Origin of the sequence: Methylobacterium sp. J-067, assembly GCF_022829465.1 — a bacterium.
Taxonomy (GTDB): domain Bacteria; phylum Pseudomonadota; class Alphaproteobacteria; order Rhizobiales; family Beijerinckiaceae; genus Methylobacterium; species Methylobacterium litchii.
On record NZ_JAKSXZ010000085.1, the window covers coordinates 1 to 56,451 of the forward strand.

The 56,451-nt window shown below is 71.4% G+C and carries 50 protein-coding genes and 1 pseudogene (1 of these 51 only partly in view); 35 read left to right on the forward strand and 16 right to left on the reverse strand.

The features are described from left to right. From MKK52_RS08720 to MKK52_RS08785, 13 genes and pseudogenes are all read left to right on the forward strand, one after another. Positions 1 to 145: pseudogene (locus MKK52_RS08720) on the forward strand (methyl-accepting chemotaxis protein); the annotation flags it as partial. Positions 146 to 224: 79 nt separating this feature from the next. Beyond that, positions 225 to 2,342 (forward strand): helicase-related protein, encoded by a 2,118-nt coding sequence (locus MKK52_RS08725; RefSeq protein WP_243953413.1) that lies wholly within the window; start codon positions 225 to 227, stop codon positions 2,340 to 2,342. 56 nt (positions 2,343 to 2,398) lie between these two features. Then, positions 2,399 to 3,481 (forward strand): molybdopterin-dependent oxidoreductase, encoded by a 1,083-nt coding sequence (locus tag MKK52_RS08730; RefSeq protein WP_243953414.1) that lies wholly within the window; start codon positions 2,399 to 2,401, stop codon positions 3,479 to 3,481. 412 nt (positions 3,482 to 3,893) lie between these two features. Then, the gene (locus MKK52_RS08735) at positions 3,894 to 4,976 is read left to right on the forward strand and encodes an efflux RND transporter periplasmic adaptor subunit (protein ID WP_243953415.1); all 1,083 of its coding nucleotides are present in this window, start codon (positions 3,894 to 3,896) and stop codon (positions 4,974 to 4,976) included. Then, complete coding sequence (locus MKK52_RS08740) at positions 4,973 to 8,080, forward strand: efflux RND transporter permease subunit (RefSeq protein WP_243953416.1); 3,108 nt, start codon at positions 4,973 to 4,975, stop codon at positions 8,078 to 8,080. Before MKK52_RS08735 ends, MKK52_RS08740 begins: the two co-directional genes overlap by 4 nt. Positions 8,081 to 8,129: 49 nt before the next feature. Beyond that, on the forward strand, positions 8,130 to 8,672 hold the full coding sequence (locus MKK52_RS08745; RefSeq protein ID WP_243953417.1) for a TetR family transcriptional regulator: 543 nt from the start codon (positions 8,130 to 8,132) through the stop codon (positions 8,670 to 8,672). A 141-nt stretch (positions 8,673 to 8,813) separates the two neighbouring features. Next, positions 8,814 to 9,644 (forward strand): oxidoreductase, encoded by an 831-nt coding sequence (locus tag MKK52_RS08750; RefSeq protein ID WP_243953418.1) that lies wholly within the window; start codon positions 8,814 to 8,816, stop codon positions 9,642 to 9,644. 48 nt (positions 9,645 to 9,692) lie between these two features. Next, positions 9,693 to 10,850: a DUF3095 domain-containing protein gene (locus MKK52_RS08755; RefSeq protein ID WP_243953419.1), complete on the forward strand. Its 1,158-nt coding sequence runs from the start codon at positions 9,693 to 9,695 to the stop codon at positions 10,848 to 10,850. Next, on the forward strand, positions 10,847 to 12,574 hold the full coding sequence (locus tag MKK52_RS26910) for a patatin-like phospholipase family protein (protein ID WP_313898740.1): 1,728 nt from the start codon (positions 10,847 to 10,849) through the stop codon (positions 12,572 to 12,574). The genes MKK52_RS08755 and MKK52_RS26910 overlap by 4 nt, the downstream gene beginning before the upstream one ends. A 106-nt stretch (positions 12,575 to 12,680) precedes the next feature. After that, entirely contained in the window at positions 12,681 to 12,866 is a 186-nt protein-coding gene (locus tag MKK52_RS08770; protein ID WP_243953420.1) for a hypothetical protein, read from the forward strand. 33 nt (positions 12,867 to 12,899) lie between these two features. Next, positions 12,900 to 13,115, forward strand: coding sequence for a ferredoxin (locus MKK52_RS08775; protein ID WP_243953421.1), 216 nt, complete (start codon positions 12,900 to 12,902; stop codon positions 13,113 to 13,115). Continuing rightward, complete coding sequence (locus tag MKK52_RS08780) at positions 13,112 to 14,428, forward strand: NAD(P)/FAD-dependent oxidoreductase (RefSeq protein ID WP_243953422.1); 1,317 nt, start codon at positions 13,112 to 13,114, stop codon at positions 14,426 to 14,428. Before MKK52_RS08775 ends, MKK52_RS08780 begins: the two co-directional genes overlap by 4 nt. After that, entirely contained in the window at positions 14,421 to 15,662 is a 1,242-nt protein-coding gene (locus tag MKK52_RS08785; RefSeq protein ID WP_243953423.1) for a cytochrome P450, read from the forward strand. Before MKK52_RS08780 ends, MKK52_RS08785 begins: the two co-directional genes overlap by 8 nt. Here MKK52_RS08785 and MKK52_RS08790 read toward each other — a convergent pair. From MKK52_RS08790 to MKK52_RS08805, 4 genes are all read right to left on the reverse strand, one after another. Beyond that, positions 15,596 to 18,784, reverse strand: a complete 3,189-nt coding sequence (locus MKK52_RS08790) for an efflux RND transporter permease subunit (protein WP_243953424.1) — start codon at positions 18,782 to 18,784, stop codon at positions 15,596 to 15,598. The two genes, MKK52_RS08785 and MKK52_RS08790, sit on opposite strands and share 67 nt — an antisense overlap. After that, entirely contained in the window at positions 18,781 to 20,166 is a 1,386-nt protein-coding gene (locus tag MKK52_RS08795; protein WP_243953425.1) for an efflux RND transporter periplasmic adaptor subunit, read from the reverse strand. The genes MKK52_RS08790 and MKK52_RS08795 overlap by 4 nt, the downstream gene beginning before the upstream one ends. Further along, complete coding sequence (locus tag MKK52_RS08800; protein WP_243953426.1) at positions 20,163 to 20,561, reverse strand: FixH family protein; 399 nt, start codon at positions 20,559 to 20,561, stop codon at positions 20,163 to 20,165. Before MKK52_RS08800 ends, MKK52_RS08795 begins: the two co-directional genes overlap by 4 nt. A gap of 81 nt (positions 20,562 to 20,642) precedes the next feature. Beyond that, positions 20,643 to 21,038 carry a hypothetical protein gene (locus MKK52_RS08805; protein WP_243953427.1) on the reverse strand — a complete coding sequence of 132 codons (396 nt, stop codon included), beginning with the start codon at positions 21,036 to 21,038 and terminating at the stop codon, positions 20,643 to 20,645. Positions 21,039 to 21,195: 157 nt separating this feature from the next. Between MKK52_RS08805 and MKK52_RS08810 the strand changes: the two genes are divergently transcribed. After that, the gene (locus MKK52_RS08810; protein WP_243953428.1) at positions 21,196 to 22,380 is read left to right on the forward strand and encodes an MFS transporter; all 1,185 of its coding nucleotides are present in this window, start codon (positions 21,196 to 21,198) and stop codon (positions 22,378 to 22,380) included. A gap of 13 nt (positions 22,381 to 22,393) precedes the next feature. Here the strand turns inward: MKK52_RS08810 and MKK52_RS08815 are convergent, their stop codons facing one another. Together MKK52_RS08815 and MKK52_RS08820 are read right to left on the reverse strand one after the other, a co-directional pair. After that, positions 22,394 to 22,669 carry a YiaA/YiaB family inner membrane protein gene (locus MKK52_RS08815; protein WP_243953429.1) on the reverse strand — a complete coding sequence of 92 codons (276 nt, stop codon included), beginning with the start codon at positions 22,667 to 22,669 and terminating at the stop codon, positions 22,394 to 22,396. A gap of 40 nt (positions 22,670 to 22,709) precedes the next feature. Beyond that, positions 22,710 to 23,027 (reverse strand): hypothetical protein, encoded by a 318-nt coding sequence (locus tag MKK52_RS08820; RefSeq protein ID WP_243953430.1) that lies wholly within the window; start codon positions 23,025 to 23,027, stop codon positions 22,710 to 22,712. A gap of 125 nt (positions 23,028 to 23,152) precedes the next feature. On the opposite strand from MKK52_RS08820, the gene MKK52_RS08825 reads away from it, so the two are divergent. After that, positions 23,153 to 23,764, forward strand: coding sequence for a TetR/AcrR family transcriptional regulator (locus MKK52_RS08825; protein WP_243953431.1), 612 nt, complete (start codon positions 23,153 to 23,155; stop codon positions 23,762 to 23,764). Positions 23,765 to 23,899: 135 nt separating this feature from the next. Then, positions 23,900 to 24,739: a bifunctional allantoicase/(S)-ureidoglycine aminohydrolase gene (locus MKK52_RS08830; RefSeq protein ID WP_243953432.1), complete on the forward strand. Its 840-nt coding sequence runs from the start codon at positions 23,900 to 23,902 to the stop codon at positions 24,737 to 24,739. 6 nt (positions 24,740 to 24,745) lie between these two features. Here MKK52_RS08830 and MKK52_RS08835 read toward each other — a convergent pair whose 3' ends face one another. Continuing rightward, positions 24,746 to 26,164, reverse strand: a complete 1,419-nt coding sequence (locus MKK52_RS08835) for a M20 family metallopeptidase (RefSeq protein WP_243953433.1) — start codon at positions 26,162 to 26,164, stop codon at positions 24,746 to 24,748. Between the two features lie 138 nt (positions 26,165 to 26,302). Here MKK52_RS08835 and MKK52_RS08840 point away from each other — a divergent pair, with 138 nt between their 5' ends. The 6 genes from MKK52_RS08840 to MKK52_RS08865 all read left to right on the forward strand — a co-directional run bounded on the left by MKK52_RS08840 (position 26,303) and on the right by MKK52_RS08865 (position 34,296). Further along, positions 26,303 to 28,093 (forward strand): peptide ABC transporter substrate-binding protein, encoded by a 1,791-nt coding sequence (locus tag MKK52_RS08840; protein ID WP_243953434.1) that lies wholly within the window; start codon positions 26,303 to 26,305, stop codon positions 28,091 to 28,093. Positions 28,094 to 28,108: 15 nt separating this feature from the next. Beyond that, positions 28,109 to 29,068, forward strand: a complete 960-nt coding sequence (locus MKK52_RS08845; protein WP_243953435.1) for an ABC transporter permease — start codon at positions 28,109 to 28,111, stop codon at positions 29,066 to 29,068. Further along, entirely contained in the window at positions 29,034 to 29,960 is a 927-nt protein-coding gene (locus tag MKK52_RS08850) for an ABC transporter permease (protein WP_243953436.1), read from the forward strand. Before MKK52_RS08845 ends, MKK52_RS08850 begins: the two co-directional genes overlap by 35 nt. Positions 29,961 to 29,970: 10 nt before the next feature. Further along, positions 29,971 to 31,821, forward strand: coding sequence for an ABC transporter ATP-binding protein (locus MKK52_RS08855; protein ID WP_243953437.1), 1,851 nt, complete (start codon positions 29,971 to 29,973; stop codon positions 31,819 to 31,821). A 172-nt stretch (positions 31,822 to 31,993) separates the two neighbouring features. After that, positions 31,994 to 33,118, forward strand: coding sequence for a hypothetical protein (locus MKK52_RS08860; RefSeq protein ID WP_243953438.1), 1,125 nt, complete (start codon positions 31,994 to 31,996; stop codon positions 33,116 to 33,118). Then, a complete protein-coding gene (locus MKK52_RS08865) occupies positions 33,118 to 34,296 on the forward strand; it encodes an amidohydrolase family protein (protein WP_409564640.1) in 1,179 nt (392 codons plus the stop codon). The genes MKK52_RS08860 and MKK52_RS08865 overlap by 1 nt, the downstream gene beginning before the upstream one ends. A 17-nt stretch (positions 34,297 to 34,313) precedes the next feature. Here the strand turns inward: MKK52_RS08865 and MKK52_RS08870 are convergent, their stop codons facing one another. The 5 genes from MKK52_RS08870 to guaD form a co-directional block, all read right to left on the reverse strand. Next, positions 34,314 to 36,059 carry an ABC transporter ATP-binding protein gene (locus MKK52_RS08870; protein WP_243953439.1) on the reverse strand — a complete coding sequence of 582 codons (1,746 nt, stop codon included), beginning with the start codon at positions 36,057 to 36,059 and terminating at the stop codon, positions 34,314 to 34,316. Continuing rightward, positions 36,053 to 36,757, reverse strand: coding sequence for a siderophore-iron reductase FhuF (fhuF, locus tag MKK52_RS08875; RefSeq protein ID WP_243953440.1), 705 nt, complete (start codon positions 36,755 to 36,757; stop codon positions 36,053 to 36,055). The genes MKK52_RS08870 and fhuF overlap by 7 nt, the downstream gene beginning before the upstream one ends. Beyond that, positions 36,754 to 38,001: an MFS transporter gene (locus MKK52_RS08880; protein WP_243953441.1), complete on the reverse strand. Its 1,248-nt coding sequence runs from the start codon at positions 37,999 to 38,001 to the stop codon at positions 36,754 to 36,756. Before MKK52_RS08880 ends, fhuF begins: the two co-directional genes overlap by 4 nt. A 137-nt stretch (positions 38,002 to 38,138) precedes the next feature. Beyond that, entirely contained in the window at positions 38,139 to 38,381 is a 243-nt protein-coding gene (locus MKK52_RS08885) for a hypothetical protein (RefSeq protein ID WP_243953442.1), read from the reverse strand. A gap of 48 nt (positions 38,382 to 38,429) precedes the next feature. Continuing rightward, positions 38,430 to 39,800 (reverse strand): guanine deaminase, encoded by a 1,371-nt coding sequence (guaD, locus tag MKK52_RS08890; RefSeq protein WP_243953443.1) that lies wholly within the window; start codon positions 39,798 to 39,800, stop codon positions 38,430 to 38,432. A 289-nt stretch (positions 39,801 to 40,089) separates the two neighbouring features. On the opposite strand from guaD, the gene MKK52_RS08895 reads away from it, so the two are divergent. Genes MKK52_RS08895 through MKK52_RS08915 form a run of 5 tightly spaced genes read left to right on the forward strand, consistent with a single transcriptional unit; the run spans position 40,090 to position 45,717 of the window. Continuing rightward, positions 40,090 to 41,094 carry a hypothetical protein gene (locus tag MKK52_RS08895; RefSeq protein WP_243953444.1) on the forward strand — a complete coding sequence of 335 codons (1,005 nt, stop codon included), beginning with the start codon at positions 40,090 to 40,092 and terminating at the stop codon, positions 41,092 to 41,094. Continuing rightward, a complete protein-coding gene (locus MKK52_RS08900) occupies positions 41,021 to 42,640 on the forward strand; it encodes an ABC transporter ATP-binding protein (protein ID WP_409564636.1) in 1,620 nt (539 codons plus the stop codon). The genes MKK52_RS08895 and MKK52_RS08900 overlap by 74 nt, the downstream gene beginning before the upstream one ends. Then, positions 42,630 to 43,706, forward strand: coding sequence for an ABC transporter permease (locus tag MKK52_RS08905; protein WP_243953446.1), 1,077 nt, complete (start codon positions 42,630 to 42,632; stop codon positions 43,704 to 43,706). Before MKK52_RS08900 ends, MKK52_RS08905 begins: the two co-directional genes overlap by 11 nt. Next, a complete protein-coding gene (locus MKK52_RS08910) occupies positions 43,703 to 44,629 on the forward strand; it encodes an ABC transporter permease (protein WP_243953447.1) in 927 nt (308 codons plus the stop codon). The genes MKK52_RS08905 and MKK52_RS08910 overlap by 4 nt, the downstream gene beginning before the upstream one ends. A 23-nt stretch (positions 44,630 to 44,652) precedes the next feature. After that, positions 44,653 to 45,717 carry a BMP family ABC transporter substrate-binding protein gene (locus tag MKK52_RS08915; RefSeq protein WP_243953448.1) on the forward strand — a complete coding sequence of 355 codons (1,065 nt, stop codon included), beginning with the start codon at positions 44,653 to 44,655 and terminating at the stop codon, positions 45,715 to 45,717. Positions 45,718 to 45,724: 7 nt separating this feature from the next. Here the strand turns inward: MKK52_RS08915 and MKK52_RS08920 are convergent, their stop codons facing one another. Next, positions 45,725 to 45,979 (reverse strand): hypothetical protein, encoded by a 255-nt coding sequence (locus MKK52_RS08920; protein ID WP_409564637.1) that lies wholly within the window; start codon positions 45,977 to 45,979, stop codon positions 45,725 to 45,727. A gap of 130 nt (positions 45,980 to 46,109) precedes the next feature. On the opposite strand from MKK52_RS08920, the gene MKK52_RS08925 reads away from it, so the two are divergent. The 7 genes from MKK52_RS08925 to MKK52_RS08955 all read left to right on the forward strand — a co-directional run bounded on the left by MKK52_RS08925 (position 46,110) and on the right by MKK52_RS08955 (position 54,152). Next, positions 46,110 to 47,462, forward strand: a complete 1,353-nt coding sequence (locus tag MKK52_RS08925) for a nucleobase:cation symporter-2 family protein (protein WP_243953449.1) — start codon at positions 46,110 to 46,112, stop codon at positions 47,460 to 47,462. Positions 47,463 to 47,643: 181 nt separating this feature from the next. After that, the gene (locus tag MKK52_RS08930; RefSeq protein WP_409564638.1) at positions 47,644 to 48,750 is read left to right on the forward strand and encodes a BMP family ABC transporter substrate-binding protein; all 1,107 of its coding nucleotides are present in this window, start codon (positions 47,644 to 47,646) and stop codon (positions 48,748 to 48,750) included. A gap of 60 nt (positions 48,751 to 48,810) precedes the next feature. Further along, on the forward strand, positions 48,811 to 49,953 hold the full coding sequence (locus MKK52_RS08935; RefSeq protein ID WP_409564639.1) for an ABC transporter permease: 1,143 nt from the start codon (positions 48,811 to 48,813) through the stop codon (positions 49,951 to 49,953). Continuing rightward, on the forward strand, positions 49,950 to 50,873 hold the full coding sequence (locus MKK52_RS08940) for an ABC transporter permease (protein WP_243953450.1): 924 nt from the start codon (positions 49,950 to 49,952) through the stop codon (positions 50,871 to 50,873). Before MKK52_RS08935 ends, MKK52_RS08940 begins: the two co-directional genes overlap by 4 nt. Positions 50,874 to 50,884: 11 nt before the next feature. Continuing rightward, entirely contained in the window at positions 50,885 to 51,904 is a 1,020-nt protein-coding gene (locus MKK52_RS08945) for a formamidase (protein WP_243953451.1), read from the forward strand. Further along, positions 51,901 to 52,602: a cysteine hydrolase family protein gene (locus tag MKK52_RS08950; RefSeq protein ID WP_243953452.1), complete on the forward strand. Its 702-nt coding sequence runs from the start codon at positions 51,901 to 51,903 to the stop codon at positions 52,600 to 52,602. The genes MKK52_RS08945 and MKK52_RS08950 overlap by 4 nt, the downstream gene beginning before the upstream one ends. Next, positions 52,599 to 54,152, forward strand: a complete 1,554-nt coding sequence (locus tag MKK52_RS08955; RefSeq protein ID WP_243953453.1) for an ABC transporter ATP-binding protein — start codon at positions 52,599 to 52,601, stop codon at positions 54,150 to 54,152. The genes MKK52_RS08950 and MKK52_RS08955 overlap by 4 nt, the downstream gene beginning before the upstream one ends. Positions 54,153 to 54,158: 6 nt before the next feature. Here the strand turns inward: MKK52_RS08955 and hpxZ are convergent, their stop codons facing one another. The 3 genes from hpxZ to MKK52_RS08970 are packed head-to-tail and all read right to left on the reverse strand — an operon-like array spanning position 54,159 to position 56,150. Beyond that, positions 54,159 to 54,539: an oxalurate catabolism protein HpxZ gene (gene hpxZ / locus MKK52_RS08960; RefSeq protein ID WP_243953454.1), complete on the reverse strand. Its 381-nt coding sequence runs from the start codon at positions 54,537 to 54,539 to the stop codon at positions 54,159 to 54,161. Continuing rightward, entirely contained in the window at positions 54,539 to 55,942 is a 1,404-nt protein-coding gene (locus tag MKK52_RS08965) for an AtzE family amidohydrolase (protein ID WP_243953455.1), read from the reverse strand. Before MKK52_RS08965 ends, hpxZ begins: the two co-directional genes overlap by 1 nt. A gap of 4 nt (positions 55,943 to 55,946) precedes the next feature. Beyond that, positions 55,947 to 56,150 (reverse strand): DUF4089 domain-containing protein, encoded by a 204-nt coding sequence (locus MKK52_RS08970; RefSeq protein ID WP_243953456.1) that lies wholly within the window; start codon positions 56,148 to 56,150, stop codon positions 55,947 to 55,949. Between the two features lie 112 nt (positions 56,151 to 56,262). Between MKK52_RS08970 and MKK52_RS08975 the strand changes: the two genes are divergently transcribed. Beyond that, positions 56,263 to 56,451, forward strand: the beginning of a protein-coding gene (locus tag MKK52_RS08975; protein ID WP_243953457.1) for an acetamidase/formamidase family protein. 1,275 nt of this gene lie beyond the right edge of the window; 189 of the gene's 1,464 nt are visible here — the first part of the coding sequence; it begins with the start codon at positions 56,263 to 56,265; its stop codon lies off the right edge, out of view.

A 56,451-nucleotide genomic window follows, 5' to 3' on the forward strand; every position in this document is an offset into this window, starting at 1 on the left:
CAACATCACCGGCGTGGCGCAAGCGGCCGAGGAGACCGGGGCCGCCGCCACGCAGGTGCTCGGCGCGGCCTCGGAACTCTCGCGGCAGTCCGAGCACCTGACGGCCGAAGTCGCCCGCTTCCTGGCGACCGTGCGCGCGGCCTAGCCGTTCGCGAGGCTCGTCGCCGACCCCCTCCGCGCGAGCCACCGCTTGATCTGCGGCCGCGCGACCGGAAAGGTGGGGCATGGCTCGCAAGCGCACTCACCTGACGACCGACATCCTGGCCGATGTCCTGCATCGGCTCGGCATCGGAGCCGCCGCCATCGACCGCGAGGCGTTGCGCCTCCGCATGGAGCTGCCGGAGCACGGCGGCTTCGTCGAGGACGACGCGGTCGCCGCCGCCCTGCGCGACGGCGAGGCGCGACGGGCCTTCGCCGAGACGGGCGTCGCACTCCTCCGGTCCGCGCTCCCGGCGCTGCGGTCCGAACCCGGCCGGGACGGCGACCTCGTCTGGCGGCTTCGGGTGAGCCTCCCGCTGCTGGATGACGGCCGGCTCGATCTCCGCATCGACGTTCCGCCGGGCGAGGCGGCGACGGAGATCCTGGAGGAGATGGCGCTGGGCGACGACCCGGCCCGCCACCTCGACGGCCTGCGCGCGGCCCTCGCCGAGACGAGCGCGGACCTCACGGCCTTGCTGCGCCACGCCGTCGCCCGGCTGCGCGTCCAGATCCGCGAGGACCTGCATGAGACTGGGGCGGACGCGCCGACCTACATCGCCCATCTCGACCGGTCGCTCCGCTCCCGCATCTTCACGCCGGCGCCGAACCTCGCCCGCACCATCGGCGACACGCTCAAGACCGTCCGCGCCCGGGCGAAGGTGGTGGCGCAGGAGGAATCCGGCCGGCGGCGCCTGCGCGATCGGGTCGGGTTCGGCGGCTACATCGACAAGTTCGTGCCCGCCCGCCGGCTGAACCGGCGGATCGTCTTCCACATGGGGCCGACCAATTCCGGCAAGACCTACGCGGCGCTCCAGGCCCTGGCGCAGGCGCAGACCGGCACCTATCTCGCCCCGCTGCGGCTGCTCGCGCTGGAGAATTACGAGGCGCTGCTGGAACGAGGGCTGCGCGCCGGCATGGTCACGGGCGAGGAGATCCTGGGCGAGCCCGACCCCAGCCACACGGCGCGGACTATCGAGACGGCCGACCTGCGCCGCCCGGTCGATGTCGCGGTGATCGATGAGATCCAGATGCTGTCCGATCCCGATCGCGGCTGGGCCTGGACCAACGCCCTGTTCGGCATTCCGGCGAAGACCGTCATCGTCTGCGGCTCGGACGACGCCCTCTCGCATGTCCGCCGCGCGGCGGAGGCGGCCGGGGAATCCCTCGACGTGGTGACCTTCGCGCGCAAGACGCCGCTGGTGGCGCTGGACACGCCCGTCCCCCTCGAATCCGTGCAGCCGGGCGACGCCGTCGTCGCCTTCTCGCGCCGGGCGGTGCACGAGATCCGCGAGACGCTGGTGGCGGAGGGGCGAAGCGTCTCCACGATCTACGGCGCCCTGTCGCCGGAGGTGCGCCGCGCCGAGGCGCGACGGTTCCGCGACGGCGAGGCCGAGGTGCTGGTCACGACCGACGCCATCGGCATGGGCCTCAACCTCGGGCCGCTCAAGCGCGTGATCTTCTCGGCGGTCACGAAGTGGGACGGGACGGCGACGCGCCCCCTCACCAACCCCGAGATCCGGCAGATCGCCGGCCGGGCCGGACGCTTCGGCCATCAGGACGAGGGCCACGTCTCGGCCACGGACGATACGAGCCTCGGGCCGATCCGCGACGCGCTCGCGGGCGCCCCGACGGCGCCTGCCGCCGACACCCGGTTCTATGTCCGGCCGGACCTGATCGCGATCGAGGCGGCGGCCCTGGAACTCGGCACCGCCTCCCTGGCCGAGGTGCTGACCCACTTCGCCCGCGCGACCTTCTACGATGGCTCGCCGTTCCAGCCTTCCGCGATGGAGGAGGCGTTGGAGGCCGCCCGCGCGGTGGACAAGGCCGGGCTCCCGATCCGCGAGGCCTTCGCCTTCGCGGTCGCGCCGATCGACCGCCGCGACGCGGTGTCCACGGGGGTGCTCGACCGCTGGGTCCAGGCCCGCGCGGCCGGCGCGTTCGTCCCCGCCTTGCGGGCCAGCCTCGACGGCGACCTCGGCGACCTGGAGCGCACGGTCAAACTCGCCGCCGCCTATCTGTGGCTGGCGCGCCGCTTCCCCGACACGTTCGATGAGGGCGAGGCCACGAAGGCTCTGCGCAGCCGCGCCAACGCCGCCATCGAGGCGCAGCTGCGGAAAACCGCGTCGGGCAAAGTCGCCGCATAGGCCATGGGTCGGTCTCGCGCGTTCCCCGCCGTGTCCTCACCCGAACGGGAGCCGCGATGTCGAGCCTTGCCGAGCGAAAGGCCCGCCTGATCGTCCACGGCGACCGGCCCTACAACGCCGAACCGCCCCTCGGCCGGCTGCGGGCGGCCTACCGGACCCCGGCGGCGGATTTCTATGTCCGCTCGCACGGCGATCTCCCGGAGCTCGACGCGGAGAGCTGGCGCCTCACCGTCGCGGGCGAAGCCGGCGCCGCGCGGGACTTCTCCCTGCACGACCTGCGGACGGGCTTCCCGGAGGCCACGGTCACGGCGACGATGCAATGCGCCGGCAATCGCCGCGCCGACATGCGCGCGGTGGCCCCGGTCTCCGGCGATCCGTGGGATGCCGGCGCCATCGGGACGGCCGCGTGGACGGGGGTGCGCCTCGGCGACGTCCTGCGCGCCCTGGGCGTCGCGGAGGGCGCGGATCGCCATGTGGCCTTCGAGAGCCACGACAGGGTGGAGGGGCATCCCTACGGAGTGTCGATCCCCCTCGCCAAGGCGATGGCTCCCGAGACCCTGCTCGCCTACGCCATGAACGGGGACCCCCTGTTGCCCGAGCACGGCTTTCCCATCCGTGCGGTCGTGCCGGGCTATGCCGGCGTGCGCAGCCCGAAATGGCTCCGGCACCTCGCCGTGCAGGACCACCCGTCCGACAACCCGATCCAGGCCGGCGATTACAAGCTCTACCCGCCCGACGTGACCGCCGAGACGGCGGACCCGGCCCAGGGCCACACCATCGAGACGATGCCCCTGAACGCCGCGATCTGCGAGCCGCCGCGCGGTGCCGTCGTGAGGGCCGGGACGAACCGGATCCGCGGCTACGCGGTGAGCGGGGACCGGGCCATCGTGCGGGTCGACGTCTCCGGGGACGGCGGCCGGTCCTGGGTGCAGGCCGCGCTGGAGCACGAAACCGGTGCGCCCTTCGCCTGGACCTTCTGGGCGGTGGACCTCGATCTGCCGCCGGGCGAGCACGATCTCGCCGTCCGCGCCTGGGATGCCGCCGGGCAGACGCAGCCGGCGCTGCCGGACGACACCTGGAACCACAAGGGCTACCTCTGCGCCTGCTGGCACCGGGTCCGGGTGAGCGTCGCCGCGTAACCCCTCGGCCGGCGGGTTGGCCCGCCTGCGCCGTGGCTACCGCGCGGTGGGGGCCGCGCTCCCGATGATCGGCGCGCTGATCGCGAGCGCCTTGCCCGTCACGGGTGAATTCGCCATCTGGCCGGTCATCGTCACCGCGAGCACCGCCAGCATCAGGCCGACGCTCCCAATGGATGCGAAATAGACTGGCAGTCGTCCCGAGTCGGGGTGCCCATTCTGGGTGGAATGTCTCTCAGCCAATTCAGTGCCTCATCGGTCCGGTCGATGGATATACGGGAGCAACAGGCCACAGAGACCAAAGGTCCATCCCTGTGGCGCTATCGACGCGATCCCTCGGCGGGGCCATTGACCCCAGCACCGTGCCACAATAGATTATGATCATAATATTTACGGACGGCGACGGGAGCGGGCGATGGATGCGAGATGGGTGATCGGGCTCGCCGGCTTGGCCCTGGCGTCGTGCTCGCCGGCCGAGACCGCCGTGACGCCGGAGCCGCCCCTGGTGCAGACCGTCGCGGTCGCCCCCGCCACGGGGGCGCTCGCGCGCTACACCGGGGTGATCCGGGCCCGCACCGAGAGCAACCTCGGCTTCCGGGTCGGCGGGAAGATCGCGGAGCGCCTCGTCGATCCGGGCGATCACGTCCGTTTGGGGCAGCCGCTGATGCGCCTCGACCGGACGGATTTCAGCCTCGCGCTCAACGCCGCCCGCGCCTCCGTCGAGGCGGCCCGCGCGCAGATGGTCAAGGCCAGGGCCGACGAGGAGCGCAGCCGCAAGCTCGTGGGCGACGGCTGGACCTCCAAGCAGACCTACGACCAGAACAAGGCCGCCGCCGACGCCGCCATCGCCCAGCTCGCCAATGCCGAGGCGCAGGCGAGCCAGATCGCCAACCAAGCGGGCTATTCCGAGCTGCAGGCCGATGCCGACGGCGTCGTGATGGAGGTGCCGAGCGAGCCGGGCCAGGTCGTCGCCGCCGGCCAGACTGTCGTGAAACTCGCCCGCGACGGTGCCCGCGAGGCGGAGGTGTTCCTGCCCGAGGCGAGCCGGCACCTCGCGAAGGGCACGGCCTCGGCGACCCTCTACGCCGAGGGCGAGGCCACCTATCCGGCGCGCCTCCGCGAATTGTCGGCCACCGCCGACCCCGCGACCCGCACCTACCGCGCCCGCTACATCCTCTCCGGCGGGGGCGAGGCCGCGCCGCTGGGGGCGACCGTCACCCTCCGGCTGAAGCCGGCACAGGGACAGGTGGCGATGGTCTCGGTGCCGCTGGGCGCCCTGTTCGACCAAGGCGGCGGCTCGGCCGTCTGGCGCTACGACGCCGACACCCAGACCGTCGCGGCGCAGCCCGTCACCGTGGCACGCCTGTCGGAGGAGAGCGCGGAGGTCGCCGCCGGCCTGAATCCCGGCGACCGGATCGTGTCGCTCGGCGCCCACCTGCTGAAGGCCGGGCAGCCGGTTCGGCAGGCCGCCACGGGCTTGACGGGAGCCGTCCGATGAACGCCTCGGCCTTCAACCTCTCGGCCCTGGCGGTGCGCGAGCGCGCCGTCACGCTGTTCCTCCTGCTCGCCGTCACGGCGGCGGGGATCTTCGCCTTCGAAAAGCTGGGCCGGGCGGAGGATCCGACCTTCACGGTGAAGACGATGGCGGTCTCGGCGGCGTGGCCCGGCGCGACCACCGACGAGATGCAGCGGCAGGTCGCCGACCCGCTAGAGAAGCGCCTGCAGGAACTCGTCTATTACGACCGGGTCGAGACGACGCTCCGCCCCGGCCTGATGCTGATGAAGGTGTTCTTCCGGGATTCGATGCCCCCGGCGAAGCTCCCCTCGGAGTTCTATCAGGCGCGCAAGAAGCTCTCGGATCAGGCCTCCACCCTGCCGCGCGGCGTGCTCGGGCCGCTGTTCAACGACGAGTTCTCGGACGTCTACTTCGCCCTCTACGCGCTCCAGGCGCAGGGCCTGCCGCACCGGGCGCTCGTGCTGCGGGCCGAGGATCTGCGCCAGCGGCTCCTGCGCGTGCCCGGCGTCGAGAAGATCAACATCCTCGGCGAGCAGGCGCAGAAGATCTTCGTGGAGGTCTCCTACCAGCGCCTCGCGACCCTCGGCATCACCGGGCAGCAATTGCTGGCGGCGCTGGCCAACCAGAACGACGTGACGCCGGCCGGCTTCGTGGAGGCCGAGGGCCCGCGCGTGTACCTGCGCCTCGACGGCGCCCTCGACGGGCTCGACGCGATCCGCAACCTGCCGGTGGCGGCGGGCGAGCGCAGCCTCAAGCTCGGCGACATCGCGGAGGTGAAGCGCGGCTACGAGGACCCGAAGACCTTCGCGATCCGCAACGACGGCGAGCCGGCCCTGATGCTCGGCCTCGTGATGAAGCCCGGCTTCAACGGCCTCAGCCTCGGCGAGGCGTTGAACCAAGAGGAGGTCGCGATCCACCACGACCTGCCGGTGGGCATGACCTTCACCAAGATCACCGATCAGGCGAAGGTCATCGACGAGGCGATCCACGAGTTCATGGTGAAGTTCTTCACCGCCCTCTCGGTGGTGATCTTCGTGAGCCTCGTGGCGCTGGGATTCCGCGTCGGCCTCGTGGTGGCGCTCGCCGTGCCGCTCACCCTCTCGGCGGTGTTCGTGGTGATGATGATCACCGGCCGCGACTTCGACCGCATCACGCTGGGCGCGCTCATCATCTCGCTCGGCCTCCTCGTGGACGACGCGATCATTGCCATCGAGATGATGGTGGTGCGCATGGAGGAGGGCGCCGACCGGGTCTCGGCGGCGACCCACGCCTGGAGCGCCACCGCCGCGCCGATGCTCACCGGCACCCTCGTCACCATCGCGGGCTTCCTGCCCGTGGGCTTCGCTGCCTCCACGGCGGGCGAATATGCCGGCAACATCTTCTGGGTGGTGGCCTTCTCGCTGATCGTCTCGTGGATCGTGGCCGTGACCTTCACGCCCTATCTCGGCGTGAAGCTCCTGCCCGCCATCAAGCGCGTCGAGGGCGGGCACGCGGCGATCTACGCCACGCGGAACTACCAGCGCCTGCGCCGGGTGGTGCGGTTCTCGGTCGATCACAAGTGGATGGCGGCGGGCATCACCGTGGCTTTGTTCGCGGCGGCCGTCGTCGGCATGGGCCGGGTCGAGAAGCAGTTCTTCCCGAACTCGGAGCGCGCCGAACTCATCGTGGAGGTGACGCTGCCGACCGGCTCCGCCTTCGCGACCACCGAGGCCAGCGTGAAGCGCGTCGAGGCGGCCGTGCGCGCGTTGCCGGAGGCGCGCGAGATCACGAGCTACATCGGCCAGGGCATGCCGCGCTTCGTGCTCTCCTTCGATCCCGAACTGCCGGACCCCGCCTTCGCACAGATCGTGGTGCAGACCGCCGATTCCCACGCCCGCGACGTGCTGCGCGGCAAGGTGCGCCACCTCGTGGACGAGGGGCGCTTCCCCGAGGCGCGGGTGCGCGTCCTGCAGATCGTGTTCGGGCCGCCGGTGCGCTTTCCCGTGGCCTTCCGGGTGGTCGGCCCCGACCTCGATGTCATCCGCGGCATCGCGGCGGAGGTGCGGGACGTCATGATGGCCAACCCCAACATGCGCCTCGTCCACCTCGACTGGGGGAACCGGACGCCGACCCTGCACCTCGCCCTCGACCAGGAGCGCCTGCGCCTGATCGGCCTGACGCCGAAGGAGGCGGGCCAGCAACTGCAGAGCTACCTCAACGGCACCCCCGCCACCCAGGTGCGCGAGAACCTGCGTTCCGTGGACGTGCTCCTGCGCAGCCCCGGCCCGGAGCGCCGCTCGCTCGGCGACATCGGCGACCTGACGCTCGCCACGAAGGACGGACGGCAGGTTCCGCTCTCGCAGGTGGCGCATCTGGAGAGCCGCAACGAGGACGCGGTGCTCAAGCGCTACAACCGCGAGACCTATATCCGCGTGCAGGGCGACGTGCTCGACGGCCGGCAGCCGCCGGACATCCACGCGGAGGTCGTCCCCGCCCTCGCGGCGATCAAGGCGAAGCTGCCGCCGGGCTACCGCATCGACACGGCCGGCTCGGTCGAGGAAAGCGAGAAGGCGATGAAGGCCCTGGTGACGGTCTTCCCGCTGATGCTGATCGTGACGCTGACGGTCATCATGCTGCAGGTGCGCTCGTTCACCACCATGTTCATGGTGTTCGCCACCGCGCCGCTCGGCCTCGTCGGCGCCGTCCCGACGATGCTGATCTTCCACCAGCCCTTCGGCTTCAACGCGATCCTCGGGCTGATCGCGCTGTCGGGCATCCTGATGCGCAACACGCTGATCCTCGTGGACCAGATCCACCACGACCGGGCGGCGGGGCTGTCCGACTACGAGGCGATCGTCGAATCGACGGTGCGCCGGGCCCGTCCGGTGATCCTGACGGCGGCGGCGGCGATGCTCGCCTTCATTCCGCTCACCCACTCGGTGTTCTGGGGGGCGCTGGCCTACGTGCTGATCGGCGGCGTCGGGGTCGGGACGCTGCTGACCCTCCTGTTCCTGCCGGCCCTCTACGCCCTATGGTTCCGGGTGGCGCGGGAGCCGCGCGGGGCGGACGCCTCCGGGCACGGCATCGCGGCGCCCGGCCTTCTATAGATGACATGACGCATCTATATGAGGCTGAGGAACGCCGAAGGATCAGGCCATGCCGAGAGTGTCGCAGGAGCAGGCGAGGATCAACCGGCAGCGCGTGGTCGAGGTCGCGGCGGCCCTGTTCCGCGAGCGCGGCCTCCACGGCGTCGGGGTGGTCGACATCATGGCGGCCGCCGGCCTGACCCATGGCGGCTTCTACGGCCAGTTCGCCAACAAGGATGCCCTGGCGGCGGAGGCGTTCGACGCGGCCCTCGCCGAGGAACACCGGGGCACCACGGATACCGTGGTCGAGAACTACCTCTCGCTCGGCCACGTGAAGACGCCGGGACGGGGCTGCCCCCTGGCCGCGCTGGCGAACGACGTCTCCCGCGAAGGGGCGGGCAGCCTCGTCCGGGCGCGGTTCACGAAGGGCGTGGAAGGGCTGGCCGCCCTCTTCGCCGGCCTGACGCCCAAGGCCTCGAAGGAGCGCCGGCGCCAGCGCGCCCTGGCGACGATGGCCACCCTCGTCGGTGCGGTCGTCCTGGCCCGCGCCGTCGATGACGAGGACTTGGCCAAGGAACTGCTCCAGGCGGCGCAGGAGTCCGTCGCGTCCTGATCGCTCCCCGTCCACGCCGCATGGCCAGTGCGTCACCGCACCCGATCGCGGGGCCCCGGCCGAACACGGCTTGCCATTATAGATTATGATCGTAATCTAATTGACGAACGCGGCCGCATGGGTGGCCGCAGGGAGACGACGATGAGCCAGATCTCAACCAAGAGTTCGTCCAAGACCGCGATCGTCACCGGGGCCTCGTCCGGGATCGGGCTCGAAACCGCCAGGGCCCTGCGGGCGGCCGGCTACCGCGTCTACGGCACGAGCAGGAAGCCCGCCGCCGTGGGCGGCGAGATCCCGCTGCTCGCCTGCGACGTCACCGACGACGCGTCCGTCGCGGCGATGGTCGAGACCGTGTTCGGCGAGACCGGCCGCATCGACCTTCTGGTCAACAATGCCGGGTTCGGGATCAGCGGCGCGGCCGAGGAATCCTCGATCGGGCAGGCCCAGGCGATGTTCGACGTCAACCTGTTCGGCCTGATCCGCACGACCCGCGCCGTCCTGCCCATCATGCGGTCCCAGAAGGCGGGGCGCATCGTCAACATCAGCTCGATCCTGGGCTTGGTCCCCGCGCCGTACATGGCCCTCTACGGCGCCAGCAAGCACGCGGTCGAAGGCTATTCGGAATCGCTCGATCACGAGGTCCGCGACCAGGGCATCCGGATCGTCCTCGTGGAGCCCGCCTACACGCGCACACGCTTCGACCAGAACCTCGTGCGGCCCGACGCACCGCTGGACCTCTACGCGGCCGAGCGCACGAAGCGGGACCACTTCATGGACGAGGTCATGAAGACCGGCGACGCGCCCGAGGTGGTGGCGAAGGTCGTTGTGGCGGCGGCGACCGCCTCGGTGCCCAAGCGCCGCTACACCGCCGGGTCGAAGGCGCGTCAGGTCAGCCTGCTGCGCCGGTTCGTCCCGGGCGGCGCCTTCGACCGGAGCTTCCGCAAGGAGATGCATCTCCCCCGGATCGCGTAACCGCGGATTGGGCCGCCGCGAATCGCGGTGGCGTGGTAGCCTGATGCCGTGAGAACCGAGACGCCACCCTTCAGCTACGGGCTGCTGCCGCCCCTCGAGCGCTTCCGAGACATCTTCGACGATGCCCTGTACGCGCCCGTGCCCGATGCGTGGTGGATCGCATCGAGCGACGTCACGATGTCCACGGCGGCCATCGAGGAGGGGCGCTACCGGGCGGTGAACCTCGCGGGCGCCGCCGCCATCGCGTCCATCCGCAACGCCTTGCCCGGCCGCGAGGTCCCCTTCGTCTTCGGCGGCGACGGGGCCAGCGTCCTGATCCCGCCCGACGCGCGGGCGATGGTGGAGGCGGCGCTGGCGGCGACGGTGACCTGGGCGCGCGAGGAACTCGGCCTGACCCTGCGCGCGGGCCTGATCCCCGTCGCGGCGGTGCGCGAGGCGGGGCTCGACCTGCGCGTCGCCCGCTACCAAGCCTCCGCCGACATCGCCTACGCGATGTTCACCGGGGGCGGGCTGGCCTGGGCGGAGGCGGCCATGAAGACCGGCCGCTTCGCGGTGGCGCCCGCCGCCGGGGGGACGCGCCCCGACCTCACCGGCCTGTCGTGCCGCTTCAAGCCGGTCGGCCGGCGGGGCGATCCCATCCTCTCACTGATCGTGGTCCCGCGCGACGGGGCGGATCGGGCGGCGGTACGCGCCGTGCTGGAGGGCGTGATCGCCGCCATCGACGAGGGGCCGGACATGGGCTGCCCCCTCCCGGAGGGGGGACCGCCGATGGGCGCCCCCTGGACCGGTCTGCGGGACGAGGTGCGCGTCGCCGGCCCCCTGCGGGGCGCATTCGCCCTGCGCTGCGCCGTGGCCTTCGCGCGGCGCTGCGTCTCCTTCGCCATCTTCCGCTTCAACCTCACGGTCGGCCGGTTCTCGCCCAAGACCTACATCCGCCAGCTCGTCGCCAACGCCGACTTCCGCAAATACGACGACGGCCTGCGCGTGACCGTCGCCTGCCCGCTGCGCACCGTCGACCGGATCGAAGCCATGCTGGAGGCGGCCCGGGCCGAGGGCCTGGTGCGGTATGGCCTGCACCGGCAGGAGGCGGCGGTGGTGACCTGCATCACGCCCTCGCCCCTGCGCGCCGATCACCTGCACTTCGTCGATGGCGCCGGAGGCGGCTACGCCCGCGCGGCGCAGAACCTGAAGCGGGCGGTCGGGTGAGCCCGGCGGCGATCCCCTTCCTGGCGGGGCTCGACCCCGCCGCCGCCTCGGCCGTCGGGCGGCGGTTCGCCTCCGTCGCGGTCGCGGGCGGCGTGCCGGTGTTCGAGCAGGGGGAGGAGGGCGACGCGCTCTACATCCTCGTCTCCGGCGCGGTGGGCATCTCCGCCCGCGATCCCCGGGACGGGCAGACCCGGCGCCTCGCCCGCCTGACGCCGCCGGAGGCGTTCGGCGAGATGGCGCTCCTCTCCCACGAGCCGCGCTCGGCGACGGCCACGGCCCTGCGCGACACGCATCTGCTGCGCCTCGGGCGCTCCGCCTTCGAGGAGATCGTCGCCGAGCATCCCTCGACGCTCCTGTACGTCGCCCGCCTCCTGGCCGAACGCCTGCGCGTCGCCTCCGGGGGCCATTCCTTCGACCATCCGCCCCGCAGCTTCGCGGTGCTCGCCATAACGGACGGCCCCGACGCGGCGGCCTTCGGCCATGACCTCGCCCGCGCCTTCGACGAGGCCCTGCCGGGGACGACCGGCTGCCTGACGGACTGGCCGGAGGGCGCCGATGAGACGTGGTTCCACGAGTACGAGACGCGGCACGCCCGCACGATCTTCGTGGCCCACCGCGTCACCGATTGCCCCTGGTGCAAGCTCTGCCTTCGGCATGCCGACCACATCCTGCTCCTCGCCGAGCCGGAGACGCCGCCGCGTCCGGGGGCGGCGGCCTGCATCGAGCCCCTCCGCTCGGCCTGGATCCAGATCGACCTCGCCATCCGCCAGCCGGCGGGCGTGTCCCTCCCGCGCCCGCTCCATCCGGCGGTCGCCGCCCTGCCGTCCTCGATGCGGATCCAGGTCCGCGACGGCCACGTCCGGGACCGGGCGCGGCTGGCGCGGCTCGCCATCGGCAAGGCCCGCGGCCTCGTCCTCGGCGGCGGCGGCGCGCGGGGCCTCGCCCATCTCGGCGTCCTCGAAGCCCTGGCGGAGGCGGACTTCCCCGTGGATTTCGTCGGCGGCACCAGCATGGGGGCCATCGTCGCGGCGAGCGTCGCGATGGACCTCGGCCCGGCCGAGATCCGGGACAGGATGGAGGCGACCTTCGTCGGCCGGAACCCGCTGAACGACTACACGCTGCCGTTCCACGCCCTGACGCGGGGACTGAAGGTCGACACCGCGCTCCGCGAGAGCTTCGGCGCGGCCCGGATCGAGGAATTGTGGCTCCCCTACCTCTGCGTGTCCTCGAACCTCACGACGGGCGCGGCCATGGTCCACCGCAGCGGCGACCTCGCCACCGCGCTGCGCGCCAGCATCGCCATCCCCGGCCTGCTGCCGCCCGTCGTCTCGGAGGAGGGCATCCTCGTGGACGGCGGCATGATGAACAACCTGCCGGCGGACGTGATGGCGGGGCTGGGGCGGGGGCCGGTCCTGGCCATCGATGTCGGCAGCGACCGCGCCTTCACCGGGATGCCGGCGCGCTCGTGGACGGGCCATCTCGTCCGCCGCCTGCTCGGCCTGCCGGATGCGATGCCAGGGATCGCGCCGCTGCTCCTCCGGGCGGCGACCGTGTCGAGCGACGCCCAGACCATGATGTCGGTCAGCCGCGCCACGGTGGTGCTCAAGCCGCCCCTGGAAGGGGTCGACCTGCGGGATTGGTCGAGCTTCGAGACGACCGCCGCCCTCGGCTATCGCTGCACCCGCGAGGCGATCGACGCGAAGGGGCTCGCAGGCTGGGCGTGAGGGCGTGCAGGTGCGCCCGCACACCGGGGCTCCGACCGGGCCGGTAACGGGCTTGGCCCTCAGGCGAATGACGTCCTGAGACATCCGCCTAGCGCAGGAAGCCGCCATGCCCGTTCCGACCCCCGTTCCCACGACCCACGGATTCCGCCTGACCTCGCCGCCGGCCGCGCCGGGCCTTTGGCATCGCGTGGCGGGCGAGGTCGCGGAGGCCCTGGCCGCCTCCTTCCTGGCAGTTGCGGCCGGGGTGCCTCTGCGCTCAGCATACAAGCTGATTCCCGACGGAGAGGAGTGACCCCGTCGAACCCTGCTGTCCGGAGATCCACCGATGCGCGTCGTCGTCGACCTCAACCGCTGCCAGGGTTACGCGCAGTGCTGCTACGCGGCCCCGGACTCCTTCGAGCTGCGGGGGCACGAGATCCTGTTCTACGATCCCGCGCCGCCCGATGAGGCCCGGCCCCGGATCGAGCGGGCGCAGCAGGCCTGCCCCGTCCGGGCGATCAGCATCGAGCCGGCCAGCCTCGACCGGGAGGACGCGCTATGACCGGCGATCCCGGAATCGTGATCGTCGGCGCCTCGCTGGCGGGATTGCGCGGCGCCGAGGCCCTGCGCGAGGGCGGCTACGACGGGCCGCTCACCCTCGTCGGCGACGAGCCCTACCGGCCCTACGACCGGCCGCCGCTGTCGAAGCACGTCCTTGCGGGGGAATTGCCGCCCGAGGCCACCGCCCTGCCGCAGCAGCGGCCCCTGCGGGCCCACTGGCGCCTCGGCCAGCCCGCCACCGCCCTCGACCGGACGCGCAAGGCGATCCGCCTCGGCGACGGCAGCGAGGTGCCCTACACCAAGCTCCTGATCGCGACGGGGGCGCGGGCCAGACCCTGGCCGGGGGAGGGCGCCCACCTCGCCGGGGTGTTCACCATTCGCGGCCGGGACGATGCCGCCGCCCTGCGGCTGGCCCTCGCCCGACCGCCCAAGCACGTCCTCGTCATCGGCGCGGGGCTGATCGGCTGCGAGGCCGCCTCCTGCTGCCGCGACCTCGGCGTGCCGGTGACGCTGGCCGATCCCAATCCGACGCCCCTGGCCCGCGTGCTCGGGACCCTCGTCGGCGGGACGATCGTCGAATGCCTGCGCCGGGCGGACGTCGCGTATCGCGCCGGCACGAAGGTCCGCGCCCTTATGGGAGAGGGGGGCCACGTCGCCGGGGCCCACCTGCACGACGGCGGGCTCATCGAGACGGATTGCGTCATCGTCGCGCTCGGGGCGGTCCGCGACACGGAATGGCTGGCGCAAGGAGGCCTGCGCGCCGACGCGGGCGGGCTGACCTGCGACGCGGCCTGCCGGGCGCTCACCCGCGCGGGCGATCCCGATCCCGACATCGGCGCGGCGGGCGACGTCGCGCGCTGGCCGAACCCCCTCTATGGCGGGCGGGAGATGACGGTCGAGCATTGGGGCAACGCCGTGGAGCAGGCGGCGCACGCGGCGCGCAGCCTGCTGCGCCCGGACGATCCGCGTCCCTACCGGCACCTTCCTGCGTTCTGGTCGAGCCAGTTCGGGATCAACATCAAGGCGGTCGGCCTCGCCGAGGGGGCGGATGCCGTGGCCATCGTCCAGGGCGACCGGGCGGCGCAGCGCTACCTCGCCGTCTATGGCCGGAGCGGGCGCAGCATCGCGGCGGTGTCCTTCGATCAGGCGCGCTGGCTGCCCTCCTACGCGGACCGGATCGCCGAGGGGGCGGCGTTCCCGCCGATCCTCGACGCCACCGACCAGGGCCGGGTCGAGATCCTGGCGCCGGGCTTCCCGCCGGCCCGCCCCGGCCCGGCCGCCGACGAACGGATGCGGGAGATGGCCCATGTCTGAGGACGCGCTGTTCGCGGAGGTGCTCGATCCGGCCAACCGCGCCGACCCCTACCCGATCTACGCGCGGCTGCGGCGGACCCCCGTCTCCCGCCAGCGCGACGGCGCCTATGTCGTCAGCACGCACGCCGCGATCCGCAGCCTGCTCTTCGACCCCCGCCTCAGTTCCGAGGACCTGCCGCCCTCGCGGCGGCCGCGCACCGGCAACCCGCTGACGGACTGGGTCCTCAATCCCATCAAGAACCGGGTGGCCAACGCCCACCGTCCGCTGATCTTCCGCGACCCGCCGGCCCACGACACCCTGCGCGGCTTCGTGATGAACGAGTTCACCATCGCGCGGGTCAACGGCCTGCACGGGCGGGTCGGGGCGCTGGTGGACACGCTCATCGAGCAATGCCGGGGGCGCGACACGGTGTGCCTCGTCGACGACCTGTCCTATCCGCTGCCGGTGGCGGTGATCTGCGAATTGCTCGGCGTGCCGGAGGCGGACGAGCCGCAATTCCACGCCTGGGCGACGCAACTGGCCACGGCTTTGGAGCCGGATGCCCGCCGGGACGACGAGGCCCGCCGGGTGACGGTGACGACCTTCGACGCCATCGCCGCCTACATGCGCCGTCTGATCCGGGAGAAGCGGCGCCACCCCGGCGACGACATGCTGAGCGGCCTGGCCCGGCCCGGCCGCGCCGGGGCGCCCGCCATGGGCGACGTGGACCTCATCGCGACGGCGGTCCTGCTCCTCGTCGCGGGGCACGAGACCACGGTGAACCTCATCACCAACGGCATGCTGACCCTGCTCAGGCACCCGCACGAACTCGACCGGCTGAAGGCCGATCCCGAGCGGGCGCCGCGCCTGATCGAGGAGCTTCTGCGCTACGAGCCGCCCGTCCACTTCCGGACGCGCAAGGCCCTCGGCGCCATCGAGATCGCCGGCACGACGATCCCGAAGGGCGCGCCGGTCATCCTGCTGTTCGCCTCCGGCAACCGCGACCCCGAGCGCTTCGCGGACCCGGATCGCTTCGATCCCGACCGGGCGGACAACCAGCATTTCGGGTTCGGGGGCGGGCTCCACTATTGCGTCGGCGCGCCGCTCGCCCGCATCGAGGCGGAGATCGCCCTCGTCACCCTCTGCCGCCGCCTCGTCCGGCCGACCCTGCTCGACGACCCGCCGCCCTACCGCGCCGGGGCGTCCCTGCGCGGCCCCAGCAACCTCGGCATCCGCATCGCCGGCATCGCCTGAACGCCGTCGCGCGCGGGCAGCCCCCAGCCCTTCACGAGGGCGTAGACGGCGGGGATCACGAGGAGGGTCAGCACCGACGAGGAGACCATGCCGCCGATCATCGGCACGGCGATGCGCTGCATCACCTCGGACCCGGCGCCCGCGCTCCAGAGGATGGGCAGGAGCCCCACCATGATGGCGACGACCGTCATCATCTTCGGGCGCACCCGCTCCACCGCGCCGACCATGATGGCGCGGCGCAGGTCCGCCTCTGTCGGGGGGCGCCCCTCGCGCCCGCATGCGGCCCGCGCCTCGTCCCAGGCCTGGTCGAGATAGACCAGCATGATCACCCCGGTCTCGGCGGCGACGCCGGCCAAGGCGATGAAGCCCACCGCCACGGCCACCGACAGGTTGAAGTCCATCCACCACAGCAGCCACACCCCGCCCACCAGGGCGAAGGGCAGGGACAGCATGACGATGAACGTCTCGGTCAGCCGCCGGAAGTTCAGGTAGAGGAGCAGGAAGACGACGAGCAGCGTCAGCGGCACCACGATCCTCAACCGCGCCTCGGCCCGTTCGAGATATTCGTATTGCCCGCTCCATTGCAGCGTGGTGCCCGGCGGGAGCCTCACCCCCTCGGCCACGGCCCTTTGCGCGGCGGCGACGTAGCCGCCGAGATCCCGCCCCGCGATGTCGATGAAGAGATAGACCGCGAGCCGGCCGTTCTCGGTGCGGATCGCGGTCGGCCCCCGCGCCAGCGCGACCGTGGCGACCTCGCGCAGGGGCACCGTCCCGCCCGCCGGCAGGGGCACCTGCACCTCGTCCGCGATGGCCCTCGGGTCCGAGCGGAGGGCGCGGGGGTAGCGCACGTTCACGGTGTAGCGCTCGCGGCCCTCGACCGTGTTCGTCACCGTCTGCCCGCCGAGCGCCGTCGCGATGACGTCCTGCACGTCGCCGACCGTCAGGCCGTAGCGACCCAGCGCCTCGCGGTCGGGGGTGATGTCGAGGAAGTAGCCGCCGATCACCCGTTCGGCATAGGCGCTCGCGGTGCCCGGCACGGCCCGCACGAGAGCCTCGACCTGCCGGGCGACGCCCTCCATCCGGGTCAGGTCGGTGCCGAGCACCTTCACGCCGACGGGGGTGCGGATGCCCGTCGAGAGCATGTCGATCCGGGCGCGGATCGGCTGCGTCCAGGCGTTCGAGACGCCGGGGAATTGCAGCGCCGCATCCATCTCGGCCTTCAGGCTCGCAAGCGTCACGCCCGGCCGCCAGTCCGCCTTTGGCTTCAGGGCGATGATCGTCTCGAACATCTCCATCGGCGCCGGGTCGGTGGCGGTGTTGGCGCGCCCGGCCTTGCCGTAGACCGAAGCCACCTCGGGGAAGCCCTTGATGATGCGGTCCTGGGTGGCCAGCAGTTCGCCCGCCTTGGTCACGGAGAGACCGGGCAAGGTCGTCGGCATGTAGAGCAGGCTGCCCTCGTCGAGGTCGGGCATGAATTCCGAGCCGAGCTGCCGCGCGGGCCAGAGCGTCGCCGCCAGGACGCCGAAGGCGACGAGGAGGGTGAGGCCGCGCGCCCGCAGCACGCCCGCGATGAGCGGGCGGTACAGCCGGATCAGCAGGCGGTTCAGCGGATTGCGGTGCTCCGGGACGATCCGCCCGCGCACGCACAGCACCATCAGCGCCGGGACGAGCGTCACCGACAGGAGCGCCGCCGCCGCCATGGCGAAGGTCTTCGTGGTGGCGAGCGGCCCGAACAGCCGGCCCTCCTGGCTCTCCAGGGTGAAGATCGGCAAGAAGCTCACGGTGATGACGAGGAGGGAGAAGAACAGCGACGGCCCGACCTCGGAGGCCGCCTCGATCAGGATCGCGACGCGGGGCCTGCCCGGCGGCGCCCGCTCCAGGTGCTTGTGGGCGTTCTCGATCATCACGATGGCGGCGTCGATCATGGCGCCGACGGCGATGGCGATGCCCCCCAGCGACATGATGTTGGCGCCGAGCCCCAGGGCCTTCATGCCCGCCAGCGCCATCAGGATTCCCACCGGCAGCATCAGGATGGCCACCAGGGCGCTGCGCACATGCAGCAGGAACACGACACAGACGAGGGAGACGATCAAGCTCTCCTCGACCAGCGTCCGGCGCAGGGTGTCGATGGCCGCCTCGATCAGCTGCGAGCGGTCGTAGACGGGCAGGATCTCCGTGCCGGGCGGCAGGCTGCCGGCGATCTCCGCGAGCTTCGCCTTCACGCCCTCGATGACGGTGAGGGCGTTCGCGCCGAAGCGTTGCAGCACGATGCCGCCCGCGACCTCGCCCTCGCCGTTCATTTCGGTGAGGCCGCGCCGCTCGTCCGGCCCGAGCTCGACCCGCGCGACGTCCCGCACCCGCAGGGGCGTGCCGGCGGCGGTCTTGAGCACGATGTCCTCGATGTCGGCGACGCTCCTCAGGTAGCCGCGCCCGCGCACCATGAACTCGAACTCGGAGAGTTCGACCGTGCGCCCGCCGACATCGGCGTTGCTGGCGCGGATGGCCTCCCGCAGCCTAGCGAGGGAGATCCCCTGCGCCCGCAGGCGGTTCGGATCGACCACGACGGTGTATTGCTTCACGAAGCCGCCGACGCCCGCGACCTCGGCCACGCCCTCCGCCCGCGACGCCCCGAAGCGGACCACCCAATCCTGCAGGGAGCGGAGTTCGGCGAGCGTCCGCTCCTTCGCGACGACGACGTATTGATAGACCCAGCCCACCCCCGTCGCGTCGGGGCCGAGGGTCGGCGTCACCCCGGCGGGCAGGCGGCTCGCCACGCCGTTGAGGTATTCGAGCACCCGCGAGCGGCCCCAATACGGATCGGTGCCGTCCTCGAAGATCACGTAGACGAAGGACACGCCGAAGAACGAGAAGCCCCGCACCACCTTGGCCTTCGGCACCGTCAGCATGGCGGTGGTGAGCGGATAGGTGACTTGGTCCTCGACCACCTGCGGGGCCTGCCCCGGATACTCGGTGTAGACGATGGCCTGCACGTCCGAGAGGTCGGGGATGGCGTCGAGGGGCAGGGTCCGCAGGGCCAGCACGCCGGCCACGACGGCGAAGATTGTCCCGGTCAGCACGAGGACGAGGTTGCGGGCCGACCAGCCGATGAGGCGGGCGATCATGGCCGCGCCCCGCCATTGGCGGCCTGCCGGCCGTCCTGGGGCTCGGCGAGGGAGCGCAGCGCCGCCTTCAGGCTGCTCTCGGCATCGATCAGGAAGTTCGCCCCCGTGACCACCCGGTCGCCGACCGAGAGTCCGTCGCGGATCTCGGTGTAGCCCCCGCCGCGCAGGCCGACCGTCACGTCCGTCGGCGTGAAGCGGCCCTCGCCGCGATCGATGAGCACGAGGGGCCGCTCCCCCGTGTCGAGGATGGCGTCGTCGGGAACGGCCACCACCGGCGTCGCGTCCCCGGTGGCGATCTCGACGTCGGCGTACATGTCGGGCAGCAGCGTCCCGTCCGGGTTCGGCAGCTCGATCCGAACCCGCGTGGCCCGCGTCTCCGGGTTCACCTGCGGGTAGATCACCGCCACCCGGCCCGCGATGGCCCGGCCCGGAGCCGAGCGCAGCCGCACGGTGGCGGCCTGTCCCACGCGCACGGCCGCGAGGTCGCGCTCAGGCACGTCGGCCAGCACCCACATCGTCGCGATGTCGCCGATGCGGAACAGGGTGTCGCCGGCCCCCGCCTTCATCCCCTCGACGGCGTTCCGCTGCAGGACGACGCCGTCGCGCGGGGAGGACCACGTGATCGCCATCGGTACCGTGCGGGTGCGCTCGATCTCCGCGATGACCTCCGCCGAGACGTTCAGGTTCTGCAGGCGACGCCGGGCGCCGTCGAAGCCGGGATTGGCGATCAGCTGGGCGGCGGCGGCGTTGATCTCCGGGGAGTAGACGTGGACGAGGGGCTGGCCCTTCCGCACCCTGTCGCCGGTCGTGACGGGTTCGACGCGGTCGACATAGGCGTCCGAGCGGGTCGCCACGACGGTGACGCGACGCTCGTCGAGGGCGATGGTGCCGGGCACGCGCACCGGCCGGGCCACCACGCGCCGCGCGACGACTTCGGTGCGCACCCCCGTGCGCTGGATCTTGCCCGGCGAGAGGGTAACGGTGGACCCGTCCTCGTCCTCCCCCGCATGGACGGGGATGTACTCCATCCCCATCGCATCCTTCTTCGGCACCGGAGACGTGTCCGGCAGGCCCATCGGGTTGCGGTAGTAGAGGATCGGCCGGGCGGCGGCGGGCGTCGCTGCCTCGTTCGCGTCGGCCCCGTCGAAGCTCACGTCCTCGCTCGCCTGCACCGGCCGGAACGCCCGCCCGTCCGCCGTCGCCCTCGGCGCGGCGGAGTAGGCCGGGTTCCCGTCCGGGTCCCGGTAATAGACCACCGGCCCGGTGGCCGGCGCATGCGCGGCCGGCGCGGGAGCGGGACCGTTCCCGTGCCCCGCGACGTAGCCGGCTCCCCCCGCCGCCAGCGCGGCGAGGATCCCGGCGAACCATGCCGCCCGGCTCATTTGACGGCCTGGAAGACGAGCCTGTCCTCGACCGTGCCGGCCTCGCCCTGGACCTTGGCGCCGAGGGAGAGCCGCCAGTTCCCGGCCATCGTCAGCTTGGTCTTGAAGCGGTAGAGGCCCGGCTCCGTCGCGGGCAGCGGCTCGATCTTCGTCGTCATGGTCTCCATGTCGTCGGGGGCCATGTCCAGACGCGTGGCGAAGATCACGGCGTCGGGCACCGCCTTGCCGCTGCGCTTGTCCACGAGCCGGACGGCGACGATGGCCTCGCCCTGCTTCATCTCCTTCTGCGTTAGCTCGAAGGCGTAGTCCTTGATGTCGGCGAGGGCGGGCAGGGCCGACAGCGCGGCGCCGAGCAGCGCGGCCGGCAGGGCGCGCGCGAAGGGGTTCCTGGTCACGGGACTGATCTCCTGAACACGATGGGTTTGGGCGCGCGGGCGCGCGTCACCGTGCCGGCGCAAGCGCCGGCGGCATCGGGTTCAGGCTCGGGGGGGCTCGGGTAACGGTGGCCCGTGCAGGCTAACGAAGGAATCCGGCTCCGGCCAGAGTACGCTCGTCCGCGTCGCCGCCGGCACCGGGACGCGCAAAGCGGCCGGCAGCAGGGAGGCCATGCTAGCGAGGCACAGGGCCATCAGCGGGCAGCCCTTGGCGCAGTCCGGCTTGGGGGCCTCGGCCTTCGGGCAGCAGGGCATGTCGTCCATGTCCATGCCAGCCATGTCCATATCGGACATGTCGGAAGCCATGGCCGCGTGATGGCTCGACGCCATCGGCGCGTGCATCCCCGCGGTGGCCGCAGGGGCGGCCACCGGCGTCAGGGCGAGGCTGAGGACCGCGAGGAGCGGCAACAGTTGCCGGAGGGCGAGCCGGAGGGTCACGCGCCAAGGATGCCAAATTCCGGGGCCGCGCGGAAGTCCTCCCGGCCGCTCGTGTCGTCCGCCGGCCCCGCGTGGTAGAGGCACGACGTCACGCTCACGGTCCTCCCGATGCCACGGCCCCCGCTTCGCGCCCGCCCGCGCCGTCCCGCCACGCCGCGTGGCACCCGGTAGCCCGCCCCGGCCCGAGGCCCGCCGCTGGCCGGTGATCTCCGCCCTCGGCATCGTGGAGATCCTTGCCTGGGGCTCCTCGTTCTACCTGCCGGCGGTGCTCGCCGGCCCGATCGCCGGGGACACCGGGTGGCCCCTGGCCTGGGTGGTCGGCGGCCTCGCCCTCGGCCTGCTCGCCGCCGCCTACGCCTCGCCCCATGTCGGGGTGGCGATCCACCGCCACGGGGGCCGCCCGGTGCTGGCGGCGGCGGCGCTGCTCCTGGCGGCCGGGCTCACCACCCTGGCCCTGGCGCCGGCCCTGCCGGTCTACCTCGCCGGCTGGCTACTCCTCGGCCTCGGCATGGGATGCGGCCTGTACGATCCGGCCTTCGCCACCCTGGGACGCCTCTACGGCGCGCAGGCGCGGCCGGCGATCACCACCCTGACCCTGTGGGGCGGGTTCGCGAGCACCGTGTGCTGGCCGCTCTCGGCGTTCCTCGTCGCCCAGGTCGGCTGGCGGGGCACCTGCCTCGCCTATGCCGGGCTGCACCTCGGGATCACCCTGCCGCTGGTGCTCTGGCTCATCCCGAAAGCCCCCGCGCTGCCAACGGCGGCGGCGCACCGGACAGGGGGCACCGGCCCGCTCTCCGCCTCGGAATGGCGGGCCTTCCTGCTCTTCGCCGGGGCGCTGATCCTCGGCGGCGCGATCATGTCGCTGGTGTCGGTGCATCTGCTGACGCTGCTGCAGGCGCGGGGCGTGGCCCTGGCCTCGGCCGTCTCCTACGGGGCGCTGATCGGCCCGGCGCAGGTGGGCGCGCGCATCGTGGAGATGTCCTTCAAGGGGCGGCATCACCCGCTCTGGACCCTGACGGCGGCCCTGGGTCTCGTCGCCCTCGGCCTGATGCTGCTCGCCCTCGGCCTGCCCGGCGTCGGACTCTGGCTGGTGCTCTACGGCGGCGGCAACGGGATCTATTCCATCGCGCGGGGGACGGTGCCCCTCGCGCTGTTCGGCCCCGCGCGCTACCCGCTCGTGGTCGGTCGCCTCGCCCGGCCAGGGCTGGTGGCGCAGGCGCTGGCCCCGCCGGTCGGGGCCTTCGTGCTGACCCAGGCCGGCCCCGACGCCCTCTGGTGGCTCCTGCTCGCCCTGAGCCTCGCCAACCTCGCCTGCGTCGGCGCGCTGTGGCGGGTCCGGTAGCCCGGCCCCCGCCTCACACGCGGCCGGGGATCGCTTCGCGCAGGGTCCGCTCGGTCTCGGCGTTCTCGATGCGGTTGATCAGGCGGTTGGTCTCGTGCTCGTCGCGCAGGGTCTTGGCCAGGGTGAAGGCCGAACTCAGCGACAGCAGCGCCGCCATGGCGAGATAGCCCTTCGTCCAGGTGTCGATGTTGGCGAAGAAAACACCGATACCGAGCATGGCGACGGCGAGGCCGAAGCTGACGAAGGTGAAGGCCTTCCAGGCGGGGGTGTGGGGCATCTGGGGGGTCATGGGCGTGCTCTTTTCGGGGGGTTACGGGGAGGGGGCGGGGTCAGGCGGCCTTGGCGCGGATGCGCCCGAGGATCGCGGCGGGATCGGTGCAGATCTTGCCGTAGCCGGCCGCGTCGAGGCGTTCCTCGATGGCGTGCGGGGCCCCGTCGAGGGCAGCGAGCGCGGTGTCGACGTCGGCCTCGGCGGCTTGGCGTCCGCGCAGCTGCACCAGGGTGGCCTCGGCGTCCTGCAGGGCGCCCGAGGCGTGGGCGATGCCGCGCCGGCCGTTGGCCCCCGCCCGGCGGACGGCCTCCGTGGCGCGGGCCGCCTGGAGCCCGCGATCCAGGTCGCGCAGCAGGTCGCTCAGGGTCTTCAACATGTGACACCCCTTTCGAGGGAACGGCCGGCCCGCGTCGCGAGCTAACTTGAACGCCGTTCACGAAATGAGATATACCCGTCTCGAACTGCGATGCAAGGCCTTTCGTGAACGACGTTCCAAGAAAGTTGGGCCGCCCGTCCAAATCCGACCTGACGCGGGCCGAGGAGCGATTCGCCCTTGCGCGGATCGCCCTCGAACTGATCGAGCAGGGCGGGCTGGAGGCCCTGACCGCGCGGGCCGTCGCCGAGCGCGCGGGCATGTCGGTGGGGGCCGTCTACAAGGCGTTCGGCGATCTGGAGGCGCTGCGGCTCGAAGCCAACGCCATCACCATGCGCGACATGCGGAGGGTGCTCGAAGCCTCTCTGGACCGCAGCGCCGGCGCCCCGGCGACGGAAAGGCTGCTCGCCCTGGCGGATGCCTATGCCGGCTTCGCGCGGCTGCGCCGCAAGGCCTGGACCGCCATGCTCGCCCCCCGCGTCTCGGACACGCCGCCGGAGATGGCAGGCGAGATCGCGGCCCTGTTCGGGTTGATCGGCGGCGTGCTCACGGAGACCGGCCGCGTCCCGGAGGTGGAGATCCCCATCGCGGTGAAGGCGCTCTGGGCGAGCGTCCACGGTATGGTGCATCTCGGGGAGACGAACGGGCTCGGCCCGATCTCCCCCGACGACGTGCCGCGCATGACGCGCCTGCTGGTGACGGCGGCGTTGCGCGGGCTGGTGGGCGAGCCACCCCCCTGATCCATACCGCGCTCGTCTGGACGGCAATGTAATAGATATTTGACGTCTCGCTGGCGCGGCAGGAGTGTGACGGGGCCATGATCGGCCATGGCGTGGCGACGGTGGCGACCGCCACCCCCGAACCGGGAGACCTTCATGACCGCGCCGTCCTACAACCCCGCCTGCGGGGGCCTGCCGCCGCAAACGGCTCTGATGACCGGCCGGGCCGTCTTCACCGAAGCCTATGCCGTGCTGCCCCACGGGGTGATGAGCGACATCGTCACGAGCCTTCTGCCAGGCTGGGAGCGGAGCCGGGCCTGGATCCTCGCGCGGCCCCTGTCGGGCTTCGCGGAGACCTTCGCGCAATACCTGATGGAGGTCGCCCCCGGCGGCGGCAGCGAGCGGCCCGAGCCGGACCCGCAGGCTCAAGGCGTGCTCTTCGTGGTGGAGGGCACGCCGCGCCTCGTGCTCGACGGGCGGGCGCACGCGCTGCGGCCGGGCAGCTACGCCTATTGCCCGCCGGGCGCCGCCTGGAGCCTGCGCAACGACGGGGAGGGCCCGGCCCGCTTCCACTGGATCCGCAAGTCCTACGAGCGCGCCGCCGGCCTCGATGCGCCCGACGCCTTCGTGACCCACGAATCCGCCGTCGAGCCCGCGAGCATGCCCGGCACCGACGGCGCCTGGGCGACGACGCGCTTCGTCTCCCCCGACGACCTGCGCCACGACATGCACGTGAGCATCGTGACCCTTCGGCCGGGCGGCTCGATCCCCTTCGAGGAGACCCATGTGATGGAACACGGGCTGTCCGTGCTCGAAGGCAAGGCGGTCTACCGGCTCAACCGCGACTGGGTCGAGGTCGAGGCCGGGGACTTCCTGTGGCTGCGCGCCTTCTGCCCGCAGGCCTGCTACGCGGGCGGGCCCGGCCCCTTCCGCTACCTCCTGTACAAGGACGTGAACCGGCACGCTGCCCTCGGCCCGCGCCGGTCGGCCCTCTAAGGCGGATCAGGCCAGCGACATCCGCAGCGGCGGCTCGACCTCCGGGGGCAGGGGGCTGACATAGCCCTCCGCGCCCCGGCGGCGGACGAGGTCCTGCCGGGCGGCCTCGCGCAGGCCCGCATCGGTGAGGGCGAGGGTGCCGGTGGCGGCCATCGCCTTGGCCACCTGGACCATCGCCTTGTGCGCCGCCGGGCTCTTCCCCTGCGCCACCACCTGCCAGGTGTGGAACGGCGTGCCCACCGCCACGGTCGGGGCATGGGCCTGGACCGTGGGCACGACCCAGCTCACGTCGCCCACGTCGGTGGAGCCGACCGCCGGCTTCCTCGCGGCGTCGAGGGGCACGAGGAAGTCGGCCAGCGGTGCCGCGGTGCGCGGCATCCCGATGGCGCGGAACACGGCATCGATGTCGCCCTCGCCGAGGGTTCCCCGGATCGCCTGCGCGAAGGCGCGGTCGGCCTCGTCGAAATGCGGCGGGCCGAGATCCTCCATCACCCCGTGCAGCGCCTGTTCCAGGGGCGTGTTGCCGAGGAGGTTCGAGACCGCGCTGACGATCCGCACCTCGACGCCGGTCTCGGTCATCAGAGCCGCGCCCTGCGCGATCTTCTTCACCCGCTCTACGAGGGCGAGCATGCCGGGCAGGTCGCCGGCGCGGATCGAGTAGCGCACCCGGGCACTCGCCTGGACGACGTTCGGGGCGATGCCGCCCGCGTCGAGATAGGCGTAATGCACCCGCGCGTCGGAGGGCATGTGCTCGCGCATGTAGTTCACGCCGACGCTCATCAGCTCGACGGCATCCAGCGCCGAGCGGCCGAGATGGGGGGCCGCCGCCGCGTGGGCGGTGCGCCCGGTGAAGACGAAGTCGGCGCGGGTGTTGGCGAGCGCCACCGGGGGCGCCACTTCCCAGAAGCTCGCTGGGTGCCAGGAGATCGCGATGTCGGCGTCGGCGAAGGCGCCCGCGCGCACCATGAACGCCTTCGCGGCGCCGCCTTCCTCGGCCGGGCAGCCGTAATAGCGCACGCGGCCCGGCGTGCCGGTCTCTTCCAACCAGTCCTTCACCGCCGTGGCGGCCAGCAGCGCTGCCGAGCCGAGGAGGTTGTGGCCGCAGCCATGCCCGTGGCCGCCGGCCTCGACGGGGCGGTGCTCGGCGAGGCCCGCCTCCTGCGACAGCCCCGGCAGGGCGTCGTACTCGCCCAGGAAGGCGATGACCGGGCCGCCTTTCCCCGCCTCGCCCATCACGGCGGTGGGGATGCCCGCCACCTGCTCGGTGATCCGGAAGCCCTGGTGCCGCAGTTCCGCGACATGCTCGGCGCAGGAGCGCGCCTCCGTGTAGCAGACCTCCGGCATGGCCCAGACGCGGTCGGACAGGGCGATCAGCCGGTCCTTCCGGGCGTCGACGTGGCGCCACACGGCGTTGCGGTTGTCCATTCCGTCCTCTCAGGTCCAAGCAAAGCGCGGGAAAAATACATGCTCGGGTGGAAGCGTCACTGGCGCAACCCTTGCCAAGGGCGCCAAGGGAATGATGCTGTGCGCGCAGCGCCGACATTTGGGAACAGGCTGAGCTTCATGGACGAGCGGGATCTGCACGACCTCATCGGACGGGTCCGGTCCGGTGGCCTCTCGCGGCGCGCCTTCGTGCGCCGCATGGTGGCCGTGGGCCTCACCGCGCCGATGGCCGGGCTGATGCTGGCCGGGAACGGCGTGGCGATGGCGAGCGACCTCCGCGCCGGCTACAAGCCGACCAAGGCGGGCGGCGGCGGCGCCCTGCGGATGCTGTGGTGGCAGGCCCCGACGCTCATCAACCCGCATTTCGCCATCGGCACCAAGGACCAGGAGGCCTGCCGCATCTTCTACGAGCCCCTGGCGGCCTGGGATGCGGACGGCAACCTCGCGACGGTGCTCGCCGCCGAGATCCCCTCGAAGGAGAATGGCGGCCTCGCGGCGGACGGGCGCTCCGTGGTCTGGACAATCAAGCCGGGCGTGACGTGGCACGACGGCAAACCGCTCACCGCCGACGACCTCGTCTTCACCTGGGAATACGCCCGCGACCCCGCCACGGCGGCGGTGACGATCGGCTCCTACAAGGATTGCAAGGTCGAGAAGATCGACGACTTGCGCGTCCGCATCCTGTTCGACAAGCCGACGCCCTATTGGAGCGACGCCTTCGTGGGCAATGTCGGCGCGATCCTGCCCAAGCACATCTTCGCGGCCTATACCGGCGCCAAATCCCGCGAGGCGCCGCAGAACCTCGCCCCCGTGGGCACCGGCCCGTACACGTTCGTGGAGTTCCGCCCCGGCGACATCGTGCGCGGCGCGCGCAACCCGAACTACCACCTGCCGAACCGGCCGTATTTCGACACGATCGAGATGAAGGGCGGCGGCGACGCCGTCTCGGCGGCCCGCGCCGTGATCCAGACCGGCGAATACGATTACGCCTGGAACCTGCTGGTCGAGGACGAGGTGCTCAAGCGCCTGGAGACGGGGGGCAAGGGCCGGGTGGACGTCGTCTACGGCGGCAAGCTCGAATTCGTGCTCCTCAACGCCACCGATCCGACCGTCGAGGTCGATGGCGAGCGCTCCTCCCTCAAGACCAAGCACCCCGCCTTCTCCGACCCGAAGGTCGTCCAGGCCCTCAACCTCCTCCTCGATCGCAAGTCGATCCAGGATTACATCTACGGCCGCACCGGCCGGGCCACCGCCAACTCGGTGAACGGGCCGGAGCGCTTCGTCTCGAAGTCCACCCGCTACGCGTTCGATCCGGCAAAAGCCAACGCGCTGCTCGACGAAGCCGGCTGGACGAAGGGCTCGGACGGCATCCGCGCCAAGGACGGCAAGCGGCTGAAGCTGCTGTTCCAGACCTCGATCAACGCCCCCCGCCAGAAGACCCAAGCGATCATCAAGCAGGCCGCCGCCAAGGCGGGCATCGAGATCGAGCTGAAGTCGATCACCGGCTCGGTGTTCTTCTCCTCCGACCCCGCCAACCCGGACACGTTCCCGCATTTCTACGCGGACATGGAGATGTACGCGTTCAGCATGTCCCAGGCGGACCCGGCGACGTGGCTCCTGCAATACGTCTCCTGGGAGGCCGCCGCGAAGGAGAACAAGTGGCAGGGCCGGAACATCTCGCGTTGGCGCAACGCGGAATACGACGCCGCCTACAACGCGGCCCAGTCGGAGCTCGACCCGGTCAAGCGCGCCGCCCTGCTCATCAAGGCCAACGATCTCGCGGTTTCCGGCAACGTCCTGCCGCTGATCCACCGGGCGGAGGTCTCGGGGGTCAGCAACACCCTCGTGGCGCCCCGCAGCGGCTGGGACAACGACCTGTCCTTCCTGCCCGAATGGAGCCGGCAGACCTGAGCCGGTCCGCGCGCCATGGGCGCCTACATCCTGCGAAGGCTGCTGATCGCGATCCCGAGCCTCCTCGGGATCAGCCTGATCCTGTTCGTCGTCCTGGCGCTCGCGCCGGGCGATCCGTTCGGCGAACTCGCCTCGAACCCCAACGTGCCGCCCGAGGTGAGGGCGGCGCTCCGGCTGAAATTCGGTCTCGATGACCCGATCCTGACCCGCTACCTGCACTGGCTGGTGGCGATGCTGCACGGCGATTGGGGCTTCTCCTTCGCGAGCCGGGTCAACGTCGACCAGTTGATCCTGCAGCGGCTGCCCACGACCCTGTTCGTGGTCGGCTCCTCGCAGGTGCTGGCGCTGCTTGTCGCGGTGCCGGTGGGGCTCTACGCGGCCCGGCGGCCCTATTCCCTGGCGGATCAGGTCGCCAACACGCTGGCCTTCGTCGGCTTCTCCCTGCCGACCTTCTTCACCGGCCTGCTGTTCATCCTGCTGTTCTCGATCAAGCTGAACTGGCTGCCCTTCGTCTATCAGGCGGATTTGCCGGGCTCCGGGCTCGCCTGGGTCTGGGCGAACGTGCGGCAGGCGATCATGCCGGTGGCGGTGCTGGGGTTCTTCCAGGCGGCCTCCTACACCCGGTACGTGCGCGCCTCGGCGCTGGACGTGGCCCGGCTCGACTACGTGACCACCGCCCGGGCCAAGGGCCTGACCGAGGCCACGGTGACGCGCCGCCACGTCGCCCGCAACGCGCTGATCCCGGTGGTGACGCTGGTGGCGCTCCAGATCCCGGCGGTGTTCGGCGGGGCCATCGTCACCGAGCAGATCTTCCGCATCCCCGGTATCGGCTCCCTGCTGATCGACGCGATGCTCGCCAACGACACGCCGGTGGTGATGGCCGTGACCTTCGTGTTCGCCGGCCTCGTCATCCTGTTCAACCTCGTCGCGGACCTGCTCTATGGCTGGCTCGACCCTCGCATCGCCCTCCATTGAGGCGGTGGCCTCGGCCCCGGCCTCTCCGGGGCGGGAGACGTGGCGCCGCTTCCGGCGGCACCGGCTGGCGCTCGCCAGCGTTGGCGTGCTGGCGGTGCTGGTGGCGGGCGTCCTCGTCGGCGGCCTGCTCTGGCCGGTCGCCATCGACGACATCGACTTCTCGGCGCAGCTCCAGGGCCCGTCCTGGGCGCACCCGTTCGGCACCGACGACCTCGGCCAGGACCTCCTGGCCCGGATGATCTACGGCGGGCGGATCTCGCTGGCGGTGGGCTTCGCCGCCATGGCGGTGGCGAGCGTGATCGGCGTCCTCGTCGGCTCGCTGGCAGGCATGTCGCGCCGCCTCCTCGATCCGGTGCTGATGTGGCTGACCGACCTGTTCCTGTCGCTGCCGCAACTGCCGCTGCTGCTCTTGGTAATCTACCTGTTCCGCGACAGCCTGAAGGCCGTGTTCGGGGCGCAGGGCGGCGTGTTCCTGATGATCGTCGCGGTGATCGGCGGCCTGCGCTGGATGCCCGTCGCCCGGCTGGTGCGGGCGCAGTTCCTGACGCTGCGCGAGAAGGAGTTCGTGGAGGCCGCCCGCTCGCAGGGGGCGACGACGTGGCGCCTCGTGCGCCGCCACATCCTGCCCAACGCGCTGGGGCCGGTGATCGTGGCGGCCTCCATCGAGGTCTCCTCGGCGATCATCGCGGAATCGACGCTCTCGTTCCTCGGCCTCGGCTTCCCGCCGGACATCCCCACCTGGGGCCGGCTGCTGTTCGACGCCAAGGACCACCTCGACGTCGCCCCGCATTGGGCGCTGTTCCCCGGCGGGGCGATCTTCCTCACCGTGCTCTCGATCAACTTCATCGGCGACGGCCTGCGCGACGCGCTCGACCCGCGCCGGGTGCTGTAGGAGCCGCCCCGTGACGGATCCGATCCTCTCGGTCGCCGACCTCACCGTGTCGTTCCGCTCGGACGGGCGGTGGCGCGAGGTGGTGCACGGCGTCTCCTTCGACATCGGCCCCCGGGAGACCGTGGCGCTGGTGGGCGAATCCGGCTCGGGCAAGAGCGTCAGCGCCCTGTCGGTCCTGCGCCTCCTGCCCCGCGACGCGAGCCGCATCGGCGGCAGCGTGCGCTTCCAGGGGCGCGAGCTGCTGACCGCCTCCGAGGGTGAGATGCGGGCAGTGCGCGGCGATTCCATCGCCATGATCTTCCAGGAGCCGATGACCTCCCTGAACCCGGTCCTGACGGTCGGCTTCCAGATCGCGGAGGCGTTGATCCGGCACCGGGGCCTGTCGCGGGCCGCCGCCGAGGCGGAGGTGCTGCGCCTCCTCGACAAAGTGCGCATCCCGGCGGCGCGCTCGCGCCTGCACGATTACCCGCACCGCTTCTCCGGCGGGATGCGCCAGCGGGTGATGATCGCCATGGCGCTCGCCTGCCGGCCGAAGCTCCTCATCGCCGACGAGCCGACCACGGCCCTCGACGTGACGATCCAGGCCCAGATCCTCGACCTCATCAAGAGCCTGCAGGACGACGAGGGCATGTCGGTCCTGTTCATCACCCACGACATGGGCGTGGTGGCCGAGATCGCCGACCGCACGGTGGTGATGTATCGGGGCAGGGGGGTCGAGACCGGGCCGACCGCGCGGATCTTCGCCGACCCCGCCGAGCCCTATACCCGCGCCCTGCTCGCCTCCGTCCCCCGCCTCGGCGCCATGGCGGGGCGGACCCGGCCGATGCGCTTCCCCGTCATCGACCGGACGACCGGCGTGGCCGAGCCGACGCCGGAGACCCCCGACACCGTGAAGGCGGCGGAGCGCCCGGTCCTGGAGGTGCGCGACCTGACCACCCGGTTCGACATCCGCTCCGGCCTGCTCGGCCGGGTGACGGGCCGGGTCCACGCGGTGGAGCGGGTCTCGTTCAGCCTCGCGGCGGGGGAGACCCTGGCGCTCGTGGGCGAATCCGGCTGCGGCAAGTCCACCACCGGCCGCTCGATCCTGCGGCTGGTCGAGCCCCTGTCCGGCTCCGTCCTCCTCGACGGGGAGGACATCGCCACCCTCGACGCCAAGACCCTGCGCAACCGCCGCCAGCGGATGCAGATGATCTTCCAGGATCCGTTCGCGAGCCTCGATCCGCGCCTCAGCGTCGGCGCGGCGGTGGCGGAACCGCTGCTCATCAACCGCCTCGCCACCCCCCGGGAGGCGAAGGCGCGGGCGGAGGATCTCCTGAGCCGGGTCGGGCTCGCCCCGGAGACGGCCGGGCGGTTCCCGCACGAATTCTCCGGCGGCCAGCGCCAGCGCATCTGCATCGCGCGGGCGCTCGCCCTGCGCCCCCGGCTGATCGTCGCCGACGAGGCGGTCTCGGCCCTCGACGTCTCGGTGAAGGCGCAGGTGGTGAACCTGATGCTCGACCTCCAGGCCGAGATGGGGCTCGCCTACCTGTTCATCTCGCACGACATGGCCGTCGTGGAGCGGGTGAGCCACCGCGTCGCCGTGATGTATCTCGGCGAGATCGTGGAGATCGGCCCGCGCGAGGCCGTGTTCGGCAACCCGCAGCACCCCTACACGAAGAAGCTCCTCGCCGCCGTCCCGGTCCCCGATCCGGCCCGCCGCCGGGCGCGGCACGCCCTGCCGGACAGCGAGATCCGCAGCCCGATCCGCCCCCCGGATTACGAGCCGCCCGCGCGGCTCTACCGCGAGGTCTCCCCCGGCCACAGCGTGCAGGACTGGGGCGAAGAGTGGATCGAGGCCGCGCCGACGGCCGCCGTCGCCTGAGCGGCACAGCCGCAAGTTCAGGCAAGAAACGATTAAACTTCCACTTGAGCGACATTTCGCGGCAATCGTAGCCCAAAGGTTCCGCGGCGCCCCGTGCTTCGGTGGACGCCGCACGCGCCAAGTCGTCTCCTCCGATGACTACGACAAGAATAAACACATCGGGAGGGTTTGCATGCTGAAGCGTGTGGCGGTCGCCGTTCTATTGGGCCTCATGGCTCCCGCGATGGCGGAAGAACCCCTGCGCTTCGAGGTCGATCCGGGATGGCCGAAACGCCTGCCCCACGATTGGATCATGGGGCAGGCGTCGGGCGTCGCGGTCGATGCCCAGGACAATGTCTGGGTGATCCAGCGCCCGCGCACCCTCACCGACGACGAGAAGGCGGCAACCCTCGATCCGCAGCGCACCCGCTGCTGCAAGCCCGCTCCGCCGGTCCTCGTGTTCGATCAGGCCGGCACGCTCATCAAGTCCTGGGGCGGCCCCGGCGAGGGCTATCAATGGCCCCAGAACGAGCACGGCATCCATATCGACCCGAAGGGCTTCGTCTGGCTCGCGGGCAACGGCGAGACCGACGGCCAGATCCTGAAGTTCACCCAGGACGGCCAATTCGTCCTCCAGATCGGCAAGCAGGGTCCGCAGACCGACAGCCAGGACACGACCCGCCTCGGCAAGCCGGCGGCGATGATGGTCGATCCAGAGACGAACGAACTCTACGTGGCCGACGGCTACTACAACCACCGCATCATCGTGTTCGACGCCGAGACCGGGGCGTTCAAGCGGATGTGGGGCGCCTACGGCAAGCCGCCGACCGACGACAAGCTCGGCGCCTACGATCCGGCGGCCGCCCCCGCCGCGCAGTTCCGCAACCCGGTCCATTGCGTGCAGATCGCTCGGGACGGGCTGGTCTATGTCTGCGACCGCACGAACAACCGCATCCAGGTGTTCCACAAGGACGGCAGCTTCGTGAAGGAGATGTTCGTCGAGAAGAACACCCGCGCCAACGGGTCGGTGTGGGAACTCGCCCTGTGGCCGGACGAGCGCCAGAGCTACCTGCTGAACGCGGACGGGGCCAACAACGAGGTCCGCACCCTCAGCCGTGAGAACGGCGAGGTCCTGGGCCGGTTCGGGCGCAACGGCCGGATGGCGGGGGACTTCCACTGGGTCCACAACCTCGCCATCGACTCGAAGGGCAACGTCTTCACGACGGAGGTCGACACCGGCAAGCGCGCCCAGAAGTTCCTGTTCCGGGGCAACATGGTCCTGCGCAAGCGCGCCGCCATGCAGGAGGGCCCGCGATGATGGCGGGATCGGACGATCCCGTCACGGGCGCCGCCTGCCCCTGCTGCCTGCCCCGGCGGGGCTTCATGCGGGGCCTCGCGGGCCTCGGCGCGGCGGCCCTGACCGCCGCCCCTGCCGCCGCGCGGGCCGAGCCCTCCCGCTACGGCGGGCTCGTGATCGATTGCCACGGGCATTACACCACCGAGCCGCCGGCCATGCTGGCGTGGCGCAAGCGCCAGATCGACGCCCTCAACGATCCCGGGCAAACGCCGTCGCCCTCCGACCTCAAGGTCAGTGACGACGAGGTGCGGGAGAGCGTGCGCGGACGCCAACTCAAGCTGCAAGCCGAGCGGGGCATCTCGCTCGCCCTGTTCTCGCCCCGGGCGGGCGGGATGGGCCACCATATCGGCAACGCCCGCACCAGCCTCGACTGGTCGATCGTGTCGAACGACATGATCCACCGGGTCGTGACCCTGAACTCGAAGAATTTCGTGGGCGTCTGCCAGCTGCCGCAGACGCCGGGCGTCTCGCCGCGGAACTGCACGGCCGAGCTGGAGCGCTGCGTCAAGGAACTCGGCTTCGTCGGGTGCAACGTGAACCCGGACCCGTCCGGCGGATTCTGGACCGATCCGCCGCTCACGGACCGGTTCTGGTACCCGCTCTGGGAGAAGATGGTCGAACTCGACGTGCCCGGCATGGTCCATGTCAGCGCCTCGGCCAACCGCAACTTCCACGCGACGGGGGCGCATTACATCAACGGCGACACCTCCGCCTTCATGCAGTTCGTCACCGCCGACCTGTTCAAGGACTTCCCGACCCTGCGGCTCGTCATCCCCCATGGCGGTGGGGCGGTGCCCTACCATTGGGGCCGCTACCGGGGCCTCGCGCAGGACCTGAAGCGCCCGCCGCTGTCGGAGCTGATGCGCAACGTCTTCTTCGACACCTGCGTCTACCACCAGCCCGGCATCGACCTGCTGATGAAGGTCGTGCCCCACGAGAACATCCTGTTCGCCTCCGAGATGGTGGGGGCGGTGAACGGGATCGATCCCGAGACGGGCCACGCCTACGACGACACCAAGCGCTACGTGGACGCCGCCGCCCTCACGGATGAGGACCGCGCGCGGATCTTCGCGGGCAACACGCTCAAGGTCTATCCGCGCCTCGCGGGTCGCCTCGCGGCGGCGGGGCTGACGCCGTAGGCAGGGCAGGCGGTGGCCTATTCCGCCGCCGCCCGCTCCGCCTCGCCCGCGCTGCCGAACTGGGCGGCGTGCAGGCCGCGATAGGGGCCGTCGCCGGCCAGCAACTCCGTGTGCCGGCCCTGCTCCACCACGCGGCCCTCGCCGAGCACGACGATCCGGTCGGCATCGCGGATGGTGGCGAAGCGGTGGGCGATCACCAGCGTCGTGCGGCCCTGCGCGAGGTCGGCCAGCGCCCGCTGGATCTCCCGCTCGGTCTGCGTGTCGAGCGCCGAGGTCGCCTCGTCGAGGATCAGGATCGGCGGGTTCTTGAGGAACACCCGCGCGATGGCGATCCGCTGCTTCTGGCCACCCGAGAGCCGCACGCCGCGCTCGCCGACCACCGTGTCGAGCCCGTCCGGCAGGCTGTCGATGAGGGCACCGAGCCGCGCCCGCCTCGCGGCTTGCACGATCTCCTCCTCGCTGGCGTCGAGGCGGCCATAGGCGATGTTCTCGCGGATCGTGCCGGCGAACAGGAACACGTCCTGCTGCACGATGCCGATCTGCCGCCGCAGGGAGGCGAGGGTGATGTCGCGGATGTCGGTGCCGTCCACGGTGATCCGCCCGGCTTCGACCTCGTAGAAGCGCGGGAGCAGGGCGCAGAGGGTCGTCTTGCCGACGCCGGACGGCCCCACGAAGGCGACCGTCTCGCCGGCCGCGATCCGCAGGTCGAGGCCGGTGAAGACCGGGCGTCCCCGGCCGTAGCCGAAGCCCACCCCCTCGAAGGCGATCTCGCCCCGCAGGCCGGCGGCCTCGACGGCGCCGGGGCGGTCGGTGATGTCAGGCTCGGTGGAGAGCAATTCCTGATAGCGGCGGAAGCCTGCCACGCCCTTCGGGTAGGTCTCGACCACGGCGCCGATCTTCTCGAGCGGCCGATAGAACACGCCGACGAGGAGCAGGAAGCCGACGAAGCCGCCGGGGCTCAGGTCGCCGCGCACCACGAAGGCGGCGCCGCCGAGCAGCACCGCGATCTGGACGAGGCGCAGGCCGAGATAGTTGATCGACAGGCCCGCCGCCATGAGCCGGTAGGCTTCGAGCTTGGTGTCGCGGTAGCGGGCGTTGTCGAGGGCGAAGAGGGCGCGCTCGTGCGGTTCGTTCGCGAAGGCCTGCACGACGCGCATCCCGCCGACATTCTCCTCGATCCGGGCGTTGAAAGCCCCGACCCGCCCGTATTGCGTCTGCCAGTTGCGGGTCATGCGCCCGCCGTAGCGGAGCGAGACGAAGGCGATGACCGGCAGGATCGCCCCGGTGATGAACGCCAGCGGCGGGTGGACCCAGAGCATCAGCAGGAAGGCGCCGACGAGGGTCATCAGCGCGATGAACAGGTCCTCAGGCCCGTGATGGGCGACCTCGCCGATCTCCTCCAGGTCCTTCGTCACGCGGGCCACGAGGTGGCCGGTCTTCTGCGTGTCGTAGAAGCGGAAGGAGAGCTTCTGGAGATGATCGAACGCGCGGGCGCGCATCGTCGTCTCGATGTTGATGCCGAGTACGTGGCCCCAATAGGTCACGACCACCATCAGCCCGGCATTGGCCACGTAGACCAGCGCCAGCGCGGCGGCGGCGAGGACGATCAGCCCCCAATCCTGGCGCGGCAGCAGGGTGTCGATGAAGCCCTTCACCGCCACGGGAAAGCCGAGTTCGAGCAGGCCGGAAAGTACGGCGCAGCCGAAATCGACGAGGAACAGCGCCTTGTGCGGCCTGTAATAGGCGAGGAAGGCCTTCAGCATGGGGCGGGACAGCGTTCGAGGGGGCAGCGCGGCCCGCAGGAGGCCACGCCGGGAAGACGGTGGCGCAGGCAGCACGCGCGCCGTCGGCAGCCCGCCGCATCCGGGCACAGGGCCTGCGCGAGGGGAGTCCTAGCGCAGCCCGGTCCCCGGCGCCATCCGAGGCAGGTCGCGACCTCGTCACAGGCGAAGGGCGCGTCCTCCCCGATCTCCCGCGCCACGTAGTCGAGGATCGTCGCGGCGTTGCCCCACAGGACGCGCGGTGCCAGCCCGCAGCGGGCGTGGCACAGTTCCACGAAGGGCCGGAGATGCCCCTCGATCAACCCGGACAGGCCGGCGGCGGGGCAGGCGGCGCCGTCGCCCGCCTGCGCATCGATGAGGAGCCGGGCGGGGCGGCCCTCGGCGTCGAGTTCGAGTCGGGTCGCCTCGAAGGCCAAGGGCAGGGCGCGGCCGCAGCACATCAGCGCCGTGAGGGCGGGCGTGGCGAGGAGGGCGAAGTAATACTGGCTCCAGAACGAGACGACGGCGCGCCGGTCGGCCTCGCCGAAGCCGGCGGCGAAGGGCGCGAGGGCGGCGTCGAACACCGCCTCGTCGCGGAGCGCCGGGAGCGGCAGGGACGCCGCGCCGCCGGGGCCGGCGGAAACGCTGTCCCGGTAGGCCGAGAGCGAGGCGGGCACGCGGGCGAGGACGTCCTCGATCATGGCGACACCGCCTCGTCGTTGCGTAGGGTCCGCCCGACCATCATGGCCAGCCCGGCGACCGCCGCCGCGTAGAGCGGCAGCGCCGCCGCGAAATAGGCCGGCCAGCCGAGCCAGTCCGCCAGCGCCGCCGAGGCCACCCGCACGGGCATCGCCGCGAAGAAGGCCGCGCCGAACAGCAGGGCGTAATCCGTCGCCGGGCGTTTCCCCTGGGCCCAGCGGTAGATCATGTTGAACACCGGCACCCCGAGCAGCCCGCCGAACAGGAAGTTCAGGATCGTCGCCGTGACCGCGAAGGGGGCCGAGCCGGCGGCGCAGGCGAGCGCCATCAGGAGCCCCGACGCCAGGACGCCGGCCGCGCCGACGACGATCAGCCGGACGGTGCCGACCCGCGCGCTCAAGCCCCCGGCGACCAGCGCCATCACGAGGTTGACCGCCGGCAGGACGGTGCCGGTGAGGAGCCCGACTTGGGCGAGGGGCACCTGCAGGTCGAGGAGGGCGAGGGTGTTCGGCCCGGAGAGGAGATAGGCGGCGGCGAAATAGGTGCCGAGCACGAGGATGCGCGGCGCCAGCACGCGCAGCCGCGCGAGGGAGCCCGCGCGCTCCTCCCGCACCGGCTGGCCCCGGCGCAGGGGCCGTTCCGGGTAGGACAGGATCGGCAGGAGCAGGGCGAGGTTGAGCGCGGCGCAGGCGAGCACCGCGACCCGCCAGCCGAGGCTGTCGTAGGACCCGACCAGAACGCCGACGCCGATGACGCCGCCGAGGGAGGCCCCGCAGAGCTTGGCCGAGGCGACGAAGGCCCTTCGCTCGGCGCCCACGGTCTCGACCACCAGGGCCTCCAGGGCGATGTCCATGGTGGCGACGCAGGTGCAGGCGGCGATCGCCAGGGCGAGGAGGGCCGGAAGAGGCCAGGTCTCGCCGAGGCTGAGGAGGCCGAGCAGCAGGATCGCGAGCCCCTGCGCGGCGAGGATCCAGCCGGTGCGGTGCGCCAGGACGGGCAGGCGCAGCCGGTCGAGGAGGGGGGCCCACAGGAAGGTCAACCCGACCGGCAGGTTGATGACCTGCAGCAGCCCGACCTCCGTGAGGTCGACGCCCCGCGCGCGCAGGATGAGCGGCGCCCCGCCCGAGAGGAAACCGAGAGTCGCCCCGAAGCTGACATACAGGCAGAAGAACGGCGCCAGAGGCCGCAGCCTCGCGAGATGTCCGTCCCTCCGCGCAGCGATCGCAGTCCCGGCGGGGCCCGTCACCGCGCCGGCGATCCCGTGTTACGCGCCGCTGCGGGCCCGTAGTTTATAATCACGCTAATGTATTGGTTCGCCTCAGGTTTTGCTGTCTAAGCGTGCCTGAAACGAAGATCAAGGCGGGGGCTTCGCGCCCCCTCCGGTCAGGGATTGACCCGCTTCGGGATCGCCCGGCCCCGGCAGGCGGCGCGGTATTGCTGGCGGCGCAGGCCGCGCAGGTTGCGGCGGTCGGCCTCCTGCGTGCAGGCGGTCTTCCGGTCGGCCTTGCTCAATTCCCGCGTGGCGGTCGCCGGCACGTCGGTGGGCGTCGGCGCCGTATAGCTCTGCGCGAACGCCGCCGCCGGCAGCCCGACAATCAGGCACAGTCCCAGACACAACCGGCGCATCGTCATCCCTCCAACCACGGTCAAGCTGTAGCAAGCGCCGAGCCAGACTCAGTCGGTCGGCGTGGACCACGGGTAGCGCAGCGGATCGCCCGCGCGGCGGGTGTCGTAGACGCACTCGCCGGCCACCCAGGTGGCGCGCACCGTGCGGTGATCGCCGAGGGTCATCAGCACGAACAGCAGATCCTCGATGCTGCGGCAGGTTTGCGTGCGGAAGCCGAGGAGCGGGGTCGCCGCGAGGTCGAGGACGCAGAGATCCGCCTCGTAGCCGGGGGCGATGCGGCCGATCCGGTCATCGAGGCGCAGGGCCACCGCGCCGCCGAGCGTCGCGAGCCAAAAGGCGCGCGGCGCGTCGAGCTTGGTGCCGCGCAGCGCGGCGACCTTGTAGGCATCGCCCAGGGTCTTGAGCAGCGACAGCGTGGTGCCGGCCCCGACATCGGAGCCGAGCCCCACCCGAACCGGCCGTCTCGGGTCGAGGGCATCGTAGAGGCGGAACAAGCCGCTGCCGAGGAAGCCGTTCGAGGTCGGGCAATGGGCGACCGCCGCGCCCGCCGCATGGCAGGTGCAGAAATCCTCCTCCGTCACGTGGATCGCGTGGCCGAAGACCGAGCGCGGCCCGACGAGCCCCGCCTGGGCGTAGACGTCGAGGTAGCTCGCCCGGTCGGGGAACAGGTCCATCACCCAGGCGATCTCGTCCGTGGTCTCGCAGAGATGCGTCTGGAGGAAGAGGCCGTCATGCTCCTTCAGGAGCGCCCCGGCCGCGTCGAGCTGGGGCGGCGTGCAGGAGGCGGCGAAGCGCGGCGTCACCGCGTAGAGCTGCCGCCCCCGCCCGTGCCAGCGGGCGATGAGCGCCTTACTCTCGTCGTAGCCGCGCTGGGCGGTGTCGAGGAGGCCGGCGGGGGCGTTGCGGTCCATCAGGACCTTGCCCGCGATCATGCGGGTGTTGAACCGCTCGGATTCGGCGAAGAACGCCTCCACCGAGCCGGGATGCACCGTGCAATAGACCAAAGCCGTGGTCGTCCCGGCGCCGAGGATCTCGCGGAAGAACAGCTTCGCGACCCGCTCCGCATGCGCCTGGTCGGCGAATTCAAGCTCGGCGGGGAAGGTGTACTTGGTGAGCCAGGTCAGCAACTGCTCGCCGTAGGAGGCGATAATCTGCAACTGCGGGTAATGGACGTGGGTGTCGATCAGCCCCGGCAGGATCAGCGCGTTCTCGTAATGCTCCACCGCGACGCCCGCTGGGACGTGGCCCAGCGTCTCGGCATAGGGGCCGACCGCCACGATGCGTCCGTCCTCGATGAGGATCAGGGCGTCCTCGATATGGTCGAGGCAGCCTTCCGCGAGGAACGGGTTGCCGGAGAGGCTCGCCATGCGCCCGCGCAGGGCCCGGCGCCGGGGTGTCGGCTCCACGGGGACGCTCATGCCGTGACGGAGAGGGCGGCGGGGAGGGCAGTCGTCGGGGAATCCATCGTCGTCACCTGCGCGCATGTCGGGCACGTCGCCCAGCCTCGCCCGTCCCCTCACGCAAGATCCATGCAGGCGATCCGCGCCATGACCGGTCTGTGTCTGGATGGGAAACAGGCAGATCGCTCAATGGGATGCCAGATTGTCGCAGTTTTGCAACATGTCTCGCGCCGGTCGGCATATGGCCAAGCCATGGCATAGCGGTTGCTGACGTCTCCCCGACCGAGAAGGCCCGGGGGATCGTAGGATGTTCAAGCGTTACGTACTGGCGGCGGCGTTGCCGCTCTTCCTGACGGGGGCCGCCAATGCTGCCGATCTCGGCACGGTGAAGAAGGACGTGGCCCCGGCGGCGGCGCCGGTGGACGCGCCGTTCTTCCTCTTCGCCGACACGCAGATCAGCTATCGCTACCAGTTCCCCACCGTCTCCCCCGGCGTGCAGATCCAGCGCGGCGACGGCAGCTTCGTCTCTCGCGAGGCCCCGAAGCAGATCCTCAACATCTCCCACGCCGACGCCTGGGCCTACGGCACCAACTTCTTCTCCCTCGACATCCTGAAGTCGGGCTCGCAATTCCCCGCCGGCACCACCAACCCGCCCGGCACGATCGGCAACCCGTTCTTCCAGGACTACGGCAACACCGAAGCCTACGGTCTCTATCGCGGCACGCTCAGCCTGAACGCCCTCACCAACACGAAGGCCTTCGCCATCCCCGGCCTCGTCAAGGACGTGTCGCTGGCCTTCGGCTTCGACGCCAACTCGCAGAACGATGCCTTCGGCTCGAAGAAGCGCGACGTGGTCGGCGGCCTGAACTTCGCCTTCGACGTGCCGGCCGGGTTCCTCAACCTGTCGGTCCACGCCTACAAGGAGTGGAACCGCAACGGCTTCAACGTGCAGCCGGATCGGGACCAGAGCTTCGACGTCGTCCCCGAATTCGAGGTGGTCTACAACTTCCCGCTGACGTTCACCGGCCTGCCGCTGAGCGTGACCGGGTTCAACAACATCGTCCTGCCGAAGGGCCGGGGCGTGCAGAACGTGGCCGACTTCGCCTTCAACCCGAAGCGGGGGCTGGAATTCCTGTCGCGCACGAACCTCGTTCTCGACCTCGGCAAGCTGGTCTATGACCAGCCGAACAAGGTCGATGTGTTCATCGGCTTCCAGTACTGGCTGAACAAGTTCGGCAATGTCGAGACGGCGACCTTCAAGGGTACGGAAGAGAAGAGCTTCCTGGCGGGCTTCGCCTTCCACGTCTTCTGACGGGCGCGCCGTGGCAAGCGAGGCGGGGCCGCTCTTCGGCGCCTACGGCATCGTGAAGCGCTTCGGTGCCTTCACGGCCAACGACCATATCGATCTCGAAATCCGCGCCGGCGAGATCCACGCCCTGCTGGGCGAGAACGGCGCGGGCAAATCGACCCTGATGAAGATCCTCTACGGCCTCCTGGAGCCGACGGAGGGGGTCGTCACCCATCGCGGCGAGACGGTGCGGCTCGGCAGCCCCGAGGCCGCGCGCCGGCTCGGCATCGGCATGGTGTTCCAGCACTTCTCCCTCTGCGAGAACCTGACTGTCGCCGAGAACATCGCCCTGGTGATGGAGCGGGGCCTCTCCCGCGCGGACCTCGCCCGGCGCATCGCGGCGCTGGGCGACACCTACGGGCTGCATCTCGAGCCGGATCGCCCGGTCTGGTCGCTCTCGGCCGGCGAGCGCCAGCGCATCGAGATCGTGCGCTGCCTGCTGCAGGATCCGAAGCTGGTGATCCTCGATGAGCCGACCTCGGTCCTCACCCCCGGCGAGGCGGAAGTGCTGTTCACGGTGCTGGAGCGCCTGCGCGACGAGGGGAGGGCGCTCCTCTACATCTCGCACCGGCTCGACGAGGTGCGCCGCCTCTGCGCCCGCGCGACGATCCTGCGGGCGGGCAAGGTGGTGGGCGCCTGCGACCCGCGCGCGGAGAGCGCCGCCTCGCTCGCTGCGATGATGGTGGGGGAGGAGGTCCGCGAGGTCGCGGCGGCGCCCGGCGCCGCGGCAGGCCCCGAGCGCCTGCGCCTCGACCGGCTCTCGCTGCCCGCGCCCCGCCTGCACGCCACTGCCCTGCGGGACATCACGCTGGCGATCCGGGGCGGCGAGATCCTGGGCATCGCCGGCATCGCCGGGAACGGGCAGGCGGAACTCTTCGCCGCCCTCTCGGGCGAGACGACGGTCCCGGCCGAGGCCGTGCGCATCGACGGCGAGCCCGCCGGGCATCTCGGCATCAACGCCCGCCGCCGGCTGGGCGCGGCCTTCGTGCCGGAGGAGCGCAACGGCCACGCCGCCGCCCCCGGCCTGAGCCTGTCCGACAACATCGTGCTGTCGCGCCACGCCACGGCTCCGCTCACCCGCTTCGGCCTCGTGCGACGCGCGGCGGCGAGGGCTCTGGCGGCGAGCGTGAGCACGGCCTTCGACGTGCGCAAGGCGGGGCCGGACCCGGCGGCCGGGACGCTGTCGGGCGGCAATCTCCAGAAGTTCGTGGTCGGGCGGGAGATCCTGGCCGAGCCCGGCCTTCTCGTGGTCGACCAGCCGACCTGGGGCGTCGATGCGGCGGCGGCGGCGCGGATCCGGCAGGCGCTGATCGACCTCGCGGCGCGGGGCAGCGCCGTCCTCGTGATCAGCCAGGACCTCGACGAGCTGTTCGAGATCGCCGGGCGCATCGCCGTGCTCCATGGCGGCAGCCTGTCGCCGCCCGTGGCGCGGGCCGAAACCTCCCGCGAGGCGGTCGGCCTGCTGATGGGCGGCGCCGGCACGTCGTCGGAGACCGCCCATGCGGCTTGATCTCGTTCCGCGCGGGCGCCGCTCGGCCCTGTCCGCCGCCCTGTCGCCCGCGCTCGCCTTCCTGGCCGCCGTGCTGGTCGGCGGCATTGCCGTCGCGCTGATGGGCGTCTCGCCGGCCGCCGCCTTCACCGTCTACTTCGTGGCGCCGCTCTCCGACCTGTGGTCGCTGCAGGAGATCGCCCTGAAGGCGGCGCCGCTGGCCCTCATCGCGACCGGCCTCGCCTTCTGCTACCGGGCGAACCTGTGGAATATCGGCGCCGAGGGCCAGTTCGTGGTCGGCGGCTTGGCGGGCGGCATAATCGCCATCGCCACCCATGGCACCGAGGGCGCGACCTTCTGGATCCTGCCGGCGATGCTCCTGACGGGCACGCTCGCCGGCCTCGCCTACGCGATGATCCCGGCGCTGCTCCGGGTGAAGCTCGGCGTCTCGGAGATCCTGACGAGCCTGATGCTCGTCTACGTGGCCGAACTCCTCCTCGACTACATGGCGCGCGGCCCCTTGCGCGATCCGGCCGGCTACAACTTCCCGCAGAGCGTGACGTTCGATGACGCCGCGCGGCTTCCCTACCTGATGGAGGGCGACACGCTGCACGCGGGGGTGCTGGTGGCGCTCGCCGCCGTTTTGCTGGCGGCCCTCGTCCTTGGGCGCAGCCTGTTCGGGTTCGAGATGCGCCTCGTCGGCGCGAGCCCCCGCGCCGCCCGGTTCGCGGGCTTCGGGGAGGCGCGGCTGACGCTCATGGCCTTTGCCATCTCCGGCGGCGCGGCGGGGCTCGCGGGCATCGTCGAGGTGGCGGGCAAGATCGGCCAGCTCCAGCCGACCATCTCGCCGGGCTACGGCTTCACCGCGATCATCGTCGCCTTCCTCGGGCGGCTCTCGCCGGTCGGCATCCTCCTCGCGGCGCTGGTCATCGCCGTCACGACCATCGGCGGGGAGGCGGCGCAGATCGACCTGCGGCTCCCCCTCGACCTGACGCGGGCCTTTCAGGGGCTGCTGCTCGGCCTCGTGCTGGCGGCGGACGTGTTCACGCGGTTCAAGGTCCGCCTCGTGCCGGGGGCGGCGCGATGAGCCTCGATCTGATCCAGATGGTGCTCGCCACCGTGCTGGCCGCCGCGACGCCGCTCGTCATCGCGGCGCTCGGCGAACTCGTCACCGAGCGCGCGGGCGTGCTCAACCTCGGCGTCGAGGGCATGATGGTCTGCGGCGCGGCCATCGGCTTCGCGGCGGCGGTCGAATCCGGCTCGACCCTCGTGGGCGCGCTCGCCGGGATCGGCGCGGGGATGGCGCTCTCCGCCCTGTTCGGCCTGCTGACGGTGGGGCTCGCGGCGAACCAGGTCGCCTCGGGGCTCGCGCTGACGATCCTCGGCCTCGGCCTCTCGGGGCTCGTCGGCGCGGGCTATGTCGGGCTGAAGCGCGAGCCCGCACCCCATCTCCACCTGCCGGTCCTGAGCGACCTGCCGGGCATCGGCCGCCTCGTCTTCGGGCAGGACGGCTTCGTCTATGCAGGCATCGCCCTCGCCATCGGGGTCTCGTGGTTCCTGTGGCGCACGCGGGGCGGGCTGATCCTGCGCGCCATCGGCGACGACCACACCGCCACCCATTCGCTGGGCCTGTCGGTGCGCGGCGTGCGATTCCTCGCGGTGCTGTTCGGGGGTGCCTGCGCCGGGCTGGCGGGGGCCTACCTGTCGCTGGCCTACACGCCGTTCTGGGCGCCGGCCATGACCGCCGGTCGCGGCTGGATCGCGCTCGCGCTCGTCGTTTTCGCCTCGTGGCGGCCGGCGCGGGTGGTGGGCGGGGCGATCCTGTTCGGCGGCGCCACCGTGCTGCAACTCCACGCCCAGGCTTCCGGTATCGGCCTGCCGGGGCAGTTGCTCTCGGCGCTTCCCTACCTCGCGACGATCCTGGCCCTGGTCCTGCTCTCCCTCGGGCGGCGGCGGGGCGGCTCGCAGGCCCCGGCGGCGCTCGGCCGAGATTTCACCCCGCACCGATAGACACCACACAAGGATACATGCGGATGTTGCGGACGACCCTCTCTGCCTGCCTCGGCGCGCTCCTCCTGTTCTCCGGCGCGGCGAGCGCGGAGGACAAGCTCAAGGTCGGCTTCGTCTATGTCGGGCCGGTGGCCGATTACGGCTACTCGTTCCAGCACGACCTCAGCCGCAAGGCGCTCGCCGAGGCGATGGGCGACAAGGTCGAGACCACCTATCTCGAGAACGTGCCGGAGGCCGACAGCGAGCGCGCCATCGAGAAGCTCGCCCGCTCCGGCATGGGGCTGATCTTCACCACCTCCTTCGGCTTCATGGAGCCGACCCTGAAGGTCGCCAAGAAATACCCCAAGGTGAAGTTCGAGCACGCCACCGGCTACAAGCGCGCCGCCAACGTCTCGACCTACTCGGCCCGGTTCTACGAGGGCCGCTACGTCTGCGGGAAGATCGCCGCCAAGCTCTCGAAGACCGGCACGGTCGGCTACATCGCCTCCTTCCCGATCCCCGAGGTGGTGAGCGGCATCAATGCCTTCATGCTCGGCGCGCAATCGGTGAACCCGAACATCAAGCTCAAGATCGTCTGGGTGAACACGTGGTTCGACCCCGGCAAGGAAGCCGAGGCCGCCAAGGCGCTGCTGGCTCAGGGCGCCGACATCCTCACCCAGCACACCGATTCCGCCGCGCCGCTGCAGGAGGCCGAAAAGCAGGGCAAGCTCGCCTTCGGCCAATCCTCCGACCAGTACCGCTTCGCCCCGAAGGCGCAGCTCACCTCCATCACGGACGATTGGAACGGCTACGTGATCGGCGAGGCCAAGGCGGTGCTCGACGGGACGTGGAAGAGCCACGACACCTGGGGCGGCATCAAGGACGGCATGGTCGTCCTCGCGCCCTTCACCAACATGCCCGACGACGTGAAGGCCATGGCCGAGACGACGGTCAAAGACATCGCCTCCGGCAAGACGCACCCCTTCGCCGGCCCGGTGACGAAGCAGGACGGCACCATCGCGGTCAAGGACGGCGAGACCGCCCCCGACCCGATGATCCTCGGCATGAACTGGTACGTGAAGGGGATCGACGACAAGCTCCCCCAATAGGCGCGGCTCAGCGCCCGGCGGGCATCCGCGCCGCCGGCGCCGTGCCCGTGACGGCGGGGCCGCGCGGGTTCACCGCGATGGCGTCGCCGGAGCGGACCGCCTCGGCGGCGTTGCGCGGGCCGGCGAGGCCCTTGGTGCCACCCGGCGCGGTCGCGGGCTCGCGCCCGGCCGGGGCGCCGGTCGATTGCGCGGAGGCCGCGCCCGCCATCGCCACGAGGGCGCCGAGCCCGATCAGTGCCGTCGTCCTGAAACCCATCGCCATCGTTCGGTCCTCTCTGATGATGGGAACGAATGGCGCAGGCGCGCCCGAGTTCCCGTAACGCCCGACGCTGGCACATCATTTGCGCATTCCCCGCGGCCGCGCTTCGCCTGCGCGCCACCGGGACCCCGCCATGACGACCAGCGCCCCCCGCACCGCGCCTCCGAGCCGGGCCGCCCTCGGGCTGCTGGGCCTCCAGCACGTGCTCGTGATGTATGCCGGCGCGGTGGCGGTGCCCTTGATTGTCGGGCGAGCCCTCAAGCTGCCGCCGGAGCAGGTCGCCCTGCTGGTGAGCGCCGACCTGTTCGCGGGCGGCCTCGCGACGCTGGTGCAGAGCTGGGGCCTGCCCGGTATCGGCGTGCGGATGCCGGTGATGATGGGCGTGACCTTCGCCGCCGTGACGCCGATGATCGCCATCGGCCTCACCCCGGGCGTCGGCCTCACGGGCGTCTACGGCGCCGTGATCGCGGCGGGGCTCTTCGCGCTGCTGGCCGCGCCGCTCGTCGGGCGCCTGCTGCCGCTCTTCCCGCCGGTCGTCACCGGCACGATCATCCTCGTCATCGGCATCTCGCTGATGCGGGTGGGCGTGAACTGGGCGGCCGGGGGCATCGGCAGCCCGCATTACGGCGCGCCCCTGCACCTCGCCCTCGCGGGCTTCGTTCTGTGCCTGATCCTGGCGATCACCCGCTATGCCAAAGGCTTTGCCAACTCCGCCTCGGTGCTGATCGGCATCGTCGTCGGCACGGTTCTGGCCGGGTTCGCCGGCCTCGTCGATCTCGGCCACGTCGCCACCGCGCCGTGGTTCGACGTGGTGCGCCCCTTCGCCTTCGGCCTGCCGACCTTCGATCCCGTCTCCATCGTCACCCTCTGCGTGGTGATGGTCGTGGTGATGATCGAGTCGACCGGCATGTTCCTCGCGCTCAGCGAGATCTGCGCCGACCCGATGGACGAGGTGCGCCTGACCAAGGGCCTGCGCGCGGACGGGCTCGGCACGGTGATCGGCGGCGTGTTCAACACCTTCCCCTACACGTCGTTCTCGCAGAATATCGGCCTCGTCGGGGTGACGGGGGTGCGCACCCGCATGGTGGCGGTGGTCGGCGGGGTGATCATGCTCGGGCTCGGGCTCGTGCCGAAGCTCGCCGCCCTGGTCGAGGCGGTGCCCCTCTGCGTGCTCGGCGGCGCCGGGCTCGTGATGTTCGGCATGGTCGGCGCCACGGGGGCGCGGATCCTCGGCGGCGTCGACTTCGCCGGCAACCGCAACAACCTGTTCGTGGTGGCGGTCTCGGTGGGCTTCGGGATGATTCCTCTCGTGGCGCCGAACTTTTTCAAGGAGATGCCCCACGCTCTCCACCCCCTGCTCGAATCCGGCATCCTGCTCTGCGCCGTCTCGGCGGTCGGCCTGAACCTGTTCTTCAACGGGCTCGGGGATGCGGCCTCCGCGCGGGCGCACGCCGTCGATCAGGCGCGAGCAGCGGAAGCCCACTAGCCCCGCCGGATTGGCGCGCGATTAAACAGGTCACGGTCATCGCATAGGCGGCGGATGCTTGGGCCCCAGCGAGAACGACTTGCCGCGCTGCCGCAAATATCGGCTTCGCCGCCCTGCGGGACCTGCTTAAGCTTTCGACCCGTCCGCCGCCTCCGGGTGGCTCGTCTGGCGTGAGTCCGTCTTGGCCCATCATCCGTTCACCCGCAGGACCCTGCTCGGCGCGGGGGCGCTCCTTGGCCTTGATGCGGCGGCGGGCGGGCGGGCCCGCGCCGCCACCCCGCTCACGGTCGGCTTCATCTATGTCGGGCCGAAGGACGATTACGGCTACAACCAAGCCCACGCCCAGGCGGCCAAGGCCCTGAAGGGCATGAGCGGGATCGAGATCACCGAGGAGGAGCGCGTCCCCGAGACCAACGCCGTCGAGAAGACCATGGAGAGCATGATCAACCTCGACGGGGCGACGCTGCTGTTCCCGACCTCCTTCGGCTATTACAGCCCCTATCTCCTCAACGAAGCGCGCAAGAACCCGAAGATCCAGTTCCGCCATTGCGGCGGCCTCTGGACCGAGAAGGACCCGCAGAACGCCGGCTCCTATTTCGGCTACATCGCGCAGGGGCAGTATCTGAACGGCATCGTCGCCGCCCATGCCAGCAAATCGAAGAAGATCGGCTTCGTCGCGGCCAAGCCGATCCCGCAGGTGCTGAACAACGTCAACGCCTTCCTGCTCGGCGCGCGCAGCGTCGATCCGGCGATCACCTGCCAAGTGATCTTCACCGGGGAATGGTCGCTCGCGGTGAAGGAGGCCGAGGCCACCAACGCCCTGGTCGATGGCGGCGCCGACGTTATCACCTGCCACGTCGACAGCCCGAAGGTCGTGGTCGAGACCGCCGCCCGCCGGGGCGCCTTCGTCTGCGGCTACCATGTCAACCAGTCGCCGCTGGCCCCGCAGAAGTACCTGACCGGCGCCGAGTGGAACTGGCTGCCGATCTACAAGGACGCCATCGCCGCGATGCAGGCCGGCAAGGTGCCCGCGCATTTCGTGCGCGGCGGGCTGGCGGACGGCTACGTGAAGATGAGCCCCTACGGCCCGGCCGTGTCGGACGGCGCCCGCCGGAACGCGGATGCGGTGAAGGCCGAGATGCTGAAGGGCGGCTACGCAATCATCAAGGGCCCGCTGAAGGACAACACCGGCAAGGAGGTGATGCCCGCCGGCAAGGCCTATCCGGAAAAGGCCGTCGAGCTGGAGGGCACGAACTACCTCGTGGAGGGCGTGAAGGGCTCAGTCTAGGCGCGGCTGGCACGGTTTCTGCGCCGCCGGCCCGCACGAAGCGCGGAGGAACCTGAACACGTGGTTGCGGACGCCGCCCCCTCGAAGCTCGCCGCCGACAGGCCGCGCGGCTGGACCTCGCTGCCCCTGCGCGCGTGGCTCGCCCGCCGGTGCGAAGCCCTCGCCATCCCGGTCGGGGCTGCCCTCGTCGGGTTCCTGCTGTTCGGGCTGTTCCTGGCCGCCCTCGGCAAGTCGCCCCTGCAACTCGTGGACATCGTCTGGCGGGGCGGGTTTGGCTCGCCCTTCGCGCTCGGCAACAGCCTGCAGCGGGCCGCGCCCCTCCTCTTCGCCGCCCTGTGCGTGGCGTTGCCCGCCCGGCTCGGCCTCGTGGTGATCGGGGGCGAGGGCGCCATCGTGCTCGGCGGCCTCGCGGCGGCGGCCGCCGCCCAGCCCCTCGCCGGCCTGCCCGCCCTCCTCGCCGTGCCGCTGATGGCCGGCGCGGCCATGCTCGCGGGCGCCGTGTGGATCGGCGCCGTGGGCTGGCTCCAGGCCTATCGCAACGTCAACGCCACCATCTCCAGCCTGCTCCTGTCCTACATCGCCATCGCGCTGGCGAACCACCTGATCGAGGGGCCGCTGCGCGATCCCGCGAGCCTCAACAAGCCCTCGACCCTGCCCGTGGGCGACGCGTTCATGCTCGGGCCGATGCCGGTGATCGGCGTCCATTGGGGCCTCGGCTGCGGAATCCTCGCCTGCCTGATCGCCTACGTTCTCATGGACCGCACGACGCTGGGCTTCGCGGCGCGGATCGCGGGCGGAAACGTCCGCGCGGCGCAGATCCAGGGCTTGCCGGTCGGGCGGCTCATCGTCGGCTTCACGGCGCTCGGCGGGGCCTTCGCGGCGCTCGCCGGCTATTTCGAGGTCGCGGCGGTGCAGGGCAACGCCAACGGCACCCTGGCGGCGGGCTACGGCTACACCGGCATCCTCGTCGCCTTCCTCGCCCGGCAGAACCCCCTCGCGATCATGCCGGTCGCCTTCCTCCTCGGCGGCATCGAGGCGTCGAGCGGGCTGATCCAGCGCCGGATGCAACTGCCCGACGCGACGGTGCTGGTGCTGGAGGGGCTGCTCTTCCTCGTCGTGCTCCTGAGCGAGACGCTCTACGGCCGGTTCAAGCCGTTCAACCCGCATCTTTGGGCGGAGAAGCGCGAGGCGGTCCCGGCATGAGCGACGATCTCGGCCTCTGGAGCGTGCCGCTGGCGATCCTCGGCGGGGCGATCCGCGTCTCGACCCCGTTCCTGTTCGTGAGCCTCGGCGAGACGATCACCGAGCGCTCGGGCCGGATCAATCTCGGCCTCGAGGGCACCCTCGTGTTCGGGGCGATGTCGGCCTACGCCACCGCCGTGCTCACGAACTCGCCCTGGGCGGGGGTGGCGGTGGCGGGGCTCGCGGGCGGGCTGTTCGGCCTGCTGCATGGGTACATCTGCAAGTTCCCGAAGGTGAACGACGTCGCCATCGGCATCGCGCTGATGCTGTTCGGCACCGGCCTCGCGTTCTTCTTCGGCAAGCCGTTCATCCAGCCCCCCGCGCCGCCGCTGCCGGCCATTCCGTTCGGGGCGTGGTCGGACCTGCCCCAGGTGCAGGCGGCGTTGCGGGTGAACGTGCTGTTCCTCGCGGGCGCCGCCCTCTCGGTCGCCCTGTGGTGGGGCTTCCGCAACACCAAGGCCGGGCTGATCCTGCGCGTCGTCGGCGACAGCGCCGACGCCGCCCGGGCGCTGGGCTACGACGTCGACCGGGTGCGCCTCGTCGCCACCGGGTTCGGCGGCGTGCTCGCCGGGATCGGCGGCTCCTACCTCTCGCTCTACTATCCGGGCTCGTGGAACGAGGGCATCTCCTCCGGCCAGGGGCTGATGGCGGTGGCGCTCGTCATCTTCGCCCGCTGGAACCCGCTCGCCTGCTTCGGGGCGGCGCTGCTGTTCGGCGGCGCGGGGGCGCTCGGCCCGGCGCTGCAATCGGTCGGCGTCTCGCAGGGCTATTACCTGTTCTACGCCGCCCCTTACGTCCTCACCCTCGTCCTCCTGATCGCCACCTCCTCGCCCGACCGGGCGCTGGCCGGGGCGCCGGGCGAGCTGTCCCTGTCGAAGTGAGAGTGGTGCCGATGAACGGCCTCGGTGGATTGAACAAGTCGCCAAACGGCGTGGTGATCGGCCTCGTGCAACTGCAATTGCCGAAGATCGAGACCCGCGCCGACATCGCGGCGCAGACCGACCGGATCGTGGCGATGGTCGGAAAGGCGCGGGCCAACCTCGGCACGATGGACCTCGTGGTCTTCCCGGAATACGCCCTCCACGGCCTGTCCATGGACATCCGCCCTGAGATCCTGTGCACCCTCGACGGGGCGGAGGTGGCCGCCTTCAAGCGCGCCTGCGCCGAGAACGAGATCTGGGGCTGCTTCTCCATCATGGAGGCGAACCCCGGCGGGATGCCCTACAATTCCGGCCTGATCATCGACGACCACGGCGAACTGAAGCTCTACTACCGGAAAATGCACCCCTGGGTGCCCGTGGAGCCCTGGGAGCCCGGCGACCTCGGCATCCCGGTGATCGAGGGGCCGAAGGGCGCCAAGCTCGGCCTGATCATTTGCCACGACGGCATGTTCCCGGAGATGGCGCGGGAGGCCGCCTACAAGGGCGCCGAGATCATGATCCGCACGGCCGGCTACACGGCCCCGATCCGCGAATCCTGGCGCTTCACCAACCAGTCCAACGCCTTCTGCAACCTGATGGTGACGGCCAACGTCTGCCTGTGCGGGTCGGACGGCACGTTCGACTCGATGGGCGAGGGGATGATCTGCAACTTCGACGGGGCGGTCCTCGCCCACGGCACCACCGGCCGGGTCGATGAGATCATCACCGCCGAGGTGCGGCCCGATCTGGTGCGCGAGGCGCGCCGACACTGGGGCGTCGAGAACAACATCTACCAGTTCGGCCACCGGGGCTACACGGCGGTGAAGGGCGGGGCGCAGGATTGCCCCTACACCTACATGACCGACCTCGCCGCCGGCCGCTATCGCCTGCCCTGGGAGGATCAGGTGGTGGTCACGGACGGCACCTCCTGCGGCTTCCCGGCGCCGACCCGCCTCTATGACGAGCCCTCCCGCCGGGAGGCCGCCGAATGAGTGGGACGGAGGGCACCTACGCCGCCGCCGAGCCCTATCCCTGGCCCTTCGACGGCGATCTGCGGCCCGGCAACACCGCCCTCGTCGTCATCGACATGCAGACGGATTTCTGCGGCAAGGGCGGCTACGTCGATGCGATGGGCTACGACCTCGCCCTGACCCGCGCGCCGATCGGGCCGATCGGCCGCCTGCTCGACACGGCCCGCGCCGCCGGCTTCCATGTGATCCACACCCGCGAGGGCCACCGGCCGGACCTCGCGGACCTGCCCGCCAACAAGCGCTGGCGCTCTTGCCGGATCGGCGCAGGCATCGGCGATCCCGGCCCCTGCGGCCGGGTGCTGGTGCGGGGCGAGCCGGGCTGGGAGATCATCCCCGAACTGGCGCCGCTGCCGGGGGAGCCGGTCATCGACAAGCCGGGCAAGGGCTCGTTCTGCGCCACCGACCTGGAACTGATCCTCACGCAGCGGGGCATCCGCAACCTGATCCTCACCGGCATCACCACCGACGTCTGCGTCCATACGACGATGCGCGAGGCCAACGACCGGGGCTTCGAATGCGTGATCGTCGCGGACGGCACCGCCGCGACCGATCCCGGCAACCACGAGGCGGCCCTGAAGATGGTGACGATGCAGGGCGGGGTGTTCGGCGCCGTCGCCACCTCGGCGGCGCTGATCGACGCGATGGGGCGCCGCGCATGAGCGAGGTGCCGCCCCCGGAAACGCATCTCGGCGCGCTGGGCGTCGAGACCATCGGCATGACGAAGCGCTTCGGCGCCTTCGCGGCGCTCGACGACGTGTCGATGAAGATCGAGGCGGGCGGCTTCCACGCGCTGCTCGGGGAGAACGGCGCCGGCAAGTCGACCTTCGTGAAATGCGTGATGGGCTTCTACGCCCCGAGCGCTGGCAGCGTGCTGGTGGATGGCCGCGAGGTCGAGATCACCAATCCGAAGGGCGCGCAGGCGCGCGGCCTCGGCATGGTCTACCAGCACTTCACCCTGGTGCCGTCCCTGACCGGGGCGGAAAACCTCGTGATCGCCCGCGCCGACGCCCCCGCCATCCTCGATTGGAAGGCCGAGCGGGCGGCGCTCGCCGCGTTCATGGCCGGGATGCCGTTCCGGCTGAACCTCGACCGGCCGGTGGCCGAACTGGCGGCGGGGGAGAAGCAGAAGCTCGAAATCGTCAAGCAGCTCTACCTGAAGGCCCGCTTCCTGATCCTCGACGAGCCGACCTCGGTCCTCACCCCCGACGAGGCCGAGGAGGTGCTGGGTCTCCTGCGGGCCATGGCCGACCGGGGCGACCTCACCGTCCTGATGATCAGCCACAAGTTCCGGGAGGTCGAGACCTTCGCCCGATCCTTCAGCGTCCTGCGCCGGGGCAAGCTCGTCGGGGGCGGGGAGGTCGGCGCCGTGTCGCGCACCGAGATGGCTGCGATGATGATCGGCGAGCGCGTCGTGCGGCCCATCGCCAGCCGGGTCGGCGAGCCAGATCTGGCCCGCGAGATCCTGCGCGTCGAGAACCTTCAGGCGACCGACCCTTCCGGCCTGCGCCGGATCGCGATCCCCGATCTGCGGGTCCGGGCGCGGGAGATCGTCGGGATCGCGGGCGTCTCCGGCAACGGGCAGAAGGAGTTGGCCGACGTGCTCGGCGGGCGCATCCGCGCGGCCGGCGGCCGGGTGGTCGTGGCGGGCGAACCCTATACGGGGATCCGCGCACAGAGCCGCGCCCGGAAGGTCCGTTTCATCCCGGAGGAGCCCCTGCGGGAAGCCTGCGCCCCGCGCATGTCGGTGGCCGAAAACCTCGCTTTCCGCGCCTTCGACCGCCGGGGCGAGGACGCCGCCGGGCCGCCGACCTTCTGGCTCGACCGGCGCGCCATGGCCAAGCGCGCCAAGGAGCTGATCGAGCGCTTCCAGGTGAAGACCGCCTCGTCGGAGGCGCCCATCGCCACGCTCTCCGGGGGCAACGTCCAGCGGGCGGTGCTCGCCCGCGAACTCACCGATCCGGTCGATCTGCTGATCGTGGTCAACCCGTGCTTCGGCCTCGACTTCGCGGCGGTCTCCGAGATCCGCACGCGGATCGTCACCGCCCGCAACGCCGGGGCGGCGGTGCTGCTCATCAGCGAGGATCTGGACGAGATCCTCGAACTCTCCGACCGCATCGTCGTGATGTCGGAGGGCCGCCTCGTCTACGAGACGCCGGGCGCCACCGCCGAGGCCGGCACGATCGGCCGGCACATGGCAGGGCACCACTGAAGGGGCTCAGGCGTCGATCACGCTCACATGCGCGGCGACGACCTTCCAGCCCTCGGGGAACCGCACCCAGGTCTGGCTCTGGCGACCGACCTTGCCCGACGCGTTCTCGCGGGTGAACAGGGTCATCGCCGTGGCGAAGTCCCGCCCGTAGGTGGTGATCACCGTGCCCTCCAGGGCGCGGGCGAGGCCCTGCGGCGAGCGCCCCCGGCGGAACCGGCGGATCGCCTCCATGCCGTAGAGGTTCTCCCCGCCGCCGTAGCGGATGGTGCGGGGATCGTCGTGGAACAGCGCTTCGAGGGTCGGCACGTCGTTGGTGACGAGGGCCGTCTCGTAGGTGGCGAAGGCCGCCTCGACCTCCGCCTTCACCGCAGGATCGTCGATCACCATCAGAGCCTCGCGATGGGCGCGCGCACCGCGCCCTCCCGCTCGAGATGCCGCGCCACCCGCAGGGCGATGTCCTCCCGCCATGGCGCGGCGATGACCTGCACGCCGAGGGGCAGCCCGTCGTCGGGCCAGACCGGCACGGCGACGACGGGCAGGCCGATGAAGGAGATCGGCTGCGTGTAGAGGCCGATATTCGGCCGCAGCGGAAACTCCACCCCGTCGAGGAGGAAGGTGGTCTGCCCGCCCCTCGGCGCCCGGCAGGGCGTGGTGGGGGCGAGGATCACGTCCACCTCCCTGAACAGGTCGAGCATGGCCGCCCGGTACCAGCGGCGGAAGCGCTGCGCCCGCTCGATGAAGGCGGCGGGCAGCATCGCCCCGGCGAGCAGCCGGTCGCGCACCGCCGGATCGAACTCGGCCGCGCGATGGCGTAGGCGGTTGAGATGCAGGGAGGCCCCCTCGGCGGCGCTGATCAGGTAGGCGGCGGTCCGCGCGCGGGCGGCCTCGGGCAGTTCCACGACGCGGGACACGTCCAGCGCATCCGCCACCTTCGCCACGGCGGCGAAGGCCTCGGGCTCGCCGGAGCGGGCGAAATAGCCCCCGGCGGTGGCGATGCGCAGGCCCCCGATGCCGTCCTCCAGGCCGGGAAGGGAGGGCTCGGCCGGGCGCTTGGCGCAGGCGGGATCGTCGGGATCCGGCCCCTGCATCGCGTCGAAGGCGAGGGCGAGGTCGGCGACGCTCCGCGCCATCGGCCCGAGATGGTCGAGGCTCCCGACGAAGGGGAAGCTGCCGGCCCGGCTGGTGCGCCCGTAGGTGGGCTTCAGCCCGAAGCAGCCGCAGAAGGCGGCGGGCACGCGGATCGAGCCGTTGGTGTCGGAGGCGAGCGCCAGGGGCACGAGCCCCGCCGCCACCGCCCCGCCGGAGCCCCCCGACGAGCCGCCCGACATCCGCGACAGGTCGTGCGGGTTGTGGGTGTCGCCGTCGTGGATGTTCTCGCCGGTGAAGTCGTAGGCGTATTCGCCCATGTTGAGGGCACCGACCAGCACGGCGCCCGCGCCTTCGAGGCGGCGGATCAGCGCCGCGTCGCGGGCGGCCGGTGCCCGCTCGCGGTTGATGCGCGAGCCGGCGCGGGTGGTCAGGCCCGCGACGTCGAACAGGTTCTTCACCGCGAAGGGCACGCCGCAGAGCGGCCCCGGCGCCTCGCCCCGGACGAGCGCGGCATCGACGGCCTCGGCGCGGGCGAGGGCCCGCCCGGCCAGCACGTCGGTGAAGCTGTTCACGGCGGGGTCGATCCGCCCGATCCGCTCCAGCGACGCCGCGACGACGGCGCGGGCGCTGACCGCCCCGGAGGTCACGCCCCCGGCGATGGCGGCGGCGGAGGCCGTGGCCCAGTCCTGCGACACGGACATCACCTCACGCCTCGAAGACCGGGGCCGGCTCGGCCTCGTCGGGGAGGGGGAAGCCCTCGAGCAGCGCGGCGGCCTCCCGCAGCACCCGCAAATTGGCGAGGACCGGCGCCCGCCACGCAGGCTCGATCGTCAGGCCGAGGAGCGCGGCGGCGGCGTCGCAATAGACGTCGAGATCCGGCGGGGTGGCCGGGTGCGGGTTGGGGCTCATCGATCCTCCGAAGCCGGGTTCCGGGGCGAGGCAGGCAAGGATCGTTCCGCAGCTTGGCCGCGCCCTTGCATGGATCGGTGCCGGGAATCCGGTCAGTCGGAGTGTGTTGAGAATGTGCCTCGGTGACGATCCGACCTGCGCGGCCTTCGCGGAGCATCGCCTGCGCTACCGGCGCGACATGGCGTCCGAGCGCCGGGCCTTCCTGAAAAGCACCTTCGCCGCGACCGGCGGCGCCGCCGCGATGATGGCGGCGGGCACCACCCTCGTGAGCCCGGCGCTGGCCCAGGCGAGCGCCGCCAAG

What these genes read in the sequence shown, in the direction of transcription:
- MKK52_RS08970 (WP_243953456.1), bottom strand. Translation starts at nt 56,150, where the DNA reads ATGAGCCCCAACCCGCACCCGGCCACCCCGCCGGATCTCGACGTCTAT.
- MKK52_RS08905 (WP_243953446.1), top strand. Translation starts at nt 42,630, where the DNA reads ATGCGGCTTGATCTCGTTCCGCGCGGGCGCCGCTCGGCCCTGTCCGCC.
- MKK52_RS08895 (WP_243953444.1), top strand. Translation starts at nt 40,090, where the DNA reads ATGTTCAAGCGTTACGTACTGGCGGCGGCGTTGCCGCTCTTCCTGACG.
- MKK52_RS08770 (WP_243953420.1), top strand. Translation starts at nt 12,681, where the DNA reads ATGCCCGTTCCGACCCCCGTTCCCACGACCCACGGATTCCGCCTGACC.
- MKK52_RS08910 (WP_243953447.1), top strand. Translation starts at nt 43,703, where the DNA reads ATGAGCCTCGATCTGATCCAGATGGTGCTCGCCACCGTGCTGGCCGCC.
- MKK52_RS08830 (WP_243953432.1), top strand. Translation starts at nt 23,900, where the DNA reads ATGACCGCGCCGTCCTACAACCCCGCCTGCGGGGGCCTGCCGCCGCAA.
- MKK52_RS08840 (WP_243953434.1), top strand. Translation starts at nt 26,303, where the DNA reads ATGGACGAGCGGGATCTGCACGACCTCATCGGACGGGTCCGGTCCGGT.
- MKK52_RS08950 (WP_243953452.1), top strand. Translation starts at nt 51,901, where the DNA reads ATGAGTGGGACGGAGGGCACCTACGCCGCCGCCGAGCCCTATCCCTGG.
- MKK52_RS08965 (WP_243953455.1), bottom strand. Translation starts at nt 55,942, where the DNA reads ATGTCCGTGTCGCAGGACTGGGCCACGGCCTCCGCCGCCGCCATCGCC.
- MKK52_RS08745 (WP_243953417.1), top strand. Translation starts at nt 8,130, where the DNA reads ATGCCGAGAGTGTCGCAGGAGCAGGCGAGGATCAACCGGCAGCGCGTG.
- MKK52_RS08865 (WP_409564640.1), top strand. Translation starts at nt 33,118, where the DNA reads ATGGCGGGATCGGACGATCCCGTCACGGGCGCCGCCTGCCCCTGCTGC.
- MKK52_RS08735 (WP_243953415.1), top strand. Translation starts at nt 3,894, where the DNA reads ATGGATGCGAGATGGGTGATCGGGCTCGCCGGCTTGGCCCTGGCGTCG.
- MKK52_RS08920 (WP_409564637.1), bottom strand. Translation starts at nt 45,979, where the DNA reads ATGGCGATGGGTTTCAGGACGACGGCACTGATCGGGCTCGGCGCCCTC.
- MKK52_RS08945 (WP_243953451.1), top strand. Translation starts at nt 50,885, where the DNA reads ATGAACGGCCTCGGTGGATTGAACAAGTCGCCAAACGGCGTGGTGATC.
- MKK52_RS08860 (WP_243953438.1), top strand. Translation starts at nt 31,994, where the DNA reads ATGCTGAAGCGTGTGGCGGTCGCCGTTCTATTGGGCCTCATGGCTCCC.
- MKK52_RS08730 (WP_243953414.1), top strand. Translation starts at nt 2,399, where the DNA reads ATGTCGAGCCTTGCCGAGCGAAAGGCCCGCCTGATCGTCCACGGCGAC.
- MKK52_RS08785 (WP_243953423.1), top strand. Translation starts at nt 14,421, where the DNA reads ATGTCTGAGGACGCGCTGTTCGCGGAGGTGCTCGATCCGGCCAACCGC.
- MKK52_RS08820 (WP_243953430.1), bottom strand. Translation starts at nt 23,027, where the DNA reads ATGTTGAAGACCCTGAGCGACCTGCTGCGCGACCTGGATCGCGGGCTC.
- fhuF (WP_243953440.1), bottom strand. Translation starts at nt 36,757, where the DNA reads ATGATCGAGGACGTCCTCGCCCGCGTGCCCGCCTCGCTCTCGGCCTAC.
- MKK52_RS08740 (WP_243953416.1), top strand. Translation starts at nt 4,973, where the DNA reads ATGAACGCCTCGGCCTTCAACCTCTCGGCCCTGGCGGTGCGCGAGCGC.
- MKK52_RS08845 (WP_243953435.1), top strand. Translation starts at nt 28,109, where the DNA reads ATGGGCGCCTACATCCTGCGAAGGCTGCTGATCGCGATCCCGAGCCTC.
- MKK52_RS08775 (WP_243953421.1), top strand. Translation starts at nt 12,900, where the DNA reads ATGCGCGTCGTCGTCGACCTCAACCGCTGCCAGGGTTACGCGCAGTGC.
- MKK52_RS08725 (WP_243953413.1), top strand. Translation starts at nt 225, where the DNA reads ATGGCTCGCAAGCGCACTCACCTGACGACCGACATCCTGGCCGATGTC.
- guaD (WP_243953443.1), bottom strand. Translation starts at nt 39,800, where the DNA reads ATGAGCGTCCCCGTGGAGCCGACACCCCGGCGCCGGGCCCTGCGCGGG.
- MKK52_RS08870 (WP_243953439.1), bottom strand. Translation starts at nt 36,059, where the DNA reads ATGCTGAAGGCCTTCCTCGCCTATTACAGGCCGCACAAGGCGCTGTTC.
- MKK52_RS08835 (WP_243953433.1), bottom strand. Translation starts at nt 26,164, where the DNA reads ATGGACAACCGCAACGCCGTGTGGCGCCACGTCGACGCCCGGAAGGAC.
- MKK52_RS08955 (WP_243953453.1), top strand. Translation starts at nt 52,599, where the DNA reads ATGAGCGAGGTGCCGCCCCCGGAAACGCATCTCGGCGCGCTGGGCGTC.
- MKK52_RS08850 (WP_243953436.1), top strand. Translation starts at nt 29,034, where the DNA reads ATGGCTGGCTCGACCCTCGCATCGCCCTCCATTGAGGCGGTGGCCTCG.
- MKK52_RS08885 (WP_243953442.1), bottom strand. Translation starts at nt 38,381, where the DNA reads ATGCGCCGGTTGTGTCTGGGACTGTGCCTGATTGTCGGGCTGCCGGCG.
- MKK52_RS08915 (WP_243953448.1), top strand. Translation starts at nt 44,653, where the DNA reads ATGTTGCGGACGACCCTCTCTGCCTGCCTCGGCGCGCTCCTCCTGTTC.
- MKK52_RS08795 (WP_243953425.1), bottom strand. Translation starts at nt 20,166, where the DNA reads ATGAGCCGGGCGGCATGGTTCGCCGGGATCCTCGCCGCGCTGGCGGCG.
- MKK52_RS08940 (WP_243953450.1), top strand. Translation starts at nt 49,950, where the DNA reads ATGAGCGACGATCTCGGCCTCTGGAGCGTGCCGCTGGCGATCCTCGGC.
- MKK52_RS08750 (WP_243953418.1), top strand. Translation starts at nt 8,814, where the DNA reads ATGAGCCAGATCTCAACCAAGAGTTCGTCCAAGACCGCGATCGTCACC.
- MKK52_RS08900 (WP_409564636.1), top strand. Translation starts at nt 41,021, where the DNA reads ATGTCGAGACGGCGACCTTCAAGGGTACGGAAGAGAAGAGCTTCCTGG.
- hpxZ (WP_243953454.1), bottom strand. Translation starts at nt 54,539, where the DNA reads ATGGTGATCGACGATCCTGCGGTGAAGGCGGAGGTCGAGGCGGCCTTC.
- MKK52_RS08790 (WP_243953424.1), bottom strand. Translation starts at nt 18,784, where the DNA reads ATGATCGCCCGCCTCATCGGCTGGTCGGCCCGCAACCTCGTCCTCGTG.
- MKK52_RS08780 (WP_243953422.1), top strand. Translation starts at nt 13,112, where the DNA reads ATGACCGGCGATCCCGGAATCGTGATCGTCGGCGCCTCGCTGGCGGGA.
- MKK52_RS08925 (WP_243953449.1), top strand. Translation starts at nt 46,110, where the DNA reads ATGACGACCAGCGCCCCCCGCACCGCGCCTCCGAGCCGGGCCGCCCTC.
- MKK52_RS08815 (WP_243953429.1), bottom strand. Translation starts at nt 22,669, where the DNA reads ATGACCCCCCAGATGCCCCACACCCCCGCCTGGAAGGCCTTCACCTTC.